This window comes from Staphylococcus capitis subsp. capitis (assembly GCF_040739495.1).
In the GTDB taxonomy this organism is placed as follows: domain Bacteria; phylum Bacillota; class Bacilli; order Staphylococcales; family Staphylococcaceae; genus Staphylococcus; species Staphylococcus capitis.
Window position 1 is genome coordinate 1153428 of record NZ_CP145263.1, and the last position, 57671, is coordinate 1211098.

At 32.6% G+C, this 57671-nt stretch carries 57 protein-coding genes, 1 other RNA gene and 1 pseudogene (2 of these 59 cut by a window edge); 56 read left to right on the top strand and 3 right to left on the bottom strand.

Features of this window, described 5'->3' with window-relative positions:
- The 9 genes from recJ to V6C74_RS05875 form a co-directional block, all read left to right on the top strand.
- Positions 1–888: the 3' end of a single-stranded-DNA-specific exonuclease RecJ gene (gene recJ, locus V6C74_RS05835; RefSeq protein WP_049389012.1), read on the top strand. 1386 nt of this gene lie to the left of the window's left edge; the window shows 888 of its 2274 coding nt (coding positions 1387–2274); the start codon falls outside the window, past its left edge; its stop codon occupies positions 886–888.
- Positions 889–906: 18 nt separating this feature from the next.
- Positions 907–1425, top strand: a complete 519-nt coding sequence (locus tag V6C74_RS05840) for an adenine phosphoribosyltransferase (protein WP_002453394.1) — start codon at positions 907–909, stop codon at positions 1423–1425.
- Between the two features lie 410 nt (positions 1426–1835).
- Complete coding sequence (locus V6C74_RS05845; RefSeq protein WP_016898212.1) at positions 1836–4025, top strand: bifunctional (p)ppGpp synthetase/guanosine-3',5'-bis(diphosphate) 3'-pyrophosphohydrolase; 2190 nt, start codon at positions 1836–1838, stop codon at positions 4023–4025.
- A 13-nt stretch (positions 4026–4038) separates the two neighbouring features.
- Positions 4039–4491, top strand: coding sequence for a D-aminoacyl-tRNA deacylase (gene dtd, locus V6C74_RS05850; RefSeq protein WP_002436106.1), 453 nt, complete (start codon positions 4039–4041; stop codon positions 4489–4491).
- Positions 4488–5363 (top strand): N-acetylmuramoyl-L-alanine amidase, encoded by an 876-nt coding sequence (locus V6C74_RS05855; RefSeq protein ID WP_002453392.1) that lies wholly within the window; start codon positions 4488–4490, stop codon positions 5361–5363. The genes dtd and V6C74_RS05855 overlap by 4 nt, the downstream gene beginning before the upstream one ends.
- 387 nt (positions 5364–5750) lie before the next feature.
- Positions 5751–7013 (top strand): histidine--tRNA ligase, encoded by a 1263-nt coding sequence (gene hisS, locus V6C74_RS05860; protein ID WP_002453391.1) that lies wholly within the window; start codon positions 5751–5753, stop codon positions 7011–7013.
- A gap of 15 nt (positions 7014–7028) precedes the next feature.
- Complete coding sequence (gene aspS / locus V6C74_RS05865) at positions 7029–8795, top strand: aspartate--tRNA ligase (RefSeq protein WP_002453390.1); 1767 nt, start codon at positions 7029–7031, stop codon at positions 8793–8795.
- Between the two features lie 225 nt (positions 8796–9020).
- A non-coding RNA gene (gene ssrS, locus V6C74_RS05870) (6S RNA) lies at positions 9021–9211 on the top strand.
- Positions 9212–9321: 110 nt separating this feature from the next.
- Positions 9322–10095, top strand: a complete 774-nt coding sequence (locus tag V6C74_RS05875) for a ThiF family adenylyltransferase (protein WP_016898210.1) — start codon at positions 9322–9324, stop codon at positions 10093–10095.
- Between the two features lie 96 nt (positions 10096–10191).
- Here the strand turns inward: V6C74_RS05875 and V6C74_RS05880 are convergent, their stop codons facing one another.
- On the bottom strand, positions 10192–11460 hold the full coding sequence (locus tag V6C74_RS05880) for a replication-associated recombination protein A (protein WP_002453388.1): 1269 nt from the start codon (positions 11458–11460) through the stop codon (positions 10192–10194).
- Positions 11461–11543: 83 nt separating this feature from the next.
- On the opposite strand from V6C74_RS05880, the gene V6C74_RS05885 reads away from it, so the two are divergent.
- Both V6C74_RS05885 and V6C74_RS05890 read left to right on the top strand, forming a co-directional pair.
- On the top strand, positions 11544–11966 hold the full coding sequence (locus tag V6C74_RS05885) for an Rrf2 family transcriptional regulator (protein WP_002436108.1): 423 nt from the start codon (positions 11544–11546) through the stop codon (positions 11964–11966).
- A 348-nt stretch (positions 11967–12314) separates the two neighbouring features.
- Positions 12315–12455 (top strand): SAS049 family protein, encoded by a 141-nt coding sequence (locus tag V6C74_RS05890; RefSeq protein ID WP_002436115.1) that lies wholly within the window; start codon positions 12315–12317, stop codon positions 12453–12455.
- Positions 12456–12508: 53 nt separating this feature from the next.
- Here V6C74_RS05890 and V6C74_RS05895 read toward each other — a convergent pair whose 3' ends face one another.
- Positions 12509–13504 (bottom strand): LLM class flavin-dependent oxidoreductase, encoded by a 996-nt coding sequence (locus tag V6C74_RS05895; RefSeq protein WP_016898209.1) that lies wholly within the window; start codon positions 13502–13504, stop codon positions 12509–12511.
- A gap of 260 nt (positions 13505–13764) precedes the next feature.
- On the opposite strand from V6C74_RS05895, the gene V6C74_RS05900 reads away from it, so the two are divergent.
- From V6C74_RS05900 to holA, 33 genes and pseudogenes are all read left to right on the top strand, one after another.
- The gene (locus tag V6C74_RS05900) at positions 13765–14907 is read left to right on the top strand and encodes a cysteine desulfurase family protein (RefSeq protein WP_002436113.1); all 1143 of its coding nucleotides are present in this window, start codon (positions 13765–13767) and stop codon (positions 14905–14907) included.
- Positions 14907–16025, top strand: a complete 1119-nt coding sequence (mnmA, locus tag V6C74_RS05905; RefSeq protein WP_002436098.1) for a tRNA 2-thiouridine(34) synthase MnmA — start codon at positions 14907–14909, stop codon at positions 16023–16025. The genes V6C74_RS05900 and mnmA overlap by 1 nt, the downstream gene beginning before the upstream one ends.
- A gap of 102 nt (positions 16026–16127) precedes the next feature.
- Positions 16128–16796, top strand: coding sequence for a tetratricopeptide repeat protein (locus V6C74_RS05910; protein WP_016898208.1), 669 nt, complete (start codon positions 16128–16130; stop codon positions 16794–16796).
- Position 16797: 1 nt separating this feature from the next.
- On the top strand, positions 16798–19248 hold the full coding sequence (locus V6C74_RS05915) for an ATP-dependent RecD-like DNA helicase (protein ID WP_016898207.1): 2451 nt from the start codon (positions 16798–16800) through the stop codon (positions 19246–19248).
- Between the two features lie 339 nt (positions 19249–19587).
- The gene (gene alaS / locus V6C74_RS05920; protein WP_002453382.1) at positions 19588–22218 is read left to right on the top strand and encodes an alanine--tRNA ligase; all 2631 of its coding nucleotides are present in this window, start codon (positions 19588–19590) and stop codon (positions 22216–22218) included.
- A 63-nt stretch (positions 22219–22281) separates the two neighbouring features.
- The gene (locus tag V6C74_RS05925) at positions 22282–22542 is read left to right on the top strand and encodes an IreB family regulatory phosphoprotein (RefSeq protein WP_002453381.1); all 261 of its coding nucleotides are present in this window, start codon (positions 22282–22284) and stop codon (positions 22540–22542) included.
- A gap of 1 nt (position 22543) precedes the next feature.
- Positions 22544–22972 (top strand): Holliday junction resolvase RuvX, encoded by a 429-nt coding sequence (gene ruvX, locus V6C74_RS05930; RefSeq protein ID WP_002435990.1) that lies wholly within the window; start codon positions 22544–22546, stop codon positions 22970–22972.
- A gap of 13 nt (positions 22973–22985) precedes the next feature.
- Complete coding sequence (locus tag V6C74_RS05935; protein WP_002436074.1) at positions 22986–23306, top strand: DUF1292 domain-containing protein; 321 nt, start codon at positions 22986–22988, stop codon at positions 23304–23306.
- Between the two features lie 404 nt (positions 23307–23710).
- The gene (locus V6C74_RS05940; protein ID WP_002453380.1) at positions 23711–24346 is read left to right on the top strand and encodes an O-methyltransferase; all 636 of its coding nucleotides are present in this window, start codon (positions 23711–23713) and stop codon (positions 24344–24346) included.
- 2 nt (positions 24347–24348) lie between these two features.
- Positions 24349–25272, top strand: a complete 924-nt coding sequence (locus tag V6C74_RS05945; protein WP_002470056.1) for a peptidase U32 family protein — start codon at positions 24349–24351, stop codon at positions 25270–25272.
- A 19-nt stretch (positions 25273–25291) separates the two neighbouring features.
- Positions 25292–26560 carry a U32 family peptidase gene (locus tag V6C74_RS05950; RefSeq protein WP_002453379.1) on the top strand — a complete coding sequence of 423 codons (1269 nt, stop codon included), beginning with the start codon at positions 25292–25294 and terminating at the stop codon, positions 26558–26560.
- Positions 26560–27183 carry a uridine kinase gene (gene udk / locus V6C74_RS05955; RefSeq protein ID WP_016898206.1) on the top strand — a complete coding sequence of 208 codons (624 nt, stop codon included), beginning with the start codon at positions 26560–26562 and terminating at the stop codon, positions 27181–27183. The genes V6C74_RS05950 and udk overlap by 1 nt, the downstream gene beginning before the upstream one ends.
- A 27-nt stretch (positions 27184–27210) precedes the next feature.
- The gene (gene greA / locus V6C74_RS05960; RefSeq protein ID WP_002435980.1) at positions 27211–27687 is read left to right on the top strand and encodes a transcription elongation factor GreA; all 477 of its coding nucleotides are present in this window, start codon (positions 27211–27213) and stop codon (positions 27685–27687) included.
- A gap of 406 nt (positions 27688–28093) precedes the next feature.
- The gene (gene pxpB, locus V6C74_RS05965; RefSeq protein ID WP_002453377.1) at positions 28094–28825 is read left to right on the top strand and encodes a 5-oxoprolinase subunit PxpB; all 732 of its coding nucleotides are present in this window, start codon (positions 28094–28096) and stop codon (positions 28823–28825) included.
- Positions 28815–29819, top strand: a complete 1005-nt coding sequence (locus V6C74_RS05970) for a biotin-dependent carboxyltransferase family protein (RefSeq protein WP_002453376.1) — start codon at positions 28815–28817, stop codon at positions 29817–29819. The genes pxpB and V6C74_RS05970 overlap by 11 nt, the downstream gene beginning before the upstream one ends.
- A 2-nt stretch (positions 29820–29821) precedes the next feature.
- Positions 29822–30277 carry a biotin/lipoyl-containing protein gene (locus tag V6C74_RS05975; RefSeq protein ID WP_002453375.1) on the top strand — a complete coding sequence of 152 codons (456 nt, stop codon included), beginning with the start codon at positions 29822–29824 and terminating at the stop codon, positions 30275–30277.
- Positions 30278–30292: 15 nt separating this feature from the next.
- A complete protein-coding gene (locus V6C74_RS05980) occupies positions 30293–31654 on the top strand; it encodes an acetyl/propionyl/methylcrotonyl-CoA carboxylase subunit alpha (protein WP_002436565.1) in 1362 nt (453 codons plus the stop codon).
- Positions 31654–32406 (top strand): 5-oxoprolinase subunit PxpA, encoded by a 753-nt coding sequence (pxpA, locus tag V6C74_RS05985; protein ID WP_002453374.1) that lies wholly within the window; start codon positions 31654–31656, stop codon positions 32404–32406. The genes V6C74_RS05980 and pxpA overlap by 1 nt, the downstream gene beginning before the upstream one ends.
- Before the next feature lie 12 nt (positions 32407–32418).
- A complete protein-coding gene (locus tag V6C74_RS05990) occupies positions 32419–33675 on the top strand; it encodes an NRAMP family divalent metal transporter (RefSeq protein WP_002436557.1) in 1257 nt (418 codons plus the stop codon).
- 170 nt (positions 33676–33845) lie between these two features.
- A complete protein-coding gene (mtnN, locus tag V6C74_RS05995) occupies positions 33846–34532 on the top strand; it encodes a 5'-methylthioadenosine/S-adenosylhomocysteine nucleosidase (RefSeq protein WP_016898204.1) in 687 nt (228 codons plus the stop codon).
- Between the two features lie 21 nt (positions 34533–34553).
- Complete coding sequence (locus V6C74_RS06000) at positions 34554–35078, top strand: YqeG family HAD IIIA-type phosphatase (RefSeq protein WP_002436733.1); 525 nt, start codon at positions 34554–34556, stop codon at positions 35076–35078.
- A 3-nt stretch (positions 35079–35081) separates the two neighbouring features.
- Entirely contained in the window at positions 35082–36182 is a 1101-nt protein-coding gene (gene yqeH / locus V6C74_RS06005) for a ribosome biogenesis GTPase YqeH (protein WP_002453372.1), read from the top strand.
- Between the two features lie 16 nt (positions 36183–36198).
- Positions 36199–37008: a shikimate dehydrogenase gene (aroE, locus tag V6C74_RS06010; RefSeq protein WP_002453371.1), complete on the top strand. Its 810-nt coding sequence runs from the start codon at positions 36199–36201 to the stop codon at positions 37006–37008.
- Complete coding sequence (gene yhbY, locus V6C74_RS06015) at positions 37008–37298, top strand: ribosome assembly RNA-binding protein YhbY (protein WP_002453370.1); 291 nt, start codon at positions 37008–37010, stop codon at positions 37296–37298. The genes aroE and yhbY overlap by 1 nt, the downstream gene beginning before the upstream one ends.
- The gene (locus tag V6C74_RS06020) at positions 37298–37870 is read left to right on the top strand and encodes a nicotinate-nucleotide adenylyltransferase (protein ID WP_002453369.1); all 573 of its coding nucleotides are present in this window, start codon (positions 37298–37300) and stop codon (positions 37868–37870) included. Before yhbY ends, V6C74_RS06020 begins: the two co-directional genes overlap by 1 nt.
- A complete protein-coding gene (gene yqeK / locus V6C74_RS06025) occupies positions 37860–38444 on the top strand; it encodes a bis(5'-nucleosyl)-tetraphosphatase (symmetrical) YqeK (protein ID WP_103175537.1) in 585 nt (194 codons plus the stop codon). The genes V6C74_RS06020 and yqeK overlap by 11 nt, the downstream gene beginning before the upstream one ends.
- Positions 38445–38798 carry a ribosome silencing factor gene (rsfS, locus tag V6C74_RS06030; RefSeq protein ID WP_002436550.1) on the top strand — a complete coding sequence of 118 codons (354 nt, stop codon included), beginning with the start codon at positions 38445–38447 and terminating at the stop codon, positions 38796–38798. It begins immediately after the preceding gene.
- A gap of 3 nt (positions 38799–38801) precedes the next feature.
- Positions 38802–39521, top strand: a complete 720-nt coding sequence (locus tag V6C74_RS06035; protein WP_016898202.1) for a class I SAM-dependent methyltransferase — start codon at positions 38802–38804, stop codon at positions 39519–39521.
- Positions 39522–39585: 64 nt separating this feature from the next.
- Positions 39586–40266 (top strand): annotated as a pseudogene (locus tag V6C74_RS06040) (helix-hairpin-helix domain-containing protein).
- A gap of 81 nt (positions 40267–40347) precedes the next feature.
- Positions 40348–40809 (top strand): ComE operon protein 2, encoded by a 462-nt coding sequence (locus V6C74_RS06045; protein WP_002453367.1) that lies wholly within the window; start codon positions 40348–40350, stop codon positions 40807–40809.
- 3 nt (positions 40810–40812) lie between these two features.
- On the top strand, positions 40813–41625 hold the full coding sequence (locus V6C74_RS06050) for a ComEC/Rec2 family competence protein (RefSeq protein ID WP_016898199.1): 813 nt from the start codon (positions 40813–40815) through the stop codon (positions 41623–41625).
- Between the two features lie 49 nt (positions 41626–41674).
- Positions 41675–43030: a DNA internalization-related competence protein ComEC/Rec2 gene (locus V6C74_RS06055; protein WP_256661458.1), complete on the top strand. Its 1356-nt coding sequence runs from the start codon at positions 41675–41677 to the stop codon at positions 43028–43030.
- Between the two features lie 45 nt (positions 43031–43075).
- Positions 43076–44050 carry a DNA polymerase III subunit delta gene (gene holA / locus V6C74_RS06060; protein WP_016898197.1) on the top strand — a complete coding sequence of 325 codons (975 nt, stop codon included), beginning with the start codon at positions 43076–43078 and terminating at the stop codon, positions 44048–44050.
- 58 nt (positions 44051–44108) lie between these two features.
- On the opposite strand, the gene rpsT is transcribed toward holA, so the two are convergent.
- On the bottom strand, positions 44109–44360 hold the full coding sequence (rpsT, locus tag V6C74_RS06065; protein ID WP_002436569.1) for a 30S ribosomal protein S20: 252 nt from the start codon (positions 44358–44360) through the stop codon (positions 44109–44111).
- A gap of 310 nt (positions 44361–44670) precedes the next feature.
- Here rpsT and lepA point away from each other — a divergent pair, with 310 nt between their 5' ends.
- The 12 genes from lepA to floA form a co-directional block, all read left to right on the top strand.
- Entirely contained in the window at positions 44671–46494 is a 1824-nt protein-coding gene (gene lepA, locus V6C74_RS06070; RefSeq protein ID WP_002436542.1) for a translation elongation factor 4, read from the top strand.
- A gap of 102 nt (positions 46495–46596) precedes the next feature.
- Complete coding sequence (hemW, locus tag V6C74_RS06075; RefSeq protein WP_002453365.1) at positions 46597–47721, top strand: radical SAM family heme chaperone HemW; 1125 nt, start codon at positions 46597–46599, stop codon at positions 47719–47721.
- Between the two features lie 99 nt (positions 47722–47820).
- The gene (hrcA, locus tag V6C74_RS06080) at positions 47821–48798 is read left to right on the top strand and encodes a heat-inducible transcriptional repressor HrcA (protein ID WP_002453364.1); all 978 of its coding nucleotides are present in this window, start codon (positions 47821–47823) and stop codon (positions 48796–48798) included.
- 28 nt (positions 48799–48826) lie between these two features.
- Complete coding sequence (gene grpE / locus V6C74_RS06085; RefSeq protein ID WP_002453363.1) at positions 48827–49462, top strand: nucleotide exchange factor GrpE; 636 nt, start codon at positions 48827–48829, stop codon at positions 49460–49462.
- A 55-nt stretch (positions 49463–49517) separates the two neighbouring features.
- Positions 49518–51347, top strand: coding sequence for a molecular chaperone DnaK (dnaK, locus tag V6C74_RS06090; protein WP_002436539.1), 1830 nt, complete (start codon positions 49518–49520; stop codon positions 51345–51347).
- Positions 51348–51494: 147 nt separating this feature from the next.
- Entirely contained in the window at positions 51495–52631 is a 1137-nt protein-coding gene (gene dnaJ, locus V6C74_RS06095) for a molecular chaperone DnaJ (protein ID WP_002453362.1), read from the top strand.
- Between the two features lie 3 nt (positions 52632–52634).
- Complete coding sequence (gene prmA, locus V6C74_RS06100) at positions 52635–53573, top strand: 50S ribosomal protein L11 methyltransferase (RefSeq protein WP_016898196.1); 939 nt, start codon at positions 52635–52637, stop codon at positions 53571–53573.
- A 1-nt stretch (position 53574) separates the two neighbouring features.
- A complete protein-coding gene (locus V6C74_RS06105; RefSeq protein ID WP_002453360.1) occupies positions 53575–54327 on the top strand; it encodes a 16S rRNA (uracil(1498)-N(3))-methyltransferase in 753 nt (250 codons plus the stop codon).
- Between the two features lie 5 nt (positions 54328–54332).
- Positions 54333–55679 (top strand): tRNA (N(6)-L-threonylcarbamoyladenosine(37)-C(2))-methylthiotransferase MtaB, encoded by a 1347-nt coding sequence (gene mtaB, locus V6C74_RS06110; RefSeq protein WP_002453359.1) that lies wholly within the window; start codon positions 54333–54335, stop codon positions 55677–55679.
- A gap of 126 nt (positions 55680–55805) precedes the next feature.
- A complete protein-coding gene (rpsU, locus tag V6C74_RS06115; RefSeq protein WP_000048060.1) occupies positions 55806–55982 on the top strand; it encodes a 30S ribosomal protein S21 in 177 nt (58 codons plus the stop codon).
- A 288-nt stretch (positions 55983–56270) separates the two neighbouring features.
- Positions 56271–56978 carry an NfeD family protein gene (locus V6C74_RS06120; RefSeq protein WP_002436552.1) on the top strand — a complete coding sequence of 236 codons (708 nt, stop codon included), beginning with the start codon at positions 56271–56273 and terminating at the stop codon, positions 56976–56978.
- A 17-nt stretch (positions 56979–56995) separates the two neighbouring features.
- On the top strand, positions 56996–57671 hold the 5' portion of the coding sequence (gene floA, locus V6C74_RS06125) for a flotillin-like protein FloA (protein WP_002436747.1). 314 nt of this gene lie beyond the right edge of the window; 676 of the gene's 990 nt are visible here — the first part of the coding sequence; it begins with the start codon at positions 56996–56998; the stop codon falls past the right edge of the window.

Sequence of the window (57671 nt, forward strand, 5' to 3'; positions counted from 1 at the left end):
GTTAAAAATATCCAAGATATACAAAAATTGCGTCCTTTTGGTACAGACTTTAATAGTCCTATATTTGAAGTTAATGATTTAAATGTTAAATCGATTAAAGCTATAGGCCAAGAAGGTAAACATTTAAAAGTGGCACTTGGGGAGAATCAATTAGCGGCACTTTACTGGAGTTATGGACATCTTGCTAAAGAAATCGAAATGGGGCAACCACTTAATTTAATAGGTAACCTTCAAATCAATGAATGGAATGGAAATCAATCACCCCAATTAATTATTCAAGATATTGCTACAGAAACAATACAAATCTTAGATTATCGAAGCAAACGTAAGCATCTTCAATTCACTGAAAATAATTCTAATACAGCATATGTGATTCATCCTAAAAAGGATAAAACCAATGAGCATCATTATTATTATGGTGAAACTATAGAATCACAATATGATAAAGTAGTTCTCAGAGATTTACCTACAACAATGAATGAAATTGAAGAAACGCTTAAACAATTACAATTTTCCCAGCTTTATCTTGTTTTGCAACATGATCAATCAATTTATTTTGAAGGTATGCCAAGCAAAGCATTGTTTAAAGAATGTTTTAAAGCTTTAATTAACAAACAAGAAACAAATTTAGCTAAAGAGGGTATGATGTTGTGTGAGTTTTTAAAAGTTAAGCCAGAAATATTAAAGTTTATGCTTAAAGTTTTTAATGAGCTTAATTTTATTTACAACGAGGATGGTCTTATTAAAATAAATTCACACTCTAGTAAAAAAGATATCGAGACGAGTCGTCTTTACCAATTAAGACAATCTCGAATAGAAGTAGAAAAAAGATTACTGTACGATGACTTTTCAAATATTAAGAATTGGATAATGTCTCAATTGAGTTAAAATTTAGGAGGAAATTTAATGGATTTAAAACAATATGTCTCAGAAGTTCAAGATTGGCCAAAACCGGGAGTAAGTTTTAAAGATATAACTACAATTATGGATAATGGTAAAGCATATGGATACGCGACTGATCAAATCGTGGAGTATGCGAGAGAAAGAGATGTTGATGTTGTAGTAGGGCCAGAAGCTAGAGGATTTATTATTGGTTGTCCAGTGGCATACTCTATGGGGATTGGATTTGCTCCTGTGCGTAAAGAAGGTAAATTACCTAGAGAGGTTATTCGTTACGAATATAGTTTAGAGTACGGTACAAACATTTTAACTATGCACAAAGATGCGATTAAACCAGGTCAACGTGTGTTGATTACAGACGATTTACTCGCTACGGGTGGTACAATTGAAGCGGCAATTAAACTTGTAGAGAAATTAGGTGGCATCGTTGTAGGTATTGCATTTATTATCGAATTAAAATATCTACATGGTATTGAAAAGATAAAAGATTATGATGTCATGAGTCTTATTTCATATGATGAATAACTAAAGTTATGTTCAAAGCTATATCTTGTATTATTTAAATTTTAATACAGGATATAGCTTTTTTATATTTGCAAAAGTAACCTTATTTTAGCGAAATTTAATAAATAGATTGTAAGCTTTAAAGTCTACCCACGTTTATTTATTTAAAAAATTGTAGTATCATAGAACTATTATTTAAATTAAAGTGAACTACCTTATTTAAGTTAGGGTAAAAGTTATAGTAAAGTGGAAGTAAGTATTACTTATTGTATGGATAAGGGCATAGATTTAATATAATCAGAATTTTACAAATATATTATATTTTAATTTTCAAAATCAAAAACCTATAAAAGCAAATAAATTAACTCGTTTATTTAGCGTTTAAATACTAAGGTATGTAATAGTAATAAATTTGAGTGGGGTGTCATAATTTGAACAACGAATATCCATATAGTGCGGATGAGGTTCTTCATAAAGCTAAATCATATTTATCGGCAAGTGAATATGAATATGTACTTAAGAGTTATCATATCGCTTATGAAGCCCATCAGGGTCAGTTTAGAAAAAATGGCTTACCTTATATCATGCATCCTATTCAAGTTGCAGGTATATTAACTGAGATGAGACTCGATGGGCCTACAATCGTAGCCGGCTTTCTACATGATGTCATAGAAGACACGCCTTATACATTTGAAGATGTTAAAGATATGTTCAATGAAGAGGTTGCTCGTATTGTAGATGGTGTAACAAAACTTAAAAAAGTTAAATATCGCTCTAAAGAAGAGCAACAAGCTGAAAACCATAGAAAACTATTTATAGCCATCGCTAAAGATGTTCGAGTTATTTTAGTGAAGTTAGCAGACCGTCTGCATAATATGAGAACATTGAAAGCAATGCCTAGAGAGAAGCAAGTCAGAATTTCAAAGGAAACTTTGGAGATATATGCTCCACTTACGCATCGTTTAGGTATTAACACAATCAAATGGGAATTAGAAGATACAGCTTTAAGATATATTGATAGCGTCCAATACTTCCGTATTGTAAATCTAATGAAGAAAAAACGTAGTGAACGTGAAGCATATATAGATAATGCGATAAACAAAATTGAAGCAGAAATGGAAAAAATGAACCTTTCTGGTGAGATTAATGGTAGACCTAAACATATTTATAGTATTTACCGTAAAATGATGAAACAGAAAAAACAATTTGATCAAATTTTTGATTTATTAGCAATACGTATCATTGTTAATTCAATTAATGATTGTTACGCCATTTTAGGTCTTGTTCATACATTATGGAAACCTATGCCGGGTAGGTTTAAAGATTATATAGCTATGCCAAAACAAAATATGTATCAATCTCTTCATACTACAGTTGTAGGTCCTAATGGTGATCCACTCGAGATACAAATTAGAACATATGAAATGCATGAAATTGCCGAACACGGTGTAGCGGCTCACTGGGCTTATAAAGAGGGAAAAACGGTTAATGAGAAAACTCAAGATTTCCAAAACAAACTTAATTGGTTAAAAGAACTAGCTGAAACAGATCGTACCTCCACTGATGCTCAAGAATTTATGGAGTCTTTAAAATACGATTTACAAAGCGACAAAGTTTATGCGTTTACACCTGCGAGTGACGTTATTGAATTGCCATATGGAGCAGTGCCTATTGATTTCGCTTATGCCATACATAGTGAAGTAGGTAATAAAATGATCGGTGCAAAAGTAAATGGCAAAATTGTACCTATTGATTATGTACTACAAACAGGTGATATCATTGAAATACGTACCAGTAAACACTCATATGGACCGAGTCGTGATTGGTTGAAAATCGTAAAATCTTCAAGTGCGAAAAGTAAAATTAAAAGTTTCTTTAAAAAACAAGACCGCTCCTCAAATATTGAAAAAGGTAAATTTATGGTTGAAGCAGAAATTAAGGAACAGGGATTCCGTGTTGAAGATGTTTTAACCGAAAAGAATTTAGAGGTTGTAAATGATAAGTATCATTTTGCAAACGACGAGGATTTATTTGCGGCTGTAGGATTTGGTGGCGTAACTTCCGTACAAATTGTTAATAAACTAACTGAAAAACAACGAATATTAGATAAACAGAAAGCTTTAAATGAAGCCCAAGAAGTTACAAAATCAGTTCCTATTAAAGAAGATATTATTACTGACAGTGGTGTATATGTTGAAGGATTAGAAAACGTCCTTATCAAACTGTCAAAATGTTGTAATCCTATACCTGGTGATGATATTGTAGGATATATCACCAAAGGTCACGGTATAAAAGTTCACCGTACAGATTGTCCAAATATAAAAAACGAGACAGACCGGTTGATTTCTGTAGAGTGGGTTAAATCTAAAGATTCAACTCAACGTTATCAAGTTGATTTAGAAGTGACAGCATACGATAGAAATGGTTTACTTAATGAAGTGCTACAAGCTGTTAATTCGACAGCAGGTAGTTTAATTAAAGTTTCAGGTCGTTCTGATGTAGACAAAAATGCTGTGATAAATATTAGCGTGATGGTGAAAAATGTTAACGATGTTTATCGCGTCGTTGAAAAGATAAAACAACTAGGTGACGTATATACAGTATCGAGAGTTTGGAACTAGAGGTGCAAAAGAAATGAAGATAATTGTACAAAGAGTTAAACATGCAAGAGTAATAAATGATTCTATCGATAATGAAATCGAGAGAGGATTTTGTTTACTAGTAGGTGTAGGCAAAGATTCTACTGAAGAAGATATCAAAATCGTTGCCAAAAAAATTGCTAACGCTCGATTATTTGAAGATGAAAATGACAAATTAAACCTTAATATTCAACAAGTTGATGGACAAATCTTATCTGTATCTCAATTCACACTTTATGCAGATGTTAAGAAAGGTAATCGTCCTGGATTTTCAAATTCAAAAAGCCCTGAAGAAGCGAAACAACTTTATGAAAGATTTAATGAGGAATTAGAATCATACGGTTTAACTGTTAAAACAGGCGAATTTGGTACACACATGAATGTTGAAATTAACAACGATGGTCCTGTTACTATAATCTATGAATCACAGGATGGAAAAATTCTATGAACAAAATAGATGCTTGGTTAACACGACATGGCCTAAAAAATTGGCTTACACTTGTAGTAGTCATAGCATTCATTCTATTTATTATTTTGTTATTTATGTTTCTCAATCAAGGTGATGAGGATACTGGTCAGATTACAATCACTGAAAATGCTGAATTAAGAACAGGTCCTAATGCAGCCTATCCTATCATTTACAAAATTGAAAAAGGTGATAGCTTTAAGAAAGTAGATAAACAAGGTAAATGGATAGAAGTCCAAAATCGGGCTGGAACAGAAAAAGGCTGGGTTGCCGGTTGGCATACTAACTTAAATATACATGCTGACAACTCTAAAGCTTCTAATCCTCTTAAAGGTAAAACAATTGTACTTGATCCTGGTCATGGTGGTAGTGACCAGGGTGCATCAAGTAACACCCCCTCTAAAAGTTTAGAAAAGAATTACACTTTGAAAACTGCTAAAGAACTTAAAATATTACTTGAAAAAGAAGGTGCCAAAGTCAAAATGACTCGCACCACAGATAAATATGTGTCTTTAGATGATAGAAATATTAAAGGCGACGCATTTATCAGTATACATAATGACTCTTTAGATTCCTCTAATGCTAACGGTGCAACCGTTTATTGGTTACAAGATAATCAAGAATCGCTCGCTCAAACATTAAATTCTAATATCCAGAAAAAAGCCTTGCTTACTAATAGAGGTGCGCGACAACAGAATTATCAAGTACTCCGACAAACTGATGTGCCAGCTGTATTGTTAGAACTTGGATATATTAGTAATCCAACCGATGAAAATATGATTAAAGACCAACTACATCGTCATGTCGTAGAGCAAGCAGTAGTTGATGGTCTTAAACAATATTTCTCATCATAGAACTTGCAAATTAAAATAAAACTCGTTATCATAATTAATGAACTTTATAAATAAAACCATTATTATTCTTGGAAGATTAAACGAAAAAGGTAGCAAAGTATTGCGCAGAAATACAATCCTAGGCTGTAAGATTGTACTGAGTAGTTTAATTCTTGAACACAAGAAGAGGTACTTTAGGAAACTAATGTCGGCTTACGCACGTTAAGCGTATTGAGTGGGTCAAGCTCTTATTAAGAGACTGATCAATTAGGGTGGCAACACGGTTATTACGTCCCTTGTATAGTTTTAAACTATACAAGGGACTTTTTATTTTCTTAATTGGGGATAATCATCACCTTAGTCGTCATGATGACCTATTCTGAAACTAACGACAAAGGAGACAATGATATGATAAAGATTCCAAGAGGCACGCAAGATATCTTACCTGAAGATTCAATCAAATGGCGCCACATTGAGAATAAATTAGATGAACTCATGGAATTATATAATTATAAAGAAATTCGCACACCTATATTTGAAAGTACTGAACTATTCGCAAGAGGTGTTGGCGATTCTACCGATGTAGTTCAAAAAGAGATGTATACCTTTAAAGACAAAGGAGATCGTAGTTTAACTTTACGACCTGAAGGTACTGCAGCGGTTGTTCGTTCTTATATAGAACATAAAATGCAAGGTAATCCTAATCAACCTGTTAAATTATATTATAACGGTCCTATGTTCAGATATGAACGTAAACAAAAAGGACGTTATCGTCAATTTAATCAATTTGGTGTAGAGGCGATTGGTGCTGAAAATCCGAGTATAGATGCTGAAGTTTTAGCTATGGTAATGCACATTTACGAATCTTTTGGTTTAAAACATCTTAAACTCGTTATTAATAGTATCGGTGATAGTGAATCACGAAAAGAATATAACGAAGCGCTTGTTAACCATTTTGAACCTGTTATTGATACGTTTTGTTCAGACTGCCAATCTCGTTTGCACACAAATCCGATGCGTATTTTAGATTGTAAAATTGACAGAGACAAAGAAGCAATCAAAACCGCACCTCGTATAACAGATTATCTTAATGATGATTCTAAAGCATACTATGAACAAGTAAAACATCATTTAGATGACTTAAATATTCCTTATGTAGAAGACCCAAATCTAGTAAGAGGTCTGGATTATTATACCCACACAGCATTTGAACTTATGATGGATAATCCAAACTATGATGGAGCTATCACTACATTATGCGGTGGCGGTCGTTATAATGGTTTACTACAGTTATTAGATGGACCAAGTGAAACAGGTATTGGATTTGCTTTAAGTATTGAAAGACTCTTACTTGCACTAGAAGAAGAAGGTATTGAGTTAGATATTGAAGAAAAGTTTGATTTATTTATCGTAACGATGGGTGAGGAAGCTGATCGTTATGCAGTGAAGCTTTTAAATGACTTACGAAAAAATGATGTGAAAGCTGATAAAGATTATCTCAATAGAAAAATTAAAGGACAAATGAAACAAGCCGATAGATTAAATGCAAAATATACAATTGTTATTGGCGATCAAGAACTTGAGAATAATTCCATTGCAATTAAAAATATGACTACAGGCGAGTCAGAAAATATACAACTTGATCAGTTAATTAATTATTTTAAAAAGTAGAAAGGGAGTATAACTTTGAGTAAGAGAACAACATATTGTGGTTTAGTCACAGAAGATTTATTAGATGAAAAGGTAACTTTAAAAGGATGGGTACACAATCGCCGTGATCTCGGAGGATTAATTTTTGTAGATTTAAGAGATCGTGAAGGTATTGTTCAAATCGTTTTCAATCCGGACTTTTCAGAAGAGGCCTTAAAAGTAGCTGAAACAGTACGTTCTGAGTATGTTGTAGAAGTACAAGGTGTTGTTACTAAACGTGACCCAGAAACAATTAATCCTAAAATTAAAACAGGGCAAGTAGAAGTTCAAGTTTCAAATATAGAGATTATTAATAAGTCAGAAACGCCTCCGTTTGCAATTAACGAAGAAAACGTCAATGTAGACGAGAACATCCGCTTAAAATATAGATATTTAGATTTACGTAGACAAGAATTAGCTCAAACTTTCAAAATGAGACATCAAACAACACGTTCAATTCGTCAATATTTAGATGATAATGGCTTCTTCGATATAGAAACGCCAGTATTAACTAAATCTACACCAGAAGGTGCTCGTGACTATTTAGTACCTTCACGTGTTCATGAAGGTGAATTTTACGCTTTACCTCAATCACCTCAGCTGTTTAAACAATTATTAATGATAAGTGGTTTTGATAAATATTATCAAATCGTTAAGTGTTTCCGTGATGAAGATTTACGTGCAGACCGTCAACCTGAGTTTACGCAAGTAGATATTGAAATGAGTTTTGTTGATCAAGAAGATGTTATTTCAATGGGCGAAGAGATGTTACGTAAAGTTGTTAAAGATGTTAAAGGTATCGATGTAGAGGAATCGTTCCCACGTATGACATACGCTGAAGCTATGGACCGATATGGTTCAGATAAACCTGATACACGCTTTGATATGGAACTCATTAATGTATCTCAATTAGGTAAAGACATGGATTTCAAAGTCTTTAAAGATACTGTTGAAAATGAAGGCGAAATTAAAGCAATTGTTGCTGAAGGTGCTGCGGATCAATATACACGTAAAGATATGGATTCATTAACTGAATTTGTAAATATTTACGGTGCTAAAGGATTAGCTTGGGTTAAAGTAGTCGAAGATGGCTTAAGTGGCCCAATCGCTAGATTCTTTGAAGATGCTAATGTAGGAACATTAAAAACATTGACTGGAGCTAAACCTGGTGATTTAGTTATGTTTGTAGCCGATAAACCTAGTGTGGTTGCTCAAAGTTTAGGAGCGTTACGTATTAAATTGGCCAAAGAATTAGGATTAATCGACGAGTCTAAATTAAACTTCTTATGGGTAACTGATTGGCCATTACTCGAATATGATGAAGATGCTAAACGTTATGTTGCTGCACATCATCCATTCACATCTCCTAAACAAGAAGATATTTCGAAACTAGATTCTGAACCTGAAAATGTTCAAGCAAACGCATACGATATCGTATTAAATGGTTATGAGCTTGGTGGGGGATCAATAAGAATACATGATGGTGAATTACAACAAAAAATGTTCGAAGTTTTAGGATTCTCTACTGAACAAGCACAAGAACAATTCGGCTTCTTACTTGATGCATTTAAATACGGTGCACCACCACACGGCGGTATAGCATTAGGATTAGACAGACTAGTGATGTTACTCACTAACAGAACAAACCTAAGAGATACAATCGCATTCCCTAAAACAGCATCAGCAACATGCCTATTAACAGACGCACCAGGAGAAGTATCAGACAAACAACTAGAAGAACTCTCACTACGAATCAGACACTAGGGGCCCCAACATAGAGAATTTCAAAAAGAAATTCTACGAGCAATGCAAGTTGGGGTTAGGCTCCCGACATAAAGGATTTCGATAAGAAATCCCTCGGGCAATGTGGACCTAGATGAAAACTCAATACCGCTTACTAAAGTTAAAAATTTAGACATAAAAAAGTTGTTACTTTGAGTTTAAAAATTTCTTTAAATTCGAATTTGTGGTAAGATTATTTCATAAGATAGTCATCTGTGGTGTACGTAAGTTTGCTTTTTATTTGGGCCTAACACTCTTTGATCAGGGAGCCCAATAGGTTTTCTCGCAGCGCACACGCCTCGATAGGAGGACTTGCAAAACGAGAAACAGGGCACCCACCTGTATATAGCAGGCCGAATGATCAAGCTATTTACAACTACGGCACCTACGGACTCTATCGATACGCAAGACTTCGGTCTTGCGTATTTTTATGTGAATTTTTACAATAATGAATATACATATATAAATGAAAAGCTAATTAAGGTTTAGTTTGATAAAGGAGTACAGAATGAAACATCAATTTTCCAGAAATGAATTGGCAATTGGTCAAGAAGGCTTAGATTTATTAAAAAATAAAACTGTAGCAGTTCTTGGTATCGGAGGAGTCGGATCTTTCGCTGCAGAAGCACTTGCTAGAACAAATATTGGTCATATTATACTTATTGACAAAGATGATGTTGATATTACAAACGTTAATAGACAAATTCATGCATTAACATCTACGATAGGTCAAAGTAAGGTCACGCTTATGGAAGAGCGAATTAAATTGATTAATCCAGATTGTAAAGTAACGTCGCTTCATATGTTTTATACAGAAGAGACATATGAACAAATTTTTAATAATTATCATATAGACTACTTTATTGATGCGAGTGATACCATTATTTATAAAGTACACCTTATGAAAGAATGTCTAGAGCGTGGAATTGATATGATTTCAAGTATGGGTGCAGCAAATAAAACGGATCCTACACGTTTTGAAATTGCAGATATTTCTAAAACGCATACAGATCCAATGGCCAAGGTGATTAGAAATAGATTAAAAAGACAAGGCATTAGAAAAGGAGTCAAAGTCGTATTCTCTGATGAAAGTCCAATTGTGATTCGTGGAGATGTAAAAGAAACTGTTGGCGATAAAAATGCGATTAATCGTAAAGGTCAAATGCCACCTTCATCTAACGCCTTTGTACCAAGTGTGGTAGGACTCATATGTGCAAGCTATGTTATTAATGATATTTTAAAAGATATTCCAGTTAGACGTATTAAAGATAAAGGTCAGTAACCTCAAAAAAGTTAGCTTATATTCCATAGGATAGAGTGAACAGAAGTTGCATATAACTACTATTCGACTATCTTATTATTGGAATATAGCTAACTTTTATTTTTTGTTTAATAAATTTTCATAAACATCTTTAAATTGTTGTTCACTCTTAGACGTTGTTTTAGGTTCATAGTAAATTCTATTTTTAAGTTTGTCTGGTAAATATTGTTGCACGACGTGACCATTTTCATAATTGTGAGGATATTTATAGCCTATTGCTCTTCCTAAGTCTTTAGCACCAGAGTAATGACCATCTTTTAAATAGTCTGGTATTTGTCCTACTAAACCTTTTCTAATATCACTCAAAGCACTATCTATAGCTGTGATTCCTGAATTAGATTTAGGTGATAAACACAGTTCTATCACAGCTTGGCTAAGTGGAATTCTAGCTTCAGGAAATCCAAGACGTTCAGCTGACTGAATTGCCGCTAATGTTCGTTGCCCCGCAGAGGGTGAAGCTAGGCCAACATCTTCGTAACTAATGACTAATAAACGCCTTACAATGGTAGGTAAGTCTCCAGCTTCAATAAGTCGTGCTAAATAATGTAATGCTGCATTAACGTCACTACCTCGAATTGATTTCTGAAAAGCACTCATTACATCATAGTGCATATCGCCATCTTTATCGCTCACAAAAGCACCTTTTTGTAAACAATCTTTAGCATCATCTAATGTAATGTGACGTTGGTTTTCAACTACCTCTGCACTGAGAACTGCTAACTCTAAAGCATTTAGAGCACTTCTTACATCACCTTGGCTTTGAGTGGAAAAGTACTCCATACCATCTTCGTCTACATTAGGATGATAACTTTTAAGACCTCTATCACTATCCTCAATTGCACGATCAAGTGCAATTCTTACATCATGGTCATCTAAAGGATAAAGTTCAAAAATTTGAGCTCTAGAACGGATAGCTGGGTTAATCGCATGATATGGATTAGACGTTGTGGCTCCTATCAAGACAATTTTGCCATTTTCTAAATGAGGCAAAAGAAAGTCTTGCTTTGCTTTATCTAAACGATGTATCTCATCAAGTAGCAAGATGACTTGGCCAGACATTTTGGCTTCTTCAACAACCATTTGCATATCCTTTTTAGTATTTGTTACAGCATTTAATTGTCTAAATTTAAACTGTGTACTTCCAGAAATGGCTTTGGCAATACTCGTTTTACCAATACCTGGAGGTCCATAAAATATCATTGAAGAAAGTCGTTTAGTCTCGACCATTCTTCTAATTATACCTTTAGAACCAACCAGATGCTGTTGTGATATAATCTCATCTATATTCATAGGCCTCATTCGAGACGCTAGAGGTTCTGTACTCACATTTGTCACACCTTTCTAATATTATCTTAACGTAAAAAATGATAGAATGGGAATATATAATTCGAATTAAGTGAGGTTATACAATGAAAATATCAACAAAAGGGAGATACGGATTAACATTGATGATTTCTCTTGCTAAAAGAGAAGGTCAAGGTTGTGTATCTTTAAAGTCTATTGCTGAAGAAAATAAACTAAGTGATTTATATCTTGAACAATTAGTCGGCCCTTTAAGAAATGCTGGATTAATTCGAAGTGTGCGTGGTGCTAAAGGTGGTTATCAACTTAGAGTACCAGCTGATGAAATCACAGCAGGCGATATTATTCGCTTACTTGAAGGTCCGATTACGTTTGTAGAAAGTATTGAATCTGAACCACCTGCACAGAAACAATTATGGTTGAGAATGAGAGATTCAGTTCGAGATGTGTTAGATAACACAACTTTAAAATATCTTGCTGATTATAAAGAAACCAATGAAGATTTAGATGGCTATATGTTCTATATTTAACATTTTAGTAATCTATTTAAGTTAGAATTATACTCATTAATCGCATAAATCCTAAATTTTTATAGAAAAATTTAATTAAGAATGTTTATCCTCATTTTCAAGTGGTATAACAATTAATACATAGAAGAGGTAGTAAGTATGGCAGACGAAATTAAGTTTAAATAAACTTAAGCTAACGTCAAAGAGTCAATTGGAAATGCTACCATCAACCAAGAACTTGAAAGTGAAGGTCCGTAAAACAGTGCTTATGGCGAAACGAATGAATTCGTTGTAAATGTCAAAGATAAAGCGAGTGACCTTATTAATAAGCAAAAAATAATTTTTCAAATTCGAAAGGAGCTATTATTTATGAGTTTCATGGATAAAGCAAAAGAAGCAGCAGAAAAATTCAAGGATAGCGATAACGAACAAGTTAACAAAGCAAAAGATAAAATTAACGAATACACTGGTGGCGGAGACGACGACAAAAAAGACAAAGACGACAAATAAGTCTTAACCATACAGTTATAAAGGGAGAGCAGACGCCCTCCCTTTATTTTATATTATGACTGAATTACTTTTTGTAATCTTTGATAAGATTCAAGTTGTTTATCTTGATCATAGATGTAACTTATTGCCATTAGCTCATCAATTTCTCCATATTCCTTTATAAAGTCTTCAAGTTGACGCTTAACAGAATCCTCTGAGCCAATTAAAGAGCCACTGAAACGTTGTTTAGCTAGTTCATATTCTCTCGGAGTAAGTAATCCTTTTAAATCATCAGTTGGCGGTTGAACAGGTTGCATTCTGCCCCTTGTAATACTCACCATTACTTGAGCCATTGTGCTTGCTAAATATTCTGCATGCGTATCTGTATCTGAGACAATCACATTTAAACATACAATGACATAAGGTTCGCTTAACACAACAGAAGGCTCAAATAACTCTTTATATATTTGAATAGCTTCTTTCATTTGTTGAGGCGCAAAATGTCCGGCAAATACATATGGCAATCCTCTTCTAGCAGCCACATGAGCAGAATCAGTTGAAGAGCCTAGTATATAAAGAGGAACATTTTTACCTACAGCAGGGTAAGCTCTTACATATGCTTGTTGATTCCCCGGTCCGAAGTATTTCTCTAGTTGTTCGACTTCTTCAGGAAATTGGTATACACCATTATGTTGGTCACGTCTTAATGCACTAGCAGTCATCATATCTGTACCAGGCGCGCGACCTAAACCTAAATCAACGCGATGTGGGAAAAGTGTTTCCATCGTGCCAAATTGTTCGGCCACTATAAGTGGTGCGTGATTAGGTAACATAATTCCACCTGAACCTACTTTAATTCTTTCCGTATGTTCTAAAGTATGTTGAATAAGTAATGCCGTAGCAGAACTAACTAAATTTGGAGCGTTGTGATGTTCAGCTATCCAATAACGTTCGTAACCTAATTCATCTAAACCTTGAGCTAATTTAACCATGTCATTAATAGCGTCTTTATCGTCTTGACCTTCTCTAATAGGTACAAGATTTAATGCTGATAATTTAATATCTTTCATTTTATAGCTTCCTTTCATGACAATTTAATAGTTGAAGTATAACAACTGTATATTGAATGCAACATTTATATGCTCATGCATAGAAAGGTTTCATCTTTTTGGAAAATGAGTTTCATTAAAGATTAATCATCGAAAAATTACTATTTAAGATGTTAAAATATTATAGAAATAAGAATTCTTTCCATAAACAGAAAGGTAGAAAAAAGCAAGTATTGGTGCTATTATAGGAACATTGATAACATGACGAGGAGTGTCCACACATGGAAGTTTATGCAGATTATGCCGCGACCACACCAGTAAAAACAGAAGTCGTTGATGCAATGATGGAAATATATAAAGAACATTATGGTAATCCATCTTCTATTCACTCAATAGGTAGAGATGCACGTAAATATTTAGATCAATCACGCCGAAAAGTTGCACAACTATTAGGTGCAAAACCTCATGAAGTGATATTTACAAGTGGTGCTACGGAATCTAATAATACTGCAATCAAAGGATTAGTTAAAGCGAATGAACAATTAGGAAATCATATTATTACTTCTAAAATTGAACATCATTCCGTTTTACATGTATTTGAGCAACTTGAACGAGAAGGCTATGACGTAACATATTTAGATGTAGATGATACTGGAGCGGTTGATTTAGATCAATTACGTGAAACAATCACAGATAAAACAATTCTTGTATCAATTATGTTTGTTAATAATGAAGTTGGTACTGTTCAAAATATGTATGACATTGAGGACATTATTGCTGAAACTAATGCGTTATTCCATGTTGACGCTGTACAAGCTATTGGTCATTTAGAAATTGACTTTCATGATTTCAAAATTGATACAATGAGTGTAACTGGACATAAATTTGGGGGCCCTAAAGGTGCTGGTATACTCTTAGTAAAGGACCATACTCCGCTTGAATTTAATCAGCTAGGTGGGGAACAAGAAACGAAACGTCGAGCTGGTACTGAGAATGTTCCTCAAATAGTTGGACTTACTAAAGCTTTGGAATTAGCAGTCCAACATCGTGACGCAAATAATGTTCATTTAATGAATTTAAAAGAATTATTCTTAGTTAGTTTGCAAGAACGTGCAATCCCGTTCGAACTTAATGGTTCTATGACAGACTCAACAGGTCATATTTTAAATCTTTATTTCCCATTTATTGATGTTGAAACAATGTTAACTCTACTAGACCTCTCTAATGTATACGTATCATCTGGGTCAGCTTGCACAGCAGGTTCTACAACACCGTCACATGTTTTAGCAGCAATGTTTGAAGATGAAGAACGTGCAAAACATTCTGTTAGATTTAGCTTTAATGAACAAATGAACGAACAACAAATTAAATATATAGTAGCCGAAATTCATAAAATTTATCATAAATTTAAGGAGGAATCATAGTGTCAAATAAAGATATACGCGTAGTCGTTGGTATGTCTGGAGGTGTTGATAGTTCAGTAACTGCACACCTATTAAAAGAGCAAGGTTATGACGTTATAGGTATTTTTATGAAGAACTGGGATGACACTGATGAAAATGGTGTATGTACCGCCACAGAAGATTACAATGATGTCATTGCAGTATGTAACCAAATTGGTATACCATATTACGCAGTTAACTTTGAAGAAGAATATTGGGACAAAGTATTTACTTACTTTTTAGATGAATATAAAAAAGGACGCACACCAAATCCTGATGTAATGTGTAATAAAGAAATTAAATTCAAAGCATTCTTAGAGCATGCTTTGAAATTAGGTGCTGACTATGTCGCAACTGGACATTATGCTCGTATACGTCGACATGAGGATGGGCATGTAGAAATGTTACGTGGTGTAGATAATAATAAAGATCAAACTTACTTTTTAAACCAACTATCACAAGAACAACTTTCTAAAGTTATGTTCCCAATTGGTGACATTGAAAAAAGTGAAGTTAGACGAATCGCAGAAGAACAAGATTTAGCTACAGCTAAGAAAAAAGATTCTACAGGAATCTGTTTCATTGGTGAAAGAAACTTCAAGGAATTTTTATCGCAATATTTACCAGCACAATCAGGTGACATGGTAACATTAGATGGTAAAAAAATGGGACAACATAGCGGTTTAATGTATTATACAATAGGACAACGTCATGGCTTAGGAATAGGTGGAGATGGAGATCCATGGTTTGTTGTAGGTAAAAATTTAGATGACAATTTATTATATGTTGAGCAAGGCTTCCATCATGATGCTTTATATAGTGATTACTTAATCGCTTCAGATTTCTCATTTGTTAATGAAAATGAAATTGACTTAGAGCATGGTTTCGAATGTACTGCGAAATTTCGTTATCGTCAGAAAGATACAAAAGTATTCGTTAAAAAAGAGGATGAATCTTCAATTCGTGTAACTTTCGATCAACCTGTACGCGCAATTACTCCTGGACAAGCGGTTGTTTTTTACAATGAAGAAGTCTGCTTAGGTGGAGCTACTATAGATGATGTATATAAAAATGAAGGTCAACTTAGTTACGTAGTTTAAACCTTGAACTTGAATACCGTTAATTCATAAGATGACTATCTTTGGGTTAACGGTTTTTATTTTTTAAGCATGTTATAATTATTTAGAAACGAGGTACGAATGATGCATGAACAGAATCAAATTTATCAATATATTAAAGATGGTAAGTTCGAAGATGCTTTAAAAGCACTTTTCGAAAATATAGAAGAAAATCCTAATGCAGTTGAAAACTACATTAATGCAGGAATTGTGTTATCTGATGCAGGAGAAATAGAAAAAGCCGAGCGTTTCTTCCAAAAAGCGATTACTATTGATCCGTCTAATGGTGCTGTATATTATAATTTAGCGAATGTTTACTATAATCAAGGTCGCTTTAAAGAAGCAATTAAATTATATCAAAAGGCATTAAAAAACAATGTAGCTACTGTAGATTGTAATTATATGATTGGAATGTCATTTAACCAATTAGAAGCTTTTAAAGAAGCATTACCATTCTTGATGACTGCAGCTGAAAAAGACGATAACGATGATGTTGAGATTCAATTTCAATATGGACTTGTCTTATGCCAGCTCGAAATGTTTGAACAAGCCATTAATCAGTTAAATCACGTATTAAAAATTGACCCTGAACATGTAGATGCTATATATAATCTCGGCCTAGCAAGCTATATGAAAAAAGAAGATGTTGATGAAGCTATTGCTTATTTTGAACAAGCAGTTTCTATTGATGAACAGCATTTATTAAGTCAACACGCTTTAAAAATGTTTAAGACGATGAAAGAGGAGGAGTAACATGTCTGACCCTACACTTTTTGATAAATCAATGATCAAAGGTACTGTAGATGCTATATTATTTCAAAATAATGATAATTTCTATACAGTTCTTAAAGTAGACACGATTGAAACGAATGAGTCCTTTGATAGCATGCCAACTGTTGTAGGGTTTCTTCCAAATGTAGTTGAAGGAGACGTTTATACGTTTAAAGGGCAAATTGTCGAACACCCACGTTATGGTAAACAATTAAAAGCTGAAACTTTTGAAAAGGAACTTCCACAAACCAAAGATGCAATTATTAGTTATTTATCTAGTGATTTATTTAAAGGAATAGGAAAGAAAACTGCTCAAAATATTGTTAATGCATTAGGCGAGAATGCAATCAATGATATATTAAATAATCCTGAAGTGTTAGAAAAAGTCCCTAGTTTACCTAAGAAAAAGCAAAAGCAGATTGCAGAACAAATAAGTTCGAATCAAGAATCAGAAAAAATAATGATTCGGTTACATGATTTAGGATTTGGTCCTAAACTTTCAATGGCAATTTATCAGTTTTATATGGGAGATACATTGAAAATACTAGACGAAAATCCTTATCAACTCGTTTATGATATTAAAGGAATAGGTTTTAATAAAGCTGATCAATTAGCGCGAAACATTGGTATTGTAGCAGATTCTGAAGAGCGTTTGAAAGCAGGATTGCTTTATACACTTGAAGAAGAATGTATCAAACAAGGACATACATATTTGCCTAATTCATATGTGATTGAATCAACGCAAACTATGCTTAACGATAGCTCTGAAGTTGTTATTTCTACTAAAATGCTAGAGCAAAAGATTGAGCAACTCTCTGAAGAGAAAAAATTGATTCAAAGCGAAGAACAAGTTTCAATTCCAAGTTTGTATTATTCGGAATTAAAGAGTGTTCAAAATCTTTATCGGATTCAAACTAATAATAAAAAGTTAAAAGAAATCGAACAATCAGATTTACAAATGCATATTGGTGAAATTGAGTCACTAAATCAAGTAAATTATGCAACTTCACAGAAAGAAGCATTAGAGACGGCAATCAATTCAAAAGTGATGCTTCTTACAGGTGGTCCCGGTACTGGTAAAACTACTGTCATTAAAGGCATCGTAGAGCTTTATGCGGAAATACATGGATTATCATTGGATTATGATGATTACAACGAGGATGATTATCCAGTTGTACTTGCTGCACCAACTGGACGCGCATCTAAAAGACTTCAGGAATCTACTGGATTAGAAGCAATGACAATTCACCGTTTAATAGGTTGGAATCAAGAAACACAACCTGAAGATATTTTAGATAATGAAATTAATGCACGGCTTATCATTATAGATGAAATGTCTATGGTAGATACATGGTTATTTCATCAATTTTTAAGTGCTGTTCCATTAGATGCTCAAATTGTATTTGTAGGAGATGAAGACCAACTCCCTTCAGTTGGACCGGGTCAAGTGTTTAAAGACCTCATTGATTCTAAAAGAATTCCGCGTGTTAATCTTACGGAAGTGTATCGCCAACAAGATGGCTCAAGTATTGTTGATTTAGCACATCGTATGAAAGTAGGCGAACCCATAGATATAACTCAACGTTTTCACGATCGCAGTTTCATTAACTGTACTTCAGACCAAATACCTGATGTAGTAGATAAAGTAGTTAAAAGTGCAGTGAGTAAAGGGTATAATATGAGTGATATTCAAGTCCTTGCTCCTATGTATAAAGGTAATGCAGGAATAAAACGTCTCAATCAAGTATTACAATCTATTTTAAATCCAAAGGAAAAAGATAGTCGTGAAATTGAATTCGGAGATGTTGTATTTCGTAAAGGAGATAAAGTACTTCAGTTGGTCAATAGACCTAATGACAATATATTTAATGGTGATATTGGTGTAATTGTAGGCATATTTTGGGCTAAAGAAAATGCTCTTAATAAAGATGTAATAGTAGTAGATTTTGAAGGAAATGAAATTACCTTTACTCGACAAGATTTACTTGAACTTACTCATGCTTATTGTACATCTATTCATAAATCTCAAGGGTCAGAATTTCCAATTGTTATTATGCCTATAGTTAAACAATACTTTCGTATGTTACAAAGACCTATCCTTTATACGGGTCTGACCCGTGCTAAGCAATCACTTGTTTTACTTGGGGATCCCCAAGCATTTGATATAGGACTGAAGACAAAAGGCCAAGAACGTTTAACTCAGTTGAATCACTTATTAAAATCTTATTTTGGTGATGATCAAGAAGTTATAGGTAGTTCAGGTCATTCATCTGTAAATAGCACTGAAAAACATGATACTACACAAACTGAAGAAGAGAGCGCAACAACTGACGCACCACAAAATGACATTGTTCTTAGTGAAACCACTATATTTAAAATTGATCCTATGATTAATATGGGAGAAATGACGCCTTACGATTTTGCCGAGCATTGACATTCGTCGTTAAAATAAATAAAATAAACTTAAGTTCACATAAAGATGAGTAAGTAACATGTTGATTTTAGAGATGTACTGGCTGGTGTAAAGTGCAATCAATGTTACCGAACGCTACTTTATGTCATAGAGAATACGTGATTTTAAGTGGTAAGAAATTTAATTAAGTTATAAATAGTTTCTTTTATAGCTACTATTATTTTTCTTATAACTAGGGTGGTACCGCGATAACGTTCGTCCCTTTGTGGATGAACGTTTTTTATTTTTCGTGTGATTATCATTAAGTTAAAATTCGTATTTCTTTATTAAATACTTATTTCCCAAGGGAGTGTTCTATAGATGAAAAATTTAAAAGCTAGTGAAATTAGACAAAAATATTTAGATTTCTTCGTTGAAAAAGGTCATATGATTGAACCTTCTGCACCACTTGTACCTATTGATGATGATTCATTACTATGGATTAACTCAGGTGTAGCAACACTAAAAAAATACTTTGATGGTCGCGAGACGCCAAGAAAGCCAAGAATTGTAAACTCACAAAAAGCCATTCGTACTAATGATATTGAAAATGTTGGCTTTACAGCGAGACATCATACATTTTTTGAAATGCTTGGAAATTTCTCAATTGGAGATTATTTTAAACAAGAAGCAATTGAATTCGCTTGGGAATTCCTAACTAGTGAGAAATGGATGGGTATGGAACCAGAAAAATTATATGTAACAATTCATCCGGAAGATACGGGTGCTTATAAAATTTGGAATGAAGATATTGGTTTAGATGAAACTCGTATTATTCGAATCGAAGGTAACTTCTGGGATATTGGCGAAGGGCCATCGGGACCTAATACAGAAATTTTCTATGATCGTGGTGACGAATATGGTCAGAATGATCCTGCTGAAGAAATGTACCCTGGCGGAGAAAATGAAAGATATTTAGAAGTATGGAATTTAGTATTTAGTGAATTTAATCATAATAAAGACAATACGTATACACCACTTCCTAATAAAAATATTGATACTGGCATGGGATTAGAGCGTATGGCTTCAATCTCACAAAATGTCAGAACAAATTATGAAACAGATTTATTTATGCCTATTATAAATGAAGTTGAAAATGTTTCAGGAAAGAAATATTTAGAAGTTGAAGAACAAGACGTAGCATTTAAAGTTATTGCAGATCATATTAGAACCATTGCGTTTGCTATTGCTGATGGTGCATTACCTGCAAATGAAGGGCGCGGATATGTCCTACGTCGTTTATTACGTCGTGCAGTTAGATTTAGCCAATCACTAGGTATTAATGAACCGTTTATGTATAAACTTGTGGATATTGTTGCTGAAATTATGGAACCATATTATCCAAATGTTAAAGAAAAAGCCGATTTTATTAAACGAGTGATTAAGTCAGAAGAAGAACGATTCCATGAGACACTCGAGGAAGGCTTATCAATTCTAAATCAGTTAATTGAAAAAGCTAAAAAAGACAATCATGAAATTAAAGGGGAAGATGCATTTAAACTATATGATACTTATGGTTTCCCTGTAGAATTAACCGAAGAATTAGCAACTCAAGAAGGTTTATCAGTTGATATGACTACTTTTGAAAATGAAATGCAACAGCAAAGAGACCGTGCTAGACAAGCACGTCAAAGCTCTCAATCTATGCAAATACAAAGTGAAGTGCTAAAAAATATTACTGATGATAGTACATTTGTTGGATATGAAACAACTGATTACCAATCTATAATCACGCATTTAATATACAATGGTGAAGAAGTCGAGTCAGTGGAAGCTGGAGAGACTGTTTATTTCACACTAAAAGCTACGCCATTTTATGCTGTCAGTGGTGGTCAAGTAGCAGACGAAGGTACAATTGGAAATGATAAATTTGAAATTGCAGTATCTGAAGTGACGAAAGCACCAAATGGTCAGAATCTACACAAAGGTATTGTGCAATATGGACAAGCTACAGTTGGAGCAGAAGTGGATGCTAGTGTTAATAAAGAAGACCGTCGTGCAATTCAAAAGAATCATAGTGCTACGCATTTATTACATGCTGCTTTAAAAGAAGTATTAGGTTATCACGTAAACCAAGCAGGTTCATTAGTAGAAGCAGATCGATTACGTTTTGACTTCTCGCACTTCGGCCCAATGACGCAAGAAGAATTAGATCAAGTTGAACGAAGAGTGAATGAAGAAATATGGAGAGGCATTGATGTTCGTATTCAAGAAATGGGTATAGATGAAGCCAAATCTATGGGGGCAATGGCTCTCTTCGGTGAAAAATATAGTGATATTGTTCGAGTAGTAAATATGGCTCCATTTTCTATCGAATTATGTGGTGGTATTCATGTAAGTAATACTGCAGAAATTGGTTTATTTAAAATTGTAAGTGAATCTGGTACTGGTGCAGGAGTTAGACGTATCGAAGCGTTAACAGGAAAATCTGCTTTTCTTTATCTCGAAGATATTCAGTCTAAATTTAATACCATTAAAAATCATGTTAAAGTCAAATCAGATGAACAAGTAGTTGGTAAAGTAACTCAGTTACAAGAAGAAGAAAAATCATTACTTAAACAATTAGAACAACGTAACAAAGAAATCACCTCTCTTAAAATGGGAAATGTTGAAGACCAAGTTGAAGTTATCAATGACTTGAAAGTATTAGCAACTGAAGTAGAAGTTCCAAACGCTAAAGCGATACGCTCAACGATGGATGATTTTAAATCTAAGTTACAAGACACGATTATTGTGTTAGCAAGTAATGTTGATGGTAAAGTTTCCATAATAGCTACTGTTCCTAAATCACTTACAGATCAAGTTAAAGCAGGAGACATTATAAAAAACATGGCACCTATCGTAGGTGGTAAAGGCGGTGGTCGTCCAGATATGGCTCAAGGTGGCGGCACACAACCTGAAAACATAACAGAAGCATTACACTTCCTTAAAGATTACATTAAAAATCTATAACTTAATTTCATAATATTGTAGAATTAACTTGAATAATAATATGCATTAAAAGGAGTGTCACATATGGAAAACTTTGATAAAACGATGAAATTTGACTATGAAGAGATTCCAAAAGAAGATGTCAAATCAGTACTTAACAATGTGCACCGTACATTAGAAGAAAGAGGATATAACGCAGTAAATCAAATTATAGGTTATTTACTCTCTGGTGATCCTGCCTATATTCCTCGCCAAAATGAAGCAAGAAATCAAATTCGTCATATTGATAGAGATGTGATTATGGAAGAACTTGTTTCTTATTATTTAAAAGAGTCTGACCATTAAAATGTTACAACATAAAATTATAGGTTTAGACGTAGGAAGCAAAACTGTTGGCATTGCTATAAGTGACCTAATGGGATGGACTGCCCAAGGTTTAGACACACTCCGTATCAACGAAGAACAAAACGAATTAGGCATAGAAGAATTAGTCGATATTATTAAAAAAAATCAAGTCGGTACTGTAGTTATAGGGTTACCTAAAAATATGAACAATTCTATTGGATTTCGAGGAGAGGCTTCGTTACAATACAAAGAGAAACTTCAAGAAGCCTTGCCTTCCATAGAAATTATAATGTGGGATGAACGATTAAGTACGATGGCTGCTGAACGTTCATTACTAGAAGCAGATGTTTCTAGGCAAAAGAGAAAGAAAGTTATAGATAAAATGGCAGCTGTGTTTATATTACAAGGCTATTTAGACTCTATCCAATAAAGGAGATATAAAAATGACAGAACATAACCACGAACAAAATCATGAATCAGATTTAAGCATTAATAACGAAGAAGAATTATTAACTTTATTCGATGAAGACGGCAATGAAGTTTTATATCGTAAAATGTTAGAATTTTACCATCCTGAATTCAAAAAGGAATATGTTGTATTAGCCGAAGAAGGTGCTCAATCTGATGAAGATGATATGATTGAACTCGTACCTATGATTAATGAACCTGATGAATCTGGAGATGGTGGTAAATTAGTACCTATCGAAACAGATGAAGAATGGGATATGATTGAAGAGGTTGTAAATACTGAGATTAATGAATAGTATCTTAGTATTAATATGTAAGCTTTAATTGTTTAAAACTCATAGCTCTAAGATGTAAGTTTTTAGTATACATCTTAGAGCTTTTTTGATTGAAAATGAGTTAATTTATTGTTACTTAATTGAGTTAGTAATATCAAACTTAAAAACTCAAACTATAATTACTTTAATAACATACTAAAATAAATTGAATCACATATTTCGTACTTATATTTATTAATAATTTATGGTAAAATATGTAAAGTTAATTTCTATGAAGCGATCATTCACTTCTAATATGAAAGAAATAGAAGCACCATTATAGAAATCAGTCATTTATATTGATTAAAATGATAATCAATTTTGGACTGATTTATTTTATGTCTACAAATCTTTTTAGTTTTTATAATAAAGGAAGTTATTTCAAAATGGATTTGAACCAAAACTATTTAACTCAATTACATCAAAAGTTAGATACTAACATAGAGAATTTAAGACCTTATGCAGAAGACAATCAAGTTCCTATTGTAGATAAATTAGCTTTAGATATGATTAAACAATTAATAAGAATGAATCATACCAAAAACATTCTAGAAATTGGTACTGCTATTGGCTATAGTTCAATGCAATTTTCTTCAGTAGCAAATGATATACATGTAACTACCATTGAACGTAATGAAGATATGATTGCTTTGGCGCGAAATTATTTTCATCAATATGGTTACAATGAACAAATAAGATTGATTGAAGGTAATGCGCTAGAAACATACCAACAAGTCAATGATAGAGAATATGATATGATATTTATCGATGCAGCCAAAGCCCAATCCAAAAAGTTCTTTGAGTTATATACGCCTCTTTTAAGAAAAGGTGGGATTGTAGTAACTGACAATGTCTTATACCACGGTTTTGTATCGAATATAAACATTGTGAGATCTAGAAATGTTCGTCAAATGGTTAAAAAGGTACAACAATATAACCAGTGGTTAATGGAGCAATCAGGGTATACAACTAACTTTTTAAATATAGATGATGGTTTAGCAATATCAATTAAAGGAGAATGACTATGGTTGAATTATTAGTTACTCCTAAGTCAATAACTCATATGGAAACACTAATAGAAAAAGGTGCAGATGCATTTGTTATTGGTGAACAAAAATTTGGTTTAAGACTTCCAGGAGAATTTAATCGTGAAATGATGAAAGAAGCTGTTGAAATAGCACATAGAAACAATAAAAAAGTTTATGCTGCGGTCAATGGTTTGTTTCATAATTATCATTTAGATGCTTTAGAAGATTACATACATTTTTTACATCAAATTCAAGTGGATCGAATTATTTTCGGTGATCCAGCAGTAGTAATGTTTGTTAAAAAACAATCAAATCCTATCCCTTTACATTGGGATGCTGGAGCATTAGTAACAAATTATTTCCAATGTAATTATTGGGGGAAAAAGGGTGCATCAAGAGCTGTTTTAGCTAAAGAGCTTAGCTTAGAAGAGATGATTAATATTAAAAAGAATGCTAATGTTGAAATCGAAGTCCAAGTACATGGAATGACATGCATGTTTCAATCGAAACGAATGTTGTTAGGTAATTACTATACATTCCAAGACAGACAAATGAAGATTGAGCGCAATAATGCACAACAAGATTTACTTTTATATGATGAAGAACGCGATAACAAATATCCAGTTTTTGAAGATTATAATGGAACGCATATTATGTCTCCGAATGATATTTGTTTAATCGAGGAATTAGAACCATTTTTTGAAGCGGGAATTGACGCATTCAAAATCGATGGCGTTCTACAATCAGAAGACTATATCAATGTAGTAACAGAGCAATATAGAGAAGCAATTGACTTATATAATGAAGACCCTGAAGCATATGATGATGAAAAATTCATGTTAGTCGATCCTATAGAGGAAATTCAACCTGAACATCGTCCATTCGATGAAGGTTTCTTATATAAACAAACGGTTTACTAAGGGAGGCTTATCATTAATAATGAAAACTCTAGAAGAAGTTCAATCAAGTTCGAAACCAAAAATGAAAAAGCCAGAATTACTTGCTCCAGCAGGAAATTTAGAGAAACTTAAAATAGCTGTACATTATGGTGCTGATGCAGTATTTTTAGGTGGTCAAGAGTATGGTTTACGTTCAAATGCAGATAATTTTACTATGGATGAAATTGCTGAAGGCGTAGAATTTGCAAATCGTTATGGTGCTAAAATCTACGTTACAACAAATATTATTGCACATGATGAAAATATGGATGGATTAGAGGAATATCTACGTCAGTTAGATAAAACAGGCGCAACTGGAATTATTGTAGCTGATCCATTAATCATAGAAACATGCAAAGAGGTCGCACCAAGACTTGAAATTCATTTATCTACTCAACAATCCCTTTCAAATTATAAAGCTGTTGAATTTTGGAAAGAAGAAGGTTTAGACCGTGTTGTGTTAGCACGTGAGACAGGCGCTATGGAAATGAAAGAAATGAAGGAAAAAGTTGATATTGAAATTGAAGCTTTTATTCATGGTGCAATGTGTATAGCATATTCAGGACGTTGTACATTAAGTAATCATATGACAGCTCGTGATTCAAACCGTGGAGGCTGTTGTCAAAGTTGCCGTTGGGACTATGATTTACTTCAAGTAGATAATGATGGAGAACTTGATTTATTTTATGAAAATGGAGATGTTACACCGTTTGCAATGAGTCCAAAAGATTTAAAATTAATTGAATCTATACCACAAATGATGGAATTAGGAATCGACTCTTTAAAAATTGAGGGTAGGATGAAATCTATTCATTATATTGCAACTGTTGTATCAGTTTATCGCAAAGTCATAGACGCTTATGCTATGGATCCTGAGAATTTTAAGATTAAACCTGAGTGGCTCAAAGAACTGGATAAATGCGCAAATCGGGATACAGCGCCAGCTTTCTTCCAAGGGACACCTGGATATGAAGAGCAAATGTTTGGAGAAGAACAATCTAAGAAATCAGCTTACGATTTTTGCGGACTAGTACTCGACTATGATGAACAAACGCAACTTGCTACCATACAACAGCGAAACCATTTCAAACCAGGACAAGAAATTGAATTCTTTGGTCCTGAAATTGATAGTTTCAGGCAAATTGTTGATGCTATTTATGATGAGGAAGGTAATAGTTTAGATGCCGCACGTCATCCATTGCAAATTGTTCAAATTAAAGTCGACAAACCTATTTATGCTAATAACATGATGAGAAAGGAAATCGGCTAATGAATCAAACGACAATTATTGGTATTGCTGGTGGCTCTGGTTCAGGTAAAACCACTGTTACTAATGAAATTATGAAGAATCTTGAAGGCCACAGTGTTGCACTTTTAGCTCAAGATTACTATTATAAAGACCAGTCTCATTTAACTTTTGAAGAAAGACTTGAGACAAATTATGATCATCCATTCGCATTCGATAATGATTTACTTATACAAAATCTTAAAGATTTAAGAAATGGTATGGCCATCGAAGTTCCTACTTATGATTATTCGAAACATACTCGTAGTGATGAAACGATTGCATTTGAACCAAAAGATGTTATTATCGTAGAAGGTATCTTTGCTTTAGAAAATAAAACTTTACGAGATATGATGGATGTAAAAATTTATGTGGATACAGATGCAGATTTAAGAATTTTACGTAGACTTACACGTGATACTCAAGAACGTGGACGTTCTATGGAGTCTGTAATTAATCAATATTTAAATGTAGTCAGACCAATGCATGAACAATTTATTGAACCAACAAAAAAACATGCAGATATTATCATACCTGAAGGTGGCAGTAATAAGGTCGCAATTGATATTATGACTACGAAGATTCAATCACTCGTTAGCAAAAAATAGTAACTTATAGTAAAGGAAGATGACATTATGGAAAACCAAAAACAATACCCAATGACTCAAGAAGGTTATGAACAACTTGAGCAAGAATTAGAAGAATTAAAAACGGTTAAAAGACCAGAAGTTGTTGAAAAAATTAAAGTAGCTCGTTCTTTTGGTGACTTATCAGAGAACTCTGAGTACGATGCAGCAAAAGATGAACAAGGATTTATCGAACAAGATATTCAACGTATTGAACATATGATTAGAAATGCGCTTATCATTGAAGATAATGGTGATAATAACGTTGTTCAAATTGGTAAAACAGTCACTTTTGTTGAATTACCAGGTGATGAAGAAGAAAGTTATCAAATAGTAGGTTCTGCTGAAGCTGACGCATTCAAAGGAAAAATTTCAAATGAATCTCCTATGGCAAATGCTTTAATAGGTAAAGGATTAAATGACGAAGTTCGTGTTCCTCTTCCTAACGGCGGAGAAATGAACGTTAAAATCGTTGATATCAAATAATTAAATATTTTATTTTAAAATTGCTAGTACTAATGAATTCTAGTATTAAGTCCGAGTCATATTTTATGACTTGGACTTTTTTATGTTATTATTATAGAAATTTTAGCTTTAAAGAAACATTACACCATTAAATTTAGTTCTTAATAGATGAGTAGGATAAAATCCTTTTGTTATTCATCATTTTTATCATGACAAAAAATAATATGTATGATTAAATAAATATTAGCGATTTTTTGAAATAGAAATGCTATATTTTTTGAAAGACCTTAATTTCTAAATATCAAATTATTAGTAATTATCACTAACAATTTGAATTAATTATTAAACAAACATTTTATTGCAATGATACAATTAAATAGTTACAGCAAATAAATCCTTAAAAATTTAAAGGGGAGGGATTTTAAAGTTGGAAACTCAAATTATAAATGAACAAACTGTGATGATTTATTTTGATAATGAAATTAGTGAAAGCACTTACCAACTCGTTCAATCAACAGTACAATACATAAAGAAACAGAATCATTCAGAGATAACAGAAATCATTCCATCTTATAGAGCAATTCTAATATACTTCGATAATAAGAGGATAGAAGGAAATGAATTGTTAGAAAATTTAGAACTTAACCGCTTACAAAACGAGTCAGATGCTAGAACTCGAAATAAGCGTATTATTCAAATTCCTGTTTTATATGGTGAGGAATATGGACCTGACTTGGCTGAAGTTGCAGAACATAATCATTTAACTAAAGAAGAAGTCAAACAGATTCACACTCGTCAGCCATACCTTATTTATATGTTAGGCTTTATGCCAGGATTTCCTTATTTAGGGGGGGTTGACGAACGTTTACATACACCAAGACGTTCTGAGCCAAGACTTAAGATTGAGGCTGGTTCTGTTGGAATAGCCAATAATCAAACGGGATTATATCCAATGGACTCTCCAGGAGGGTGGCAAATTATTGGTCGTACACCTCTTAAGGTTTTTGATCTCAATCGAACTCCGATGACAATGTATGAAGCTGGAGATTATATTCAGTTTTATGAGATTGATCAACATGAATATAACAATATATCTGAGGAAATTGAAAATGGAAAATTTGATATAGATAAGTGGGTGACAAATAAAGATGAGTATTAAAATTTTACAACCTGGCTTATTTTCAACAATCCAAGACGAAGGACGTATAGGTTATCAAGATTTAGGATTTTCCGGAGCTGGTGCTTTAGACTTTTATAGTTTTAAAATGGCTCAAAAATTAATTGGTAATGATGGACCTGCGATTGAATACACTGTTATTGGCCCTAAAGTACAGTTTCTTAAAGAAAATACTTTTGCATTTATCGGTGGAACATCCAATGCAAAATTAAACGGTAATTCCATTGATTCACAAGTAGTATATAAAGTACAGACTAACGATGTATTAGAAATCGGTCAGGTTACTGAAGGTGCGAGAGGATATCTTGTGTTTGGTCATCCGTTAAAAATAGAAAGGATTGCAGAGAGTTATTCTACTCATACTAGAAGTGGACTTGGTGGTTTTGAAGGACGAGCGCTTAAAAAGCATGACATTATACCTACTCAAAGTAATGCATCTTATAATGAGAATTTAGGTAAAGCAACCTACTATATACCATTAGTAGAGGATAATACTATTCATGTTATTAAAGGTCCTCAATTTAGTTTATTTTCAGAGGAAGCAGTAGATACATTTATCAATTCTGAATTTAAGGTTTCAGATCAGTCGGATCGTATGGGTTACAGATTAGTTGGTCCATCCGTTTCACCTTTGAAAACGGCTGACATTATTTCTGAACCTGTAGCTTTAGGAAGCATCCAAGTTCCTAATGACGGAAACCCAATTATTCTTTTAAATGATAAACAAACTGTAGGTGGTTATACTAAAATTGCTACAGTTACTCAATTAGATTTAAAAAAATTAGCGCAACTTAAACCGGGAGAAACTATTCGATTTGAATGGATATCTACAGAAGAAGCGTTTAAACAATTAATAGAATTTGAAAATGATTTTGAACAAAAATTAATAAACGTGTCAGAACAACCATTATTTAATTTAAGCAATGTAAGAAACACTTCTAAGAAATTAGCATCACTAATTAAGGAGGACAAATAATAATGAATCTTGAAAGAATAGAAGAAATTATAAATTTAGTAAAATCAAATGATGTAAAAAAGTTTAAATATAAAGACTTTGAGAATGAAATTGAACTTGATTTCACAGAGGGTAATTCATCACAAGGTTTATCTCAAACTGCAAATGTACAATCAAATGAAATGACACAAACTAATAATGAAACTCAAGATACTAACAACCAAACGCAAGATTCTAGTGATGACAAAGAAATTAAATCTTCTATGGTTGGTACGTTTTTCTTACAAGATAGTAAAGAATTAACGGATCCCCAAATTAAAGTTGGTGATCAAGTTAAAGAAGGAGATATCATTGGTTACATAGAAGCAATGAAGGTAATGAACGAAATCACTAGTGACGTGAGTGGTGAGGTTACTGAAATTGTTGTAGAACATGGTACTAATGTTGAATATGATCAAGTATTAGTCAAAGTGAAGTAAGGGGGGAATAGACTTATGTATCGTTGTTTGATTGCAAACAGAGGGGAAATAGCCGTAAGGATTATTCGCGCATGTAGAGAGATGAAAATCGAAACAGTAGCCATCTATGCCAAAGGCGACGAAGATAGTCTGCATGTAAGTTTAGCTGATCAAGCGATTTGTATTGGAGAAGCTAATCCTTTAGATAGCTATTTAAATATAGAACGTATTATCTCAGCAGCAGAAATTACCGGAGCAAATGCGATACACCCTGGTTACGGTTTCTTATCTGAATCAACCACTTTTGCTGAAGCTGTTGAAGAAAATGATATCCACTTTATTGGCCCTAATAAAAAGACAATGGAAATGATGGGGGATAAAATTACAGCTCGTCAGACCGTTCATGCTGCAAATGTTCCAGTAATCCCTGGATCTGACGGCGAGGTTGAATCTGTTGATGAAATTAAAAAACTCGCGGAAGAAATAGGATACCCCCTTGTTCTTAAAGCTGCAAGTGGTGGTGGAGGTAAGGGTATCCGTATCGTTAAAGAACCGGAACAATTAGAAAAATCATTAAAAGAAGCTAAAAGTGAAGGTCAAAAATATTTTAATGATGATCGTGTATACGTTGAAGCTTTTATTCCCGTTGCAAAGCATGTAGAGGTTCAAGTCATCGGCGATGGTAAAAATAACTATGTTCATTTAGGTGAACGTGATTGTTCAGTGCAACGAAAAAATCAAAAACTTATTGAAGAATCACCTTGTGCTGCATTAACAGATGAAAGACGAGAACGGATTTGTAATGATGCTGTTAAAGTAGCAAAGGCATCTAATTATAGAAGTGCTGGTACAATTGAATTTTTAGTAACAGAGGATGCTCACTACTTTATTGAGATGAATGCACGTATCCAAGTCGAACATACAGTTACTGAAATGCGAGCAGATAGAGATCTTTTACAAGCACAATTGTACTTATTGCAATATGGTGAATTACCGTTCCAACAAGAAGATATAGTATTTAACGGACATGTAATTGAAGCACGTATTAATGCTGAAAATCCAGAAAAGAAATTCCAGCCCACTCCTGGTAAAGTGAAGAAATTACATTTACCACAAGGATTTAATATTCGAGTAGATTCTTTATTATATTCCGGTTATCAAGTATCACCATATTATGACTCACTTGTAGCAAAAGTGATTGTAAAAGACTCAAATAGACAAACAGCTATCAATAAATTGAAAGTTGCATTAGATGAAATGGTTATTGAAGGTTTCACTACAACAGCAGATTTCTTATACGCAGTATTAAGTTATCCGTTATATGCAGATGGTGATGCAAGTGAAGTTGATATTAAATTCTTAGAGAAGCATCAAATCATTAAAGGGGTGGATTTATAATGCAAATCGATTTGAATTGTGATTTAGGTGAAGCATTTGGAAATTATTCATTTGGTGGCGACAAAGATATTATTCCATTAATTACTTCGGCAAACATTGCTTGTGGTTTTCACGCCGGTGATGAAAATGTAATGAATGAGACAATACAACTTGCTAAAGAAAATAATGTAGGCATAGGAGCACATCCAGGTTTACCTGATTTACAAGGTTTCGGCAGACGCAAAATGGATATTAAACCTAAAGAAATCTACAATTTAGTTGTCTACCAATTAGGTGCTTTGAATGGTTTTTGTAAAATTCATGGAACTCGTATAAATCATGTTAAACCTCATGGTGCTTTATATAACATGGGCGCTAAAAATAAAGAAATTGCTCAAGCTATTGCACAAGCGGTTTATGATTTCGATAAGTCCTTAGTGCTAGTTGGACTATCTAATACATTGTTAATTTCAGAAGCTGAAGCGCTTGGTTTACGTACTGCTTCAGAAGTTTTTGCAGATCGTCGTTATGAAGATGATGGTCAGCTTGTAAGTCGTCAAGAATCAGATGCGACAATTACAAATACGGATGAAGCATTACAGCAAGTGTTAAAAATGGTTACTGAGAATAAAGTTGTTAGTAAAAATGGTAAAGAAATTGATTTACAAGCCGATACAATATGTGTCCATGGTGATGGTGCTCATGCACTTGATTTTGTAACTCAAATTAGAAAAAAATTAACGAAAGAAGGCATTGATATTCAATCCTTATAGGGGGTACCAGAGATGGGAGAAAATTTTAAACAAAGCAACAATCAAGAAACAAAACAAAGTGGGAAAGAATTTAAATTTACAAAAGGTCATAGACGTTTATTATATGGTTCAGTATTTTTGATGGCTACTTCTGCCATTGGTCCGGCATTTCTTACTCAAACGGCTGTTTTCACAGCACAATTTTATGCTAGTTTTGCATTCGCTATTTTAATATCAATATTAATTGATATTGGTGCTCAAATTAATATTTGGCGTGTTTTAGTAGTTACTGGATTACGTGGTCAAGAAGTTTCAAATAAAGTTGTACCTGGATTAGGCACAGTGATATCAATATTAATAGCATTTGGGGGACTTGCATTTAATATAGGTAATATTGCAGGTGCAGGTCTTGGACTCAATGCAATGTTTGGTTTAGATGTTAAATGGGGTGCAGCTATAACTGCAATATTCTCTATCTTAATCTTTGTAAGTAAAAGTGGCCAAAAAATAATGGATGTAGTATCTATGATTCTAGGGGTAGTAATGATTTTGGTCGTTGCATATGTGATGGTAGTTTCTAATCCTCCATACGGTGATGCATTAGTACACATGGTTGCACCTGAACATCCAATTAAACTTATTTTACCTATAATTACTTTAGTTGGAGGCACTGTAGGTGGTTATATAACTTTTGCTGGAGCACACCGATTATTAGACTCTGGCATGAAAGGTAAAGAGTTTTTACCTTTCGTTAACAGATCTGCGATTGCAGGTATTTTAACAACAGGAGTTATGAGAACTTTACTTTTCTTAGCAGTTTTAGGTGTGGTTGTTACTGGAGTTACGTTAAGTGCAGAAAATCCACCTGCTTCAGTGTTTGAACACGCTATTGGTCCAATAGGAAAAAATATATTTGGTGTAGTTATTTTTGCAGCAGCGATGTCATCTGTTATCGGTTCAGCATATACAAGTGCAACCTTCTTGAAGACATTACATAAGTCTTTATTTAATAAAAATAATTTAATAGTCATTATGTTTATAGTTATCTCAACATTAATTTTCTTATTCATTGGTAAACCTGTAAGTTTACTTATAATTGCGGGAGCAATCAATGGTTGGATTTTACCAATCACACTAGGGGCTATCTTAATTGCTAGTCGTAAAAAATCTATTGTTGGAGATTATAAACATCCTACTTGGATGCTTGTTTTCGGAATCATAGCAGTTATAGTTACGATTATCACTGGTATTTTCTCTCTACAAGATTTAGCAAGCTTATGGAAAGGTTAATTATTTTTTATTACTTCACGTCGTTAAGATGTGAAGTATTTTTTATTAAAAAGTCTTAAAAATTTAATTATTTAACTCCCTATTGATAATTAACTTATCCTATCGTGATGAATTTTAAAATGTGATAAAATACGTAGTGCTAGGACTTTTTAAATGAGGTGTAAATAGAAATGATAGGCATAATTGGAGCTATGGAAAAAGAAGTAGGTATACTCAAAGATAAAATTGTCGACTTAAGTGAAATTAGTGTGGCACACGTAAAATTCTATACTGGTACACTTAATAATAAAGACATTGTTTTAACTCAAAGTGGAATAGGTAAAGTGAATGCTACTATATCTACGACTTTATTAATTGAAAAATTCAATCCTGATATAGTAATTAATACAGGTTCTGCTGGCGCTCTTGATGAGAGTTTAAAAGTGGGTGACGTATTAGTTAGTAATGAAGTCATTTATCATGATGTAGATGCAACAGCATTTGGTTATGCTTATGGTCAAATCCCGCAAATGCCAGAGCGTTATGAGTCTAGTGAAAAATTATTAGAAAAAACAATTGATATATTAAAACAGCAACAGCTAAATGGTAAAGTGGGCATGATTACTAGTGGCGATAGTTTTATTGGTAGTGCTCAACAACGAAATAAAATTAAATCACAATTTCCAGATGCAATGGCAGTAGAAATGGAAGCGACAGCTATTGCACAAACATGTTTCCAATTTAACGTTCCATTTATTGTGACGAGAGCAGTTTCAGATTTAGCTAATGGAGAAGCAGATATTTCATTTGAAGAATTTTTAGGTCAAGCTGCGATTTCTTCTAGTGAGACAGTTGAATTGTTAGTTAAATCATTATAAAAGTAAAGGTGAATTTATAAAATGGGTATTATTAAAAATTTATTTATGCCAAATGCATACGTACAATCTGTATTCGATATAGATATAGAAAAATTAGCGAGTATGGGAGTTAAAGGAATCATTACAGACCTGGATAACACCCTTGTTGGTTGGGACGTTAAAGAGCCTACCGAGAGAATTAAAGAGTGGTTCTCTAAAGCACGTGAGCTTGGTATTACAATTACAATTGTGTCGAACAATAATGAAGAACGTGTATCTAGTTTTTCTAAAGATTTAGAAGTAGATTTTATATTCAAAGCACGTAAACCAATGGGTAAAGCTTTTATAAAAGCTATTAAACAAATGAATATACAAGCTAAAGAAACTGTTGTTATTGGAGATCAAATGCTTACAGATGTTTTCGGTGGTAATCGCAATGGACTATATACTATTATGGTCGTTCCAGTTAAAAGAACTGATGGCTTTGTGACTAAATTTAATCGTCTAATTGAAAGACGCTTATTAAATCATTTTAGAAAAAAAGGTTATATCAAATGGGAGGAATAGTGTTTGAGTGAATTACTAAAATGTATTGGTTGTGGCGCTCCACTACAATCAGAAGATAAAAATGCTCCAGGCTATGTACCTGAACATAATATGTTCCGTGAAGATGTTATATGTCAAAGATGTTTTAGATTAAAAAATTATAATGAAGTTCAAGATGTTGGGATGGACAGTGAGGATTTCTTAAATTTATTAACTGGTCTTTCTAATAAATCTGGTATTGTAGTTAATGTTGTGGATGTTTTTGACTTTGAAGGTTCATTTATTAATGCAATTAAGCGTATTGTAGGTAATAAAAAAATCATTTTAGCTGCAAACAAACTTGATCTACTACCTAAACAAATCAATCAGCGTCGTGTAAAAGAGTGGTTAAAGAAAACTGCTAGAAAATACGGCTTAGAAGCCGATGATGTTGTACTTATTTCAGCCGATAAAGGTTGGGGCATTGAAGAGTTGATGCAGTCAATTAATCAAGTAAGAAATAATGAGGACGTTTATGTCGTAGGTACGACTAATGTAGGGAAATCTACTTTAATTAATAAATTAATTGAAATTAGTGTTGGTGAAAAAGATGTAGTAACTACTTCAAGATTTCCAGGTACTACTTTGGACATGATTGATATTCCGCTTGATGAAACTACGTTTATGTATGATACACCTGGTATTATACAAGAGCATCAAATGACAAACTATGTCTCTGATATAGAATTAAAAACTATTATGCCTAAAAAGGAAATAAAACAACGCGTATATCAACTAAATGAAGAACAAACATTATTTTTTGGTGGTTTAGCTAGAATTGATTATGTATCTGGAGGTAAAAGATCATTAGTATGTTTCTTCTCCAATGATTTAAATATCCATAGAACAAAAACTGAAAAAGCTAATGAATTATGGAAAAATCAATTGGGTTCACTTTTAACACCACCACATGACGCAAGTCAATTTGATTTAAATGACGTAAAAGCTGTTAGATTAGAAACTGGTAAAGCTAAACGTGATGTAATGATATCAGGCTTAGGATTTATCACAATTGACGAAGGTGCAAAAGTGATCGTGCGTGTACCCAAAAATGTAGACGTCATTTTAAGAAATTCTATTTTATAAAAGGGAGTGGTTGAGAATGAAATTTGCAGTAATTGGCCATCCGATTTCTCATTCTTTATCACCTATAATGCATAGTGCTAACTTTTCAAATTTAAGTTTAAATTACACCTATGAACCACTAGACATTCCTATTGACGAATTCCTCTTACTTAGAGACATCATTACTGAAAAGAAACTTAGTGGATTTAATGTCACTATCCCTCATAAAGAGCGGATAATTCCTTACCTAGACGAGGTAGATGAGCAATCTAAAACAGTTGGTGCGGTAAATACTGTTTTAATTAGAGATGGTAAGTGGATAGGCTATAATACAGATGGAATAGGTTATGTAACTGGCTTAAAGCAAATTTATGATGATTTAAAGAATGCTTATATACTCATATTAGGTGCTGGTGGTGCAAGTAAAGGAATTGCTAACGAATTAACTAAATTTGTTGAACCTAAATTAACGATTGCTAATCGTACAATGTCAAGATTTGAAGATTGGAATTTAGATATTAATGCTATTTCTCTAAATGACGCTGAGAAGTATTTGGATGAATTTGATATCGTTATTAATACAACACCTGCTGGGATGGATAAAAACAATGATAGTGTGATAAATCTAAGAAATTTATCTCCTCATACGTTAGTAAGTGATATAGTGTACATTCCTTATAAGACTCCAATCTTATTAGAAGCTGAAAGTAAAGGTAACCCCATTTATAATGGTTTAGATATGTTTGTGTATCAAGGTGCTGAAAGCTTTAAAATTTGGACAGGAGAACAACCTAATATTCAAATCATGAAAAATACTGTATTAGATAAATTAAAAGGAGATTTATAATGTTAACTGGAAAACAAAAGAGATACTTACGTAGTTTAGCTCATAATACTGATCCAACTTTCCAAATAGGTAAAGGTGGAATTAACGAAAATATGATTTCTCAAATTGATGAAACCTTAGAGAAAAGAGAACTCATTAAAATACATGTTTTACAAAATAATTTTGATGATAAAAATGAATTAGCTAATGAACTTAGTCAAGCAACTAAAAGTGAATTAGTACAAGTAATCGGGTCAATGATTGTACTTTATAAAGAATCTCAAGAAAATAAAGACATCTTTTTACCCTAATGTCTAAAAAGATTGTATTATACGGCGGTCAATTTAACCCGATTCATACCGCTCATATGGTGGTAGCTAGCGAGGTGTTCCATGAATTACAACCTGATGAATTTTATTTCTTACCTAGTTACATGGCTCCGTTGAAAGAACATCAAGATTTCCTAGATGCTTCTTATCGTATGAAGATGATTGAATTTGTCATAGAGGAATTAGGTTTTGGAAAAATTTGTACTAGTGAATTAGATAGAAAAGGACAAAGCTATACTTATGACACGTTGTCTGAAATAAAGCGTAACAATCCTAAAGATGAATTTTATTTTGTAATAGGAACTGATCAATATGAGCAACTTGATAAGTGGTTTAAAATTGACGAATTAAAAAAGTTGATCACCTTCGTTATAGTTAATCGTGAGTCAGATTATCAAAGTGTCGAAACTGGTATGATATCGGTTAAAATACCTCGTATTGATATTAGTTCAACAATGATTCGAGACCGTGTTAAAAATCATAAATCTATACAAGCACTCGTCCCTAATAAAGTGGAGGACTATATTGAGGAGGAAGGACTTTATGGAAATTAGTGAAGCTAAAAAGCGAGTGAAAGAAAAATTGCCCGAGAAGCGTTATAATCACTCGCTTAGAGTTGCTGAGACAGCTGTAAAATTAGCAGAAATATATGATGGAGATAAAGATAAAGCAGAATTAGCTGGTGTTTTACATGACTATTGTAAATATGATGATTTAAGTTCAATGTACCAGATTGTTAGACAATGTGAATTAGAGAGTGACTTACTTAGTTATGGAAGTGAAATCTTACACGGACCTGTTTGCGCTGCAATCATGGAACATGATTATCACATTGAAGATGAAGAGGTTTTACTAGCAATAAAATATCATACAACTGGGCGTCAGCAAATGACTAAAACAGAAAAGCTTATTTTTATTGCTGATTATATTGAACCTGGTAGAAAAACCCCAGGAGTTGAAGAAATTAGAGATATGGCATACAATCAAGGTAGCTTAGATAAAACAATTTATGAAATTTCTAAGCGAACAGTTTTATTTTTAATCGGTAAAGACATTACGGTATATGGCGCTACGATTGCATGCTTGAATTATTATAATTATAGTGACGAAAGAATAAAGGATGATTAAATGAGTTCAGAAGAATTATTAAATATTGCTGTCGAAGCGACAGAAAACAAAAAAGCAGAAGATGTAATTTCTCTTAATATGCAAGGTATCAGCGATATGACTGATTACTTTGTTGTGTGTCATGGTAACAATGAGCGACAAGTACAATCCATTGCAAGAGCTGTTAAAGAAGCTGTTCATGAGCAAGGTATTGATGTTAAACGTATGGAAGGTTATAACGACGCAAGATGGGTATTAATTGATTTAGCTAATGTTGTGGTTCATATTTTCCATAAAGATGAGCGAAATTATTATAATATCGAGAAATTATATCAAGATGCTCCGTATGAGTCATATGGTCAGGTTGCTTATTAAAATATGAGTCAATACGAAGATATGAGTTTGGTCTATGACCAGCTTACTCAAGATCAACCATATGATGCTTGGTTCAATATAGTTCAAACCTTTTCAAAGAGAGAATCTAATGACATTCTAGATTTAGGTTGCGGTACAGGAAATTTAACACATATGTTGGTTCCATTAGGCAATGTTATCGGAATGGATTTAAGTGTTGATATGTTAACTATCGCTAATCAAAAATCTAATGAGGTTAGATGGTTAGAAGGAGATATGACAAGTTTTAAGTTGAACCAAAAATTCAATATCATTACAATATTTTGTGATTCACTGAATTATTTATCTTCAAGTAAAGAAGTTAAAGAAACCTTTAATAAAGTTTACCAGCATTTAACCGATGATGGAGTATTTCTATTTGATGTGCATACTGTACATAAGATGAATACTTTATTTAATAATCAAAGTTATATTGATGAAACCGAAAATGTCTACTTAGCTTGGGAAGCAATTCAAGGTAATGAACCATTAAGTGTTTATCATGAAATGACTTTTTTCATTCATAATAATAATGGAAGTTATCGACGCTTTGATGAATCCCATTATCAACGCACATATGAAGAAGATGTTTATAAAAGGTTACTCAATGAGGCTGGTTTTAAAGAAATTAAAACTTTCACCGATTTTGATTTTAATCAAAAAGAAGAAGATGCTGATCGATTATTTTTCGTTGTAAAAAAATAGATTATGAAATAAATAGAAGTAAAATCACTCGTTCATACGTTATTAAGTGTGAAGGGGTGATTTTTTGTTTAACAAAGGTAATAAGTATATTGAATTTATTATTAAATGGAAAATTTATTTAATTATAGGTCTAGTAGTTTTAGCAATGGTAGTTTTAAGTCTATTTAATCATTATGAAGACAATAGCAAAGAGGACGAATTTAACAAAGAGATTAATAGCAAGCAGGTTAATTCTAAGAGATATAGTTCAACTAACAATGATAATAATGAAAAAGAAAGACAACCTCAAAGAGCAAACAACAATGAAAAAATTTTTATAGATATTAAAGGTGCAGTAGAACATCCAAATGTTTATCAGATGACAAACACTGAAAGAGTCATAGATGCAATTAATAAAGCTAAACCTCATAAGGATGCAGACTTATCACAAATAAACTTATCTGAAAGGTTAATAGATTAAAAGCTAATTTATGTTCCTAAAAAGGGAGAACACAGTCAATATAATACGGTAAATAATATTTCAAATAATAATATCAATCAAAATGAGGGAAATAAACAAATTAATTTGAATAATGCCACTGAAACGGATTTTAAAAGCATTCCAGGCGTCGGTCCTTCTAAAGCAAGAGAAATAATTAATTATAGAGAACAAAATGGAGGGTTCAAGAATATAGAAGATTTGAGAAAAATTAAAGGATTTGGCGAAAAAACATTTGAGAAAATTAAAGAACATCTTGTTGTTTAACTGGTCAATGATTGCATTTATAATTATAAATGATTAAGCTATAAATGTTGATTGTTATTCAAGATAAGGAGGCACCTTTACATGGAACGAATTAAATGGGAAGAATATTTTATGGCTCAAAGTCATTTACTTGCTTTGAGATCAACATGTCAGAGACTATCTGTAGGAGCTACTATTGTTAAAGATAATCGAATTATAGCAGGAGGCTACAATGGTTCAGTTGCCGGTGAAGTGCACTGCATAGATGAAGGTTGCCTAATAGAAGATGGACATTGTATCAGAACAATTCATGCAGAAATGAATGCATTACTTCAGTGTGCTAAACAAGGCGTTTCAACAGAGGGAGCGACAATATATGTTACACATTTCCCTTGTTTAAATTGTACTAAATCTATTATTCAATCAGGGATTAAAACAATTTATTATGCTGAAGATTACCACAATCATAATTATGCGATTAAGTTACTAAATCAATCTGGTATTGAATATAAAAAAATTCCATTTACACCGGAATATGTAGCTCAATATCTAACACAGGGGTAATCAATGATATACATAGCACTATCATTTTTAGTAGGGATACTTTGGATGAATTTCAAAGTTATCTCTATCTCTTTATTTTTCCTTTTAATCTTATTAATCTTCATCAAAAAACTTAAACTTCCAATAATCTTACTTATTGTTGTGTGTCCTTTCTTTTCAAATTATATTACTCAAACATATAACCAACGTGTTGACCATGAACAACTCATACTAATGTATAATCCAAAAGTTAATGATTACGTAAAATTTAAAACACTTAAAGTTCAAAATAATTTTATTACTGGAATATTAGTTTATAAAGGTAAAAATTATAATTTCTTTTATAATAACAATAATAAGACAAGCATTACCTCCCTCAAACATCACACTTGTAGTATAAATGGGGAATTCAAGTTTGATAAAGTTCCTCCATCAATTACATTGAATGAAATTCACACAAATTCATGTACTTTTAATGATAGGTTTAAATTCATTTATCTCCATCAAGACTATATAATCGATAAGATTCAACATTCAGGTGTAAATTATCCCAATCGAATTTTAGCACTGATTACAGGTAATCCATTATTATTCAATGCTGATTTTAGAGATAAAGTGAAGGATATAGGTATATATCATTTACTAGCAGTGAGTGGGACTCATGTAGCAGCAATTATACTTCTCATTCATCAACTTTTAGTGAGATTTAACACGCCGCTTGTCATTATTAAAACAATGATTATTAATGTTTTAGTACTATACGCTGTTTATACTGACTTTGTTCCTAGCGCAGTAAGAGCAATTTCAATCGCAATATTAGTTTTAATCCTTCCCTAAAAGATTCAGAAAATCTTCTATTGATTTGCTTTCTATCATATTTATTATGATGTTTATAAGCAATCCAGGTTATGTTTATGAGATAGGTTTTCAATTTTCTTTCTTAATTTGCTTTTTTATTTTACTATCACAACCTTATTTAAAAAAGTTAACTTCATTTCAAAGCATATTAGCCATTACATGTATAGCTCAATATAGTTCTATTATTATAAGTACATATCATTTTAATCAATTTCAATGGATTGGTTTCCTCTCGAATTTAGTTTTTGTGCCTTTCTACAGTTTCATACTTTTTCCTTCAATAATTTTCTTTTTTATTATGACTCACATTGTATCAAATTTTGAAATTCTAAATGTTTACATGAATAAAATTTATGAAATACATGATTTATTACTCCACTTCTTTTTAAATTTTAATAATTATAAGTGGTTTATACCTTCTTTAAGCGAAATTTATCTACTAATATTGTTAATAAATATATTGATTGCTTATTATTTATTAGTGTACAAAAAGATTTTTAAATCCCTAATATACTTTTTAATTACCTTAGTAATAATATCTACATTGAGTAAACCTTCAAACGCAGAGTTAACAATTTTTGATGTAGGCCAGGGGGATAGCATACTTTTCAAAAGTAATACAAATAAAACTGTATTAATAGATACTGGAGGGAAAGGAGAAGAAAACTTTGAATTTAAACATCATAATATTGCTAAATACAAAATACTCCCAAGTTTGAAGCGAAGAGGTATTACTACGATTGATTATTTAATTATTACTCATCCACATGCGGATCATATGGGGGAGCTTCCTTATATCATAGACCATGTTAAAATTAAAAATTTAATATTAAACAGTGATGGTTTTCCTAAGCATTTATTAAATCAAGTTCACAACGAATGCAAGAAAAAAAGGATAAATATAATTGAAGCTAAAAATATACCTCAAATAAAGATTGATGATACTGAATTAGAAATTTACGATACATTTATATCCTCAAGTTCCGATAAAAATGAGTATTCAATCATTACATTAATAAAATATAACAATAGAAATATTTTACTTATGGGTGATGCCACTAAAAACAATGAGGATATTTTATTGAAGAAATATCATTTGCCTACAATAGATATTTTAAAAGTAGGACATCATGGTAGTCGAGCAAGTAGCTCTGAAGAATTTATTAAGAAAATTCAACCAAGGTTAAGTTTGATTTCAAGTGGAAAACATAATAAATATAAATTACCTAATGATGAAGTAATTGAACGTTTAAAGAGATATGGAAGCTTAGTGTATGACACGCAACAAAACGGTGAAATGACGATTAATTTAGATAAACACCATTTAAATGTGATGAATGTTAAAAATCATCTAAAAACTATCGCTAGAGAAGTCAGTCAATAAAATGATATAATTTAAAAGTATGAGATATAGAGGAAGGATGCACTTATGAGCGACAATATCATAACTATCTATGGCGAAGTACCTGAACTTGTTGAGAAGAAAAGTTCAGAAATAGTAAATAATTATCTCGGACAAGAAAAAGATGATTTTAACTACGTTAAATTTAATATGTATGAAAATGATCTAACGCCCATCATTGAAGAAACATTAACTATGCCTTTTTTTTCTGATAAAAAAGCAATTGTAGTAAAAAATGCATACATATTTACAGGTGAAAAAGGTGCAAAGGAACTCAATCATAATCCAGAGCAGTTAATGGAATTTATAGAAAAATATGATGGGGATAATCTAATTCTTTTTGAGGTTTATCAAAATAAGTTAGATGAACGTAAAAAATTAACAAAATCACTTAAAAAAAATGCGCAACTCAAAAAAGTTGAACAAATGTCTGAAGAAGAAATAAAAAAATGGATTCAAAATAAATTACACGAAAATTATAAAGATATTAAACGAGATGCTTTAAATCTATTTATTGAACTAACAGGTATTAATTTCAACATTGTTTCACAGGAGCTTTCGAAACTTATGCTGTATATAAGAGATAGACCTACAGTTAATAAAGATGATGTTAATCAAATTATAAATAGAAGCTTAGAGCAAAACGTTTTTCTTTTAACTGAATATATTCAAAAAGGAAAAAAAGATAAGGCTATACAATTATTGAATGACTTAATTACTATGAAAGAGGAACCTATAAAACTTTTAGCTTTAATAACTAGTAATTATAGATTATATTATCAATCTAAGATTTTAGAACAAAAAGGGTACAGTGGCCAGCAGATTGCGAAGACAGTTAGTGCGCATCCGTATAGAGTGAAACTTGCTCTAAACCAAGCACGATACTATCAATTAAATGATTTATTAAACATTATTGATTCATGTGCAGAAACCGATTATAAATTAAAATCTTCTTATATGGACAAACAGTTAATTTTAGAATTATTAATTTTATCTTTATAGATTAATGATTAAACAAAAAAGATCAAGCATAGTGCTTGATCTTTTTTAATAAACTGAATTATTTGTTAGCTGTCATAAGTTGAGATTTAATACGATCAGCTTTGTTTGAGTGAATTAAGTTGCTTTGAGCAGCTTTATCAACTTGTTTAATTGCAAAACTTAATAATTCATTTTTGTTTTCAGCATCAGTAGAGATAGCTGTTTTAGCGCGTTTAACTGCTGTACGCATTGCATTCTTTTTAGAGATATTACGTGCTTCAGCTGTTTCAGTTGTTCTAACACGTTTAACTGCAGATTTAATGTTTGGCATTTCTGTCACCTCCTAAAAGTGAGCTTAACTTATCAAAATTTATTTGATTACAACAAGAAATATTTTATCAAATGTCTTACCTTTGTGCAATCATTTATTTATGCGTAATATTAATCATGTTTAGTAACTTTAACTATTGGAAAGTGTGTTTTAACTCTATATAATTAAAATTGTTAGGGTAAATAAATATTAATAGAAAATGAAAACTTCAGCTCTTAGATAGAGTGTTTGCAATTACCCTCTAAAAACGTTATCATATCAAAGATGTATACATATATCGGGTTAATATTATGAAAGTGAGAAGGATAAAATGGATAAGCAAGAACGCTATAATAGAAGAGAAAATATCAGAAATTTCTCTATCATTGCACACATAGATCATGGGAAATCAACGTTAGCGGATAGAATCCTTGAAAATACAAAATCAGTTGAAACACGTGAAATGCAAGATCAACTACTTGATTCCATGGACCTTGAAAGAGAACGCGGTATTACTATAAAGTTAAATGCTGTTCGTTTGAAATATGATGCTAAAGATGGTCAAACATATACTTTCCATCTTATAGATACACCAGGACATGTCGACTTTACATATGAAGTGTCGCGTTCATTAGCTGCATGTGAAGGCGCAATTTTAGTTGTAGATGCCGCTCAAGGTATTGAAGCTCAAACTTTAGCAAATGTATATTTAGCTCTTGATAATGACTTAGAGTTATTACCAGTTGTTAACAAAATTGATTTACCTGCAGCTGAACCTGAAAGAGTTAAACAAGAATTAGAGGATGTTATTGGTTTAGACCAAGATGATGTAGTACTTGCTAGTGCCAAATCAAATATCGGTATAGAAGAAATTTTAGAAAAAATAGTAGAAGTTGTACCAGCTCCTGATGGAGATCCTGATGCACCTTTAAAAGCTCTAATATTTGATTCAGAGTATGATCCTTATAGAGGCGTTATCTCATCTATTAGAATCATTGATGGTGTAGTTAAAGCCGGGGATAAGATTAAAATGATGGCTACAGGTAAAGAATTTGAAGTGACAGAAGTAGGCATTAATACACCTAAACAACTTCCTGTTGAAGAATTAACAGTGGGAGACGTAGGATATATCATTGCAAGTATTAAAAATGTTGATGATTCACGTGTAGGTGATACTATCACATTAGCTAATCGTCCTGCAGATAAGCCACTCAAAGGTTATAAAAAAATGAATCCAATGGTTTATTGTGGTCTATTCCCAATAGACAATAAAGATTACAATGATTTACGTGAAGCGTTAGAAAAATTACAACTCAATGATGCTTCACTCGATTTTGAGCCTGAGTCTTCACAAGCATTAGGGTTCGGATATAGAACTGGTTTCTTAGGCATGTTGCATATGGAAATTATTCAAGAAAGAATTGAGAGAGAGTTCGGTATTGAATTAATTGCAACGGCTCCTTCAGTTATATACGAATGTATTTTAAAGGATGGAACTGAAGTTACTGTTGACAATCCAGCTCAGATGCCAGAAAGAGACAAAATAGAACATATTTATGAACCATTTGTAAGAGCTACAATGATGGTACCTAATGATTATGTTGGTGCAGTGATGGAACTATGCCAACGTAAGCGAGGTCAATTTGTAAATATGGATTATTTAGATGATATAAGAGTAAACATTGTTTATGAAATTCCATTATCTGAAGTTGTGTTTGACTTCTTTGACCAACTTAAGTCTAATACTAAAGGTTATGCTTCATTTGATTATGAATTCATTGAAAATAAAGAAAGTAATCTAGTTAAAATGGATATCTTACTTAATGGAGATAAAGTGGATGCCTTAAGTTTCATCGTCCATAGAGACTTTGCATATGAAAGAGGTAAAGCACTTGTTGAAAAATTAAAAACACTTATACCTAGACAACAGTTCGAAGTACCTGTTCAAGCAGCTATAGGTCAAAAAATTATAGCCCGTACAAATATTAAATCTATGGGTAAAAATGTTTTATCTAAATGTTATGGTGGCGATATTAGTCGTAAACGTAAGCTTTTAGAAAAACAAAAAGCAGGTAAAGCAAAAATGAAAGCTGTAGGAAATGTTGAAATTCCTCAAGATGCTTTCCTAGCTGTGCTTAAAATGGAAGATGAATAGTTTATAATAATTTAAATAACATTGAAGCGGGATGTTGAAATCGTTGTATAAAGAAATTGATTTCACTTCCGCTCTTTTTACGTTAGTGAATGGGGGGGTTTTTTGACAGTTAAAAGTGCTTATATACATATACCATTTTGTGTAAGAATCTGTACTTATTGTGATTTTAATAAGTATTTTATAGATAAGCAGCCAGTAGATGAATATTTAGATGCGCTCATTAAAGAAATGCAAGTTGAAAATAATAGAAAGCTTGAGACAATGTATGTTGGCGGAGGGACACCCACTGCATTGAATATTGTACAACTTGAAAAACTACTAAAAGCTATTAATAACACGTTTACTATTCATGGAGAATATTCATTTGAAGCTAATCCCGATGAATTAACTTATGAGAAAGTAGCACTTTTAAAAAAATATGGTGTTAATAGAATTTCGATGGGAGTACAAACGTTTAAGCCAGAGTTGTTAGAAATTCTTGGACGAACTCATAAAACTAATGATATCTATAGCGCTGTAAACAACGCTCGCAAGGCAGGTATTAATTCAATTAGCCTTGATTTAATGTATCATTTACCACAGCAATCATTAGAAGATTTTAAACAAAGTTTAGAATTAGCTTTAGAAATGGATATTGATCATATTTCGAGCTATGGTCTTATTCTTGAACCAAAAACTCAATTTTACAACATGTATAGAAAAGGACATTTAAAGCTTCCTAATGAGGATTTAGGGGCAGATATGTACCAATATTTGATGAAACGATTAGAGGATTCTAATTTAAATCAGTATGAGATTTCTAATTTCGGGAAAAAAGGTCACGAATCAACTCATAACAAAGTCTATTGGCTTAATGAAGAATATTATGGTTTTGGTGCAGGAGCAAGTGGTTATGTGGATGGTGTAAGATATACCAATCTCAATCCAGTTAATCATTATATTAAAGCTATTTATAACAATGAGGAACCTATACTTACAAAGAACACCCCAACTTTTGAAGAGAGAATGGAAGAGGAGATGTTTCTTGGCTTAAGAATGAACCAAGGTGTTAGCATATCAAGATTTAAGAGAAAATTTGGTATAAATATTGAAGAAGTATTTGGTCAAACAATTACGGATTTAATAAATAGAAATTTATTAGAAAATAAATGTGGTTATATATCATTAACTGAACGTGGTAAAGTCATTGGGAATGAGGTTTTTGAGGCTTTTTTACTCAACGTATAAAAAATTTGATATTTTAATGCTTTAACATTGACTTACTTTGACCTTTTTGATAAATTATAATTAGCACTTGAGAGAAAAGAGTGCTAATGAGGTGAAAACATGATTACAGAAAGACAATTAAGCATTCTTAATGCAATTGTTGAAGATTATGTTGATTTTGGACAACCGATTGGTTCTAAAACATTAATTCACCGACATAATTTAGAGGTAAGCCCAGCAACTATTAGAAATGAAATGAAACAGCTTGAAGATATGAACTTCATTGAGAAGACGCATACTTCATCTGGCAGGACTCCCTCAGAATTAGGTTTTAGATACTATGTCAATCGTTTATTAGAACAAACATCTCATCAAAATCAAAACAAAATTCAACGTTTAAATCAATTATTGATTGAGAATCACTATGATATTTCTACAGCATTGACATACTTTGCTAATGAACTATCTATGAAATCTCAATATGCAACGTTGGTTGTACGTCCAAATCACAATCAAGATATTATTAATAATATTCATTTGATTCAAGCCAATAGTCATTTGGTTATATTAGTTATGGTCTTTTCATCCGGACATGTCGAAAATATTCATGTTGTAACTCAAATACAACTTAATCATCTCAATCTAAACAGAATAGCTAACTTTTTAACTGTCCATTTCAATAAACATAACCAAGATATGCAACACGAGATTAAAAGTTTTGTTAATTCTAGTGATGAACAAGAGTTAGTAAATGAGATGATTGAATTAATTAATATTCATATTAATAATCAAAGTAATAGCATTTACATGGGTGGAAAGGTTAAACTTATTGATGCGTTAAACGAAACTAACGTATCATCGATTCAACCTATATTGCAGTACATTGAATCAAATAGAATAACTGAACTTTTAGATGATATTTCTACTTCTCAAATCAATGTTCGAATAGGAAAGGAAATTGATGAGAGCTTAAGTGATATCTCCATAGTTACTAGTCAGTATCATGTTGATGAATCACTTAAAGGACAAATTGCGGTCATAGGACCAACTGCGATGCATTATCAAAATGTAATTCAATTACTTAACCAAATATGGTAGTAATTAGAATTGTATTGGAGGTCAGAAAATGACAGAAAAAGATCAATCAGTGAATAATACTGAGGAAGAAGTTAATTCAGAAGAGAATGTAGAAACTCAAAATGTTGATAATTCTCAAGACTCAGTTGAAAATACTGACAATAGTGAAGTAAATGAAGATCATTTGCAAGAAGATTCTCAGGAAGAAGTTCAAACTGAGGATGTAGATCCTAAAGATGAGAAAATTCAAGAATTAGAAAAGCTAGCAAATGATAATGAAGAGAAATATTTAAGATTGTACGCTGAATTTGAAAATTATAAGCGTCGAATTCAAAATGAAAATCAAATTAACAAAACTTATCAAGCTCAAGGTGTTTTAACTGACATCCTTCCGTCAATAGATAATATTGAACGTGCATTACAAATTGAAGGTGATGATGAATCATTTAAATCACTACAAAAAGGTGTCCAAATGGTTCATGAAAGTTTACTTAGAGCTTTAAAAGATAATGGTCTTGAAGAAATTGAAGCTGAAGGTCAAGAATTTGACCCTAATCTTCATCAAGCGGTGGTTCAAGATGATAATCCTGATTTTAAATCGGGGGAAATCACTCAAGAACTTCAAAAAGGTTACAAACTTAAAGATCGCGTCTTGAGACCATCAATGGTAAAAGTAAATCAATAAACTGATTGAAAAAACATTGTATAAAATTACAAAATGATATTGGAGGAATTTTATTATGAGTAAAGTAATCGGAATCGACTTAGGTACAACAAACTCTTGCGTTGCCGTATTAGAAGGTGACGAACCAAAAGTAATTCAAAATCCAGAAGGCGCACGCACTACTCCTTCAGTAGTTGCTTTTAAAAATGGTGAAACTCAAGTAGGTGAAGTTGCTAAACGTCAAGCAATCACTAACCCTAATACAGTTCAATCAATTAAACGTCATATGGGTACAGACTACAAAGTAGATATCGAAGATAAATCATACACTCCACAAGAGATTTCAGCTATGATTTTACAAAACTTAAAAAGTACTGCTGAAAGTTATTTAGGAGATACAGTTGATAAAGCAGTTATCACTGTTCCAGCTTACTTCAATGATGCTGAACGTCAAGCTACTAAAGATGCTGGTAAAATCGCTGGACTAGAAGTTGAACGTATTATCAACGAACCTACTGCAGCTGCTTTAGCTTACGGTTTAGACAAAACTGAACAAGATCAAAAAGTTCTTGTATTTGACTTAGGTGGCGGTACTTTCGACGTGTCAATCCTTGAATTAGGTGACGGAGTATTTGAAGTATTATCTACTGCAGGTGACAATAAACTTGGCGGTGACGATTTCGACCAAGTAATTATTGATTACTTAGTTTCAGAATTTAAAAAAGAAAATGGCGTAGATTTATCTCAAGATAAAATGGCACTACAAAGATTAAAAGACGCTGCTGAAAAAGCTAAAAAAGACTTATCAGGTGTATCTCAAACTCAAATTTCACTTCCATTTATTTCAGCTGGAGAAAGTGGTCCATTACATTTAGAAATTAGCTTAACTCGTTCTAAATTTGAAGAATTAGCAGATTCATTAATTAGAAAAACAATGGAACCAACTCGTCAAGCACTAAAAGATGCTGGCTTATCAACTTCTGATATTGATGAAGTTATCCTTGTTGGTGGTTCTACTCGTATTCCAGCAGTACAAGAAGCTGTTAAAAAAGAAGTAGGTAAAGACCCTCATAAAGGTGTAAACCCTGATGAAGTAGTAGCTATGGGTGCTGCGATCCAAGGTGGTGTCATCACTGGTGATGTTAAAGACGTGGTATTACTAGACGTAACACCATTATCACTAGGTATTGAAATCATGGGCGGACGCATGAACACATTAATTGAACGTAACACTACTATTCCAACATCTAAATCACAAGTTTATTCAACAGCAGCTGATAACCAACCAGCAGTTGATATTCACGTTTTACAAGGTGAACGTCCAATGGCTTCAGATAACAAAACTCTTGGTCGTTTCCAATTAACTGATATTCCACCTGCTCCACGTGGTGTACCTCAAATCGAAGTAACATTTGATATTGATAAAAATGGTATCGTTAATGTAACTGCTAAAGATTTAGGAACTAACAAAGAACAAAATATCACTATTCAATCAAGCTCAGCATTATCTGATGAAGAAATTGATCGCATGGTTAAAGATGCTGAAGAAAACGCTGAAGCAGATAAAAAACGTCGCGAAGAAGTGGACTTACGTAACGAAGCTGATAGCTTAGTATTCCAAGTTGAAAAAACTATCACTGATTTAGGCGACAATATTAGTGAAGATGATAAGAAAAATGCTGAAGAGAAAAAAGATGCGCTTAAATCTGCACTTGAAGGTGAAGATATGGAAGACATCAAATCTAAAAAAGAAGAACTTGAAAAAGTTGTTCAAGATTTATCAGCTAAAGTATACGAACAAGCTCAACAAGCACAGCAACAAGCTCAAGGAGAACAAGGTTCTCAAGACAGCACTGTAGAAGATGCGGACTTTAAAGAAGTAAAAGATGACGAAGATAAAAAATAATTCTAGGTTGAGTTAGTATATAAGTTTAATTTATGACTAAGCCAAAAAAGTCAAAGTCAATTGAACATTGGCTTTGGCTTTTTATTTGGATAGTAAGAATTAATCAGATAAACTAATCTTGTTAAACGTATAAAAGGAGAGATAGTTGTGGCCAAAAGAGACTATTATGAAGTCTTAGGCGTAAGTAAAAGCGCTTCTAAGGACGAAATTAAAAAAGCTTATCGTAAATTATCAAAAAAATATCATCCAGACATTAATAAAGAAGAAGGCGCAGACGAAAAATTCAAAGAAATCTCCGAAGCTTATGAAGTTTTAAGTGATGATAATAAACGTGCAAATTATGACCAGTTTGGACATGAAGGCCCACAAGGAGGATTCGGTAGTCAAGGTTTCGGTGGCGGAGACTTTGGCGGGTTTAGCGGAGGTGGATTTGAAGACATTTTCAGTTCATTCTTCGGTGGTGGTTCAAGACAACGTGATCCTAATGCGCCACGTAAAGGTGATGATTTACAATATACTATGACTGTTACCTTTGAAGAAGCTGTTTTTGGTACTAAAAAAGAAATTTCTATTAGAAAAGATGTAACATGTCATACGTGCGATGGTGAAGGCGCGAAACCTGGAACAAGTAAAAAAACTTGTAGCTATTGTAATGGAGCTGGTCATGTTTCCGTCGAACAAAATACAATTTTAGGTAGAGTCAGAACTGAACAAGTTTGTCCTAAATGTGAAGGTAGTGGTCAAGAATTTGAAGAGCCATGTCCTACTTGTCACGGTAAAGGAACTGAAAATAAAACTGTTAAATTAGAAGTTACAGTTCCAGAAGGTGTAGATACTGAACAACAAATTCGTTTAGCTGGTGAAGGTTCACCAGGTGTAAACGGTGGTCCTCACGGTGATTTATATGTAGTGTTTAGAGTTCAACCTTCCGATACATTTGAACGTGATGGAGATGACATTTACTACAATTTAAATGTGAGCTTCCCTCAAGCTGCCTTAGGCGATGAAATCAAAATACCAACTTTAAATAGTAATGTAGTGCTAACAATACCTGCAGGTACACAAACAGGAAAGCAATTCCGTCTTAAAAATAAAGGTATTAAGAACGTTCACGGTTATGGTTATGGAGATTTATTCGTTAATATTAAAGTAGTTACTCCAACTAAAATGAACGATAGACAAAAAGAAATTATGAAAGAATTTGCTGAAATTAATGGCGAAGACGTGAGTGAACAACCTTCTAATTTTAAAGATAGAGCAAAAAGATTCTTCAAAGGAGAATAGAGAATGAATTGGACGGAACTCTCAATTGTAGTTAATCACGATGTTGAATTTGAAGTAACTGAGATACTTGAAGATCATGGTTCTAATGGTGTAGTCATTGAAGATTCAAGAGACTTAGAAACACCACCATCAGATAAATTTGGTGAGATTTATGAATTAAACCCTGAAGATTATCCTAGTAGTGGTGTTCGTTTAAAAGCTTATTTTAATGAACTTACATTCAATGATGAACTCAGAAAGAGTATTAAGAATAATATTTTAAATGTATCAAATTTAGATAAAGGAGTACTTACATTTTCAGAAAAGGGAATTGCGGAGAAGGATTGGGCGAATGAATGGAAAAATTATTTCCGTCCCTTTAAAGCTTCTAATCGATTTACCATAGTTCCAAGTTGGGAAACTTACACAAAAGAAAACAGTGATGAGTTATGTATTGAACTCGATCCTGGTATGGCTTTCGGTACAGGTGACCACCCAACTACTAGTATGTGTTTAAAAGCTATTGAAGAATATGTTCAAACAACTGATTCTATTATTGATGTTGGAACAGGTTCAGGTATATTAAGTATTGCCAGTCATCTCGTTGGTGTTAAAAGAATTAAAGCATTAGACATTGATGAAATGGCAGTAAATGTTGCTAAGGAGAACTTCAAAAAGAATCGTTGTGAAGACGCAATTGAAGCTGTTCCCGGTAATTTATTAAAAGAAGAAAAAGAGAAATATAATATCGTTATTGCAAATATTCTTGCTCACATTATTGAAGAAATGATAGAAGATGCTTATAATACATTATTTGAAGAAGGATATTTTATTACTTCAGGTATTATAGAAGAAAAATATGAAGAGATAGAATCTCATATGAAGCGTGTTGGTTTTAATATCATTTCTGTAGAACATGACAACGGTTGGGTCTGCATCGTTGGTCAGAAAGTGAGTGATTAATTTGCAAAGATATTTTATTAATCAAAGCGCTGATAAACTTCAGCGCTTTTTTATTGAAAATAAAGAAGATATTCATCATATAAAAAATGTCATGCGTTATAGTGAAGGTGATTCAGTTATCGTTACATTTCTAAATCAAACAGTGTACAAGTGTCAAATAAAAGCTTTAAACGATAATTATGTTGAACTAGAGTTAAAAGATAAACAAAACATTGAAACAGAATTACCTCAACATATCACTATTTGTAGCGGATTGATTAAGGCTGATAAGTATGAATGGATGATTCAAAAAGCAACTGAAATGGGCGCTAATGAATTTATTGCAGTTGGTATGGACCGTTCAGTAGTTAAATTGAATGAATCTAAAGTTGCTAAAAAGTTAGAAAGATGGCAAAAAATTATTAAAGAAGCTGCAGAACAAAGTTATCGTTTAACAATTCCTAATATTTATTTTAAGTCGAATTTACAGGAAATTTATGATATTATAAGTCATTATGACTATGTTCTTATAGCATATGAAGAACAGGCTAAACATGGTGATTTAAGTCATTTTAAACAAATTATAAAGCAATTTAAAACACAAGATCGTGTTTTAATGATATTTGGACCTGAAGGCGGTTTATCTGATAAAGAAGTGTCTTTATTCAGTGAAAATAGTACTTTAGTAGGCTTAGGTCCACGTATTTTACGGGCAGAAACTGCACCTCTATATGCTTTGAGTGCAGTGAGTTTTGAAAAAGAATTATTGGGGTGAAGACGATGTCAACAGTTGCATTTCATACATTAGGTTGTAAAGTCAATCACTATGAAACTGAAGCAATATGGCAATTATTTAAAGAAGCAGATTACGATAGAGTAGATTTTGAAACAAATGCAGATGTATTTGTTATTAATACTTGTACTGTTACGAATACTGGAGATAAAAAAAGTAGACAAATTATTAGACGTGCGATCAGACAAAATCCTAAAGCAGTTGTATGCGTTACAGGTTGTTATGCACAAACATCTTCAGCTGAAATTATGGAAATTCCTGGCGTGGATGTAGTTGTCGGTACTCAAGACCGTCATAAATTATTAGACTATATTGATCAATTCCAAGAAGAGAGACAACCAATTAACGGTGTTGGTAATATAATGAAGAATCGTACATATGAGGAGCTAGAAGTTCCTTACTTTACCGATAGAACTAGAGCCTCTTTAAAAATCCAAGAAGGATGCAACAATTTTTGTACGTTTTGTATTATACCTTGGGCACGCGGCTTGATGAGATCACGTGATCCTGAGAAAGTTGTAGAACAAGCTTCACAATTAGTAAACTCTGGCTATAAAGAGATTGTTTTAACTGGTATTCATACTGGTGGTTATGGTCAAGATTTAAAAAATTATAATCTAGCGCAATTGTTAAGAGATTTAGATGAAATTGAAGGCTTAGAGCGTATCCGAATCTCATCTATCGAAGCGAGCCAATTAACCGATGAAGTAATAGAGGTTATTGGCAATTCAAACAAAGTAGTAAGACATTTACATGTTCCGTTACAATCTGGTTCAGATTCAGTTTTAAAACGTATGAGACGTAAATATACTATGGAACATTTCTCTGAGAGATTAACAGAATTACACAAAGCATTGCCTGACTTAGCTGTAACAAGTGATGTAATAGTAGGATTCCCTGGAGAAACTGAAGAAGAATTTCAAGAAACCTACGATTTTATTGTTAAACATCAATTCTCTGAATTACATGTGTTCCCATATTCACCAAGAATCGGTACACCAGCAGCTCGAATGGACGATCAAATCGATGAATCTGTTAAGAATGAACGTGTGCATAAATTGATTGCTTTAAGTGACCAACTTGCTAAAGAGTATGCCTCTAAATTTGAAAATGAAGTGCTTGAAGTAATACCTGAAGAAAAAGGCGAAGAACCGAATACATTGGTAGGTTATGCAGATAACTATATGAAAGTTCAATTTGAAGGTGATGAATCACTAATTGGACAAATTGTTAAAGTAAAAATTCTTAAAGCTGACTATCCTCTAAATGATGGTAAAGCCATTAGAGTAGTTGAGCATGCTACGAATAAATCTGAAGAAGAAGTACTTGTCTAAATATTTAAAAAATGTAAATTTTACTAATTGACCACCTATTTGAGTTATATTATACTAATAGTTGCATAGTTTTTACTATGTGATGACTATAAAGTTCCGTTGATATTTGGAGGGAGGGAAATACAGATGTCTAAAACAGTAGTACGTAAAAACGAATCACTAGAAGATGCTTTACGTAGATTTAAACGTTCAGTATCAAAAAGTGGAACAATTCAAGAAGTACGTAAACGTGAATTTTACGAAAAACCAAGCGTTAAACGTAAAAAGAAATCAGAAGCTGCACGTAAACGTAAATTCAAATAATTAATAGCTCTGTTGACTCCCTCAACACGAATGTTAATTATATATAATAGATACCCTAGTTATTAGAACTAGGGTATTTTTTTATACTATGCTAACTACTTTAATTATTCTCGTAAAATTATTTAAACGTATTGCTCAATTAATTAAATCTTTTTCATTTTTCAGATAAATAAACAAATATTATTAAAATTAAATTGTTAAGATACAAATTACCAATTTATATATTAGTGAAATACTATATAATGGGTGCGTTTTCATGTATAATTAATATGAGGGCGAGGTGAAATAGTGAATTACTCCTATCTAATACATACGTTGCTTTTTACAAGATTCACTAGTGAAAATAGTTGGGCTGATAATCTATCAAGTTTTATTACTCAACCTTTTATTTCACTAATTCTTACGTGTATAATCTTCCTAGGCTTTTTGTATCAATTATATTCAAAACGCATTAACTTGATTGGAATTATTGCTTCACTAGCATTATTACTTTTATTTTTAGGATTCCTTATCAATGGAGATGTAAATGTTTTATCAGTATTATTGTTTACTATTGGTGTCATACTAGTTATTATAGAACTGTTTATCATTGGTGCTGTGATAGGTATTATTGGTATGCTACTCATAACTCTCAGTATCATCATGCTAGGAAATAATATTATACTCATGCTTGGTAATGTAATAGTTGCGTTAATTTTATCAATAATTGAATGGGTGATATTAGTGAAAATTTTCAACAAGAAAATACCATTTCTTGATAAAGTGATCTTAAAAGATTCAACAAATTCAGAGGCTGGTTATCGTTCACATGACGACCGCTCTCACCTTGTAGGTAAAACTGCTCAAACAATCACTGACCTTAGACCTGCTGGGATTATTACTTGTGACGATGAAAGAATAGATGCAGTTTCAGACGGCACATTTATTTTAAGAAATAGACAAGTAAAAATTCTTGAGGTTGAAGGTACGCGTGTAGTTGTGAGAGAAATAGAATAAAATTAAGGAGCGATTTAATGTTTGGTATTGGTTTTATAATCATTGCTGTAATTATTGTAGTAGCTTTACTCATACTATTTTCTTTTGTACCTATAGGATTATGGATTTCTGCTATAGCAGCAGGCGTTCACGTAGGTATTGGTACCCTTGTAGGTATGCGTTTAAGAAGAGTTTCACCTAGAAAGGTCATTGCACCTTTAATTAAAGCACATAAAGCAGGTTTAAAATTAACAACAAATCAATTGGAGTCACACTACCTAGCTGGTGGTAACGTTGATAGAGTTGTTGATGCAAATATCGCAGCACAACGTGCAGATATTGATTTACCATTTGAACGAGGAGCGGCAATTGATTTAGCAGGTCGTGATGTACTTGAAGCAGTTCAAATGTCAGTTAACCCTAAAGTTATTGAAACACCATTTATTGCTGGTGTAGCGATGAACGGTATTGAAGTTAAGGCAAAAGCTCGTATTACAGTTCGCGCAAATATAGCAAGATTAGTCGGTGGTGCTGGAGAGGAAACAATTATTGCCCGTGTAGGTGAAGGTATTGTTTCTACAATTGGTTCAAGTGAGCATCACACTGAGGTTCTAGAAAATCCAGACAATATTTCTAAAACTGTGTTAAGTAAAGGTTTAGATTCAGGTACTGCTTTTGAAATTTTATCCATTGATATTGCAGATGTAGATATTA

Bases quoted from the DNA above. Each gene is read 5' to 3' on its own strand.
- V6C74_RS05840 (WP_002453394.1), top strand. From the start codon at position 907: ATGGATTTAAAACAATATGTCTCAGAAGTTCAAGATTGGCCAAAACCG.
- dtd (WP_002436106.1), top strand. From the start codon at position 4,039: ATGAAGATAATTGTACAAAGAGTTAAACATGCAAGAGTAATAAATGAT.
- V6C74_RS05855 (WP_002453392.1), top strand. From the start codon at position 4,488: ATGAACAAAATAGATGCTTGGTTAACACGACATGGCCTAAAAAATTGG.
- hisS (WP_002453391.1), top strand. From the start codon at position 5,751: ATGATAAAGATTCCAAGAGGCACGCAAGATATCTTACCTGAAGATTCA.
- V6C74_RS05875 (WP_016898210.1), top strand. From the start codon at position 9,322: ATGAAACATCAATTTTCCAGAAATGAATTGGCAATTGGTCAAGAAGGC.
- V6C74_RS05885 (WP_002436108.1), top strand. From the start codon at position 11,544: ATGAAAATATCAACAAAAGGGAGATACGGATTAACATTGATGATTTCT.
- V6C74_RS05890 (WP_002436115.1), top strand. From the start codon at position 12,315: ATGAGTTTCATGGATAAAGCAAAAGAAGCAGCAGAAAAATTCAAGGAT.
- V6C74_RS05895 (WP_016898209.1), bottom strand. From the start codon at position 13,504: ATGAAAGATATTAAATTATCAGCATTAAATCTTGTACCTATTAGAGAA.
- V6C74_RS05900 (WP_002436113.1), top strand. From the start codon at position 13,765: ATGGAAGTTTATGCAGATTATGCCGCGACCACACCAGTAAAAACAGAA.
- V6C74_RS05910 (WP_016898208.1), top strand. From the start codon at position 16,128: ATGCATGAACAGAATCAAATTTATCAATATATTAAAGATGGTAAGTTC.
- V6C74_RS05915 (WP_016898207.1), top strand. From the start codon at position 16,798: ATGTCTGACCCTACACTTTTTGATAAATCAATGATCAAAGGTACTGTA.
- alaS (WP_002453382.1), top strand. From the start codon at position 19,588: ATGAAAAATTTAAAAGCTAGTGAAATTAGACAAAAATATTTAGATTTC.
- V6C74_RS05925 (WP_002453381.1), top strand. From the start codon at position 22,282: ATGGAAAACTTTGATAAAACGATGAAATTTGACTATGAAGAGATTCCA.
- ruvX (WP_002435990.1), top strand. From the start codon at position 22,544: ATGTTACAACATAAAATTATAGGTTTAGACGTAGGAAGCAAAACTGTT.
- V6C74_RS05935 (WP_002436074.1), top strand. From the start codon at position 22,986: ATGACAGAACATAACCACGAACAAAATCATGAATCAGATTTAAGCATT.
- V6C74_RS05940 (WP_002453380.1), top strand. From the start codon at position 23,711: ATGGATTTGAACCAAAACTATTTAACTCAATTACATCAAAAGTTAGAT.
- V6C74_RS05945 (WP_002470056.1), top strand. From the start codon at position 24,349: ATGGTTGAATTATTAGTTACTCCTAAGTCAATAACTCATATGGAAACA.
- V6C74_RS05950 (WP_002453379.1), top strand. From the start codon at position 25,292: ATGAAAACTCTAGAAGAAGTTCAATCAAGTTCGAAACCAAAAATGAAA.
- udk (WP_016898206.1), top strand. From the start codon at position 26,560: ATGAATCAAACGACAATTATTGGTATTGCTGGTGGCTCTGGTTCAGGT.
- greA (WP_002435980.1), top strand. From the start codon at position 27,211: ATGGAAAACCAAAAACAATACCCAATGACTCAAGAAGGTTATGAACAA.
- V6C74_RS05970 (WP_002453376.1), top strand. From the start codon at position 28,815: ATGAGTATTAAAATTTTACAACCTGGCTTATTTTCAACAATCCAAGAC.
- V6C74_RS05975 (WP_002453375.1), top strand. From the start codon at position 29,822: ATGAATCTTGAAAGAATAGAAGAAATTATAAATTTAGTAAAATCAAAT.
- V6C74_RS05980 (WP_002436565.1), top strand. From the start codon at position 30,293: ATGTATCGTTGTTTGATTGCAAACAGAGGGGAAATAGCCGTAAGGATT.
- pxpA (WP_002453374.1), top strand. From the start codon at position 31,654: ATGCAAATCGATTTGAATTGTGATTTAGGTGAAGCATTTGGAAATTAT.
- V6C74_RS05990 (WP_002436557.1), top strand. From the start codon at position 32,419: ATGGGAGAAAATTTTAAACAAAGCAACAATCAAGAAACAAAACAAAGT.
- mtnN (WP_016898204.1), top strand. From the start codon at position 33,846: ATGATAGGCATAATTGGAGCTATGGAAAAAGAAGTAGGTATACTCAAA.
- V6C74_RS06000 (WP_002436733.1), top strand. From the start codon at position 34,554: ATGGGTATTATTAAAAATTTATTTATGCCAAATGCATACGTACAATCT.
- aroE (WP_002453371.1), top strand. From the start codon at position 36,199: ATGAAATTTGCAGTAATTGGCCATCCGATTTCTCATTCTTTATCACCT.
- yhbY (WP_002453370.1), top strand. From the start codon at position 37,008: ATGTTAACTGGAAAACAAAAGAGATACTTACGTAGTTTAGCTCATAAT.
- V6C74_RS06020 (WP_002453369.1), top strand. From the start codon at position 37,298: ATGTCTAAAAAGATTGTATTATACGGCGGTCAATTTAACCCGATTCAT.
- yqeK (WP_103175537.1), top strand. From the start codon at position 37,860: ATGGAAATTAGTGAAGCTAAAAAGCGAGTGAAAGAAAAATTGCCCGAG.
- rsfS (WP_002436550.1), top strand. From the start codon at position 38,445: ATGAGTTCAGAAGAATTATTAAATATTGCTGTCGAAGCGACAGAAAAC.
- V6C74_RS06035 (WP_016898202.1), top strand. From the start codon at position 38,802: ATGAGTCAATACGAAGATATGAGTTTGGTCTATGACCAGCTTACTCAA.
- V6C74_RS06045 (WP_002453367.1), top strand. From the start codon at position 40,348: ATGGAACGAATTAAATGGGAAGAATATTTTATGGCTCAAAGTCATTTA.
- V6C74_RS06050 (WP_016898199.1), top strand. From the start codon at position 40,813: ATGATATACATAGCACTATCATTTTTAGTAGGGATACTTTGGATGAAT.
- V6C74_RS06055 (WP_256661458.1), top strand. From the start codon at position 41,675: ATGTTTATAAGCAATCCAGGTTATGTTTATGAGATAGGTTTTCAATTT.
- holA (WP_016898197.1), top strand. From the start codon at position 43,076: ATGAGCGACAATATCATAACTATCTATGGCGAAGTACCTGAACTTGTT.
- rpsT (WP_002436569.1), bottom strand. From the start codon at position 44,360: ATGCCAAACATTAAATCTGCAGTTAAACGTGTTAGAACAACTGAAACA.
- lepA (WP_002436542.1), top strand. From the start codon at position 44,671: ATGGATAAGCAAGAACGCTATAATAGAAGAGAAAATATCAGAAATTTC.
- hrcA (WP_002453364.1), top strand. From the start codon at position 47,821: ATGATTACAGAAAGACAATTAAGCATTCTTAATGCAATTGTTGAAGAT.
- grpE (WP_002453363.1), top strand. From the start codon at position 48,827: ATGACAGAAAAAGATCAATCAGTGAATAATACTGAGGAAGAAGTTAAT.
- dnaK (WP_002436539.1), top strand. From the start codon at position 49,518: ATGAGTAAAGTAATCGGAATCGACTTAGGTACAACAAACTCTTGCGTT.
- prmA (WP_016898196.1), top strand. From the start codon at position 52,635: ATGAATTGGACGGAACTCTCAATTGTAGTTAATCACGATGTTGAATTT.
- mtaB (WP_002453359.1), top strand. From the start codon at position 54,333: ATGTCAACAGTTGCATTTCATACATTAGGTTGTAAAGTCAATCACTAT.
- rpsU (WP_000048060.1), top strand. From the start codon at position 55,806: ATGTCTAAAACAGTAGTACGTAAAAACGAATCACTAGAAGATGCTTTA.